This window comes from Pseudomonas sp. GW531-T4, from assembly GCF_017349615.1.
GTDB lineage: Bacteria > Pseudomonadota > Gammaproteobacteria > Pseudomonadales > Pseudomonadaceae > Aquipseudomonas > Aquipseudomonas chlororaphis_I.
In genome coordinates this window covers 1-56,811 of record NZ_JACMZT010000041.1, presented here as the reverse complement: position 1 = coordinate 56,811, position 56,811 = coordinate 1, and the positions used below count along the sequence as shown (strand labels likewise).

General features: G+C 64.6%; 48 protein-coding genes (1 of these 48 only partly in view). 18 read left to right on the top strand and 30 right to left on the bottom strand.

Features of this window, described 5'->3' with window-relative positions:
• Positions 1–5,168, bottom strand: part of the annotated coding region (locus J4D28_RS25205; RefSeq protein ID WP_207246468.1) for a non-ribosomal peptide synthetase (this coding region is incomplete at its 3' end). Its footprint begins 312 nt before the window's first position; 5,168 of its 5,480 annotated nt are in view.
• Between the two features lie 211 nt (positions 5,169–5,379).
• Between J4D28_RS25205 and J4D28_RS25200 the strand changes: the two genes are divergently transcribed.
• The gene (locus tag J4D28_RS25200) at positions 5,380–6,348 is read left to right on the top strand and encodes a siderophore-interacting protein (RefSeq protein WP_038633927.1); all 969 of its coding nucleotides are present in this window, start codon (positions 5,380–5,382) and stop codon (positions 6,346–6,348) included.
• Positions 6,349–6,821: 473 nt separating this feature from the next.
• On the opposite strand, the gene J4D28_RS25195 is transcribed toward J4D28_RS25200, so the two are convergent.
• A complete protein-coding gene (locus J4D28_RS25195) occupies positions 6,822–7,565 on the bottom strand; it encodes a thioesterase II family protein (protein WP_028682997.1) in 744 nt (247 codons plus the stop codon).
• A gap of 388 nt (positions 7,566–7,953) precedes the next feature.
• Positions 7,954–9,147 carry an MFS transporter gene (locus tag J4D28_RS25190; RefSeq protein WP_009050001.1) on the bottom strand — a complete coding sequence of 398 codons (1,194 nt, stop codon included), beginning with the start codon at positions 9,145–9,147 and terminating at the stop codon, positions 7,954–7,956.
• 132 nt (positions 9,148–9,279) lie between these two features.
• Between J4D28_RS25190 and J4D28_RS25185 the strand changes: the two genes are divergently transcribed.
• The 3 genes from J4D28_RS25185 to J4D28_RS25175 all read left to right on the top strand — a co-directional run bounded on the left by J4D28_RS25185 (position 9,280) and on the right by J4D28_RS25175 (position 11,786).
• Positions 9,280–9,867 carry a TetR/AcrR family transcriptional regulator gene (locus J4D28_RS25185; RefSeq protein WP_053269576.1) on the top strand — a complete coding sequence of 196 codons (588 nt, stop codon included), beginning with the start codon at positions 9,280–9,282 and terminating at the stop codon, positions 9,865–9,867.
• Between the two features lie 409 nt (positions 9,868–10,276).
• Positions 10,277–10,747: a cysteine hydrolase family protein gene (locus J4D28_RS25180; RefSeq protein ID WP_103331683.1), complete on the top strand. Its 471-nt coding sequence runs from the start codon at positions 10,277–10,279 to the stop codon at positions 10,745–10,747.
• A 136-nt stretch (positions 10,748–10,883) separates the two neighbouring features.
• Positions 10,884–11,786, top strand: coding sequence for an alpha/beta fold hydrolase (locus tag J4D28_RS25175; RefSeq protein WP_103331682.1), 903 nt, complete (start codon positions 10,884–10,886; stop codon positions 11,784–11,786).
• Here J4D28_RS25175 and J4D28_RS25170 read toward each other — a convergent pair.
• The gene (locus J4D28_RS25170; protein ID WP_028683001.1) at positions 11,772–12,764 is read right to left on the bottom strand and encodes a GlxA family transcriptional regulator; all 993 of its coding nucleotides are present in this window, start codon (positions 12,762–12,764) and stop codon (positions 11,772–11,774) included. The two genes, J4D28_RS25175 and J4D28_RS25170, sit on opposite strands and share 15 nt — an antisense overlap.
• A gap of 114 nt (positions 12,765–12,878) precedes the next feature.
• On the opposite strand from J4D28_RS25170, the gene inhA reads away from it, so the two are divergent.
• Complete coding sequence (gene inhA, locus J4D28_RS25165; RefSeq protein WP_041989677.1) at positions 12,879–13,565, top strand: isonitrile hydratase; 687 nt, start codon at positions 12,879–12,881, stop codon at positions 13,563–13,565.
• 89 nt (positions 13,566–13,654) lie between these two features.
• On the opposite strand, the gene darC is transcribed toward inhA, so the two are convergent.
• From darC to darA, 3 genes are all read right to left on the bottom strand, one after another.
• A complete protein-coding gene (gene darC, locus J4D28_RS25160; RefSeq protein WP_053269579.1) occupies positions 13,655–13,906 on the bottom strand; it encodes a 2-hexyl-5-propylresorcinol biosynthesis acyl carrier protein DarC in 252 nt (83 codons plus the stop codon).
• A gap of 86 nt (positions 13,907–13,992) precedes the next feature.
• On the bottom strand, positions 13,993–15,144 hold the full coding sequence (gene darB, locus J4D28_RS25155) for a beta-ketoacyl synthase DarB (protein ID WP_038577434.1): 1,152 nt from the start codon (positions 15,142–15,144) through the stop codon (positions 13,993–13,995).
• Between the two features lie 7 nt (positions 15,145–15,151).
• Positions 15,152–16,093, bottom strand: a complete 942-nt coding sequence (gene darA, locus J4D28_RS25150; RefSeq protein WP_009050009.1) for a 2-hexyl, 5-propylresorcinol biosynthesis aromatase DarA — start codon at positions 16,091–16,093, stop codon at positions 15,152–15,154.
• A gap of 503 nt (positions 16,094–16,596) precedes the next feature.
• Between darA and J4D28_RS25145 the strand changes: the two genes are divergently transcribed.
• Complete coding sequence (locus J4D28_RS25145) at positions 16,597–17,001, top strand: GFA family protein (protein WP_009050010.1); 405 nt, start codon at positions 16,597–16,599, stop codon at positions 16,999–17,001.
• Positions 17,002–17,222: 221 nt separating this feature from the next.
• Here J4D28_RS25145 and J4D28_RS25140 read toward each other — a convergent pair whose 3' ends face one another.
• The 3 genes from J4D28_RS25140 to J4D28_RS25130 are packed head-to-tail and all read right to left on the bottom strand — an operon-like array spanning position 17,223 to position 18,849.
• A complete protein-coding gene (locus J4D28_RS25140; RefSeq protein ID WP_041989661.1) occupies positions 17,223–18,029 on the bottom strand; it encodes an aminoglycoside phosphotransferase family protein in 807 nt (268 codons plus the stop codon).
• Positions 18,030–18,044: 15 nt separating this feature from the next.
• Positions 18,045–18,404, bottom strand: coding sequence for a helix-turn-helix transcriptional regulator (locus J4D28_RS25135; protein WP_081001266.1), 360 nt, complete (start codon positions 18,402–18,404; stop codon positions 18,045–18,047).
• On the bottom strand, positions 18,394–18,849 hold the full coding sequence (locus J4D28_RS25130) for an SRPBCC family protein (protein ID WP_041989655.1): 456 nt from the start codon (positions 18,847–18,849) through the stop codon (positions 18,394–18,396). Before J4D28_RS25130 ends, J4D28_RS25135 begins: the two co-directional genes overlap by 11 nt.
• A 209-nt stretch (positions 18,850–19,058) precedes the next feature.
• Between J4D28_RS25130 and J4D28_RS25125 the strand changes: the two genes are divergently transcribed.
• A complete protein-coding gene (locus J4D28_RS25125; RefSeq protein ID WP_103331681.1) occupies positions 19,059–19,715 on the top strand; it encodes a hypothetical protein in 657 nt (218 codons plus the stop codon).
• A gap of 78 nt (positions 19,716–19,793) precedes the next feature.
• On the top strand, positions 19,794–20,195 hold the full coding sequence (locus tag J4D28_RS25120; protein ID WP_103331680.1) for a lysozyme inhibitor LprI family protein: 402 nt from the start codon (positions 19,794–19,796) through the stop codon (positions 20,193–20,195).
• Between the two features lie 132 nt (positions 20,196–20,327).
• Here the strand turns inward: J4D28_RS25120 and peaD are convergent, their stop codons facing one another.
• From peaD to J4D28_RS25095, 5 genes are all read right to left on the bottom strand, one after another.
• Complete coding sequence (gene peaD, locus J4D28_RS25115) at positions 20,328–21,455, bottom strand: quinohemoprotein amine dehydrogenase subunit beta (RefSeq protein ID WP_028683004.1); 1,128 nt, start codon at positions 21,453–21,455, stop codon at positions 20,328–20,330.
• A 23-nt stretch (positions 21,456–21,478) separates the two neighbouring features.
• Positions 21,479–21,802 carry a quinohemoprotein amine dehydrogenase subunit gamma gene (gene qhpC, locus J4D28_RS25110; protein WP_007921889.1) on the bottom strand — a complete coding sequence of 108 codons (324 nt, stop codon included), beginning with the start codon at positions 21,800–21,802 and terminating at the stop codon, positions 21,479–21,481.
• 1 nt (position 21,803) lies between these two features.
• Complete coding sequence (gene peaB / locus J4D28_RS25105; protein ID WP_103331679.1) at positions 21,804–23,237, bottom strand: quinohemoprotein amine dehydrogenase maturation protein; 1,434 nt, start codon at positions 23,235–23,237, stop codon at positions 21,804–21,806.
• 79 nt (positions 23,238–23,316) lie between these two features.
• Positions 23,317–24,897 (bottom strand): quinohemoprotein amine dehydrogenase subunit alpha, encoded by a 1,581-nt coding sequence (peaA, locus tag J4D28_RS25100; RefSeq protein WP_103331684.1) that lies wholly within the window; start codon positions 24,895–24,897, stop codon positions 23,317–23,319.
• A gap of 740 nt (positions 24,898–25,637) precedes the next feature.
• Positions 25,638–26,795 carry a polymorphic toxin type 44 domain-containing protein gene (locus J4D28_RS25095; protein ID WP_103331678.1) on the bottom strand — a complete coding sequence of 386 codons (1,158 nt, stop codon included), beginning with the start codon at positions 26,793–26,795 and terminating at the stop codon, positions 25,638–25,640.
• A gap of 188 nt (positions 26,796–26,983) precedes the next feature.
• Here J4D28_RS25095 and J4D28_RS25090 point away from each other — a divergent pair, with 188 nt between their 5' ends.
• The 3 genes from J4D28_RS25090 to J4D28_RS25080 all read left to right on the top strand — a co-directional run bounded on the left by J4D28_RS25090 (position 26,984) and on the right by J4D28_RS25080 (position 29,984).
• The gene (locus J4D28_RS25090; protein ID WP_009050019.1) at positions 26,984–27,649 is read left to right on the top strand and encodes an HAD family phosphatase; all 666 of its coding nucleotides are present in this window, start codon (positions 26,984–26,986) and stop codon (positions 27,647–27,649) included.
• Between the two features lie 128 nt (positions 27,650–27,777).
• Positions 27,778–28,182 carry a DUF1090 family protein gene (locus tag J4D28_RS25085; protein WP_009050020.1) on the top strand — a complete coding sequence of 135 codons (405 nt, stop codon included), beginning with the start codon at positions 27,778–27,780 and terminating at the stop codon, positions 28,180–28,182.
• A 236-nt stretch (positions 28,183–28,418) separates the two neighbouring features.
• The gene (locus J4D28_RS25080) at positions 28,419–29,984 is read left to right on the top strand and encodes a PAS domain-containing methyl-accepting chemotaxis protein (RefSeq protein WP_009050021.1); all 1,566 of its coding nucleotides are present in this window, start codon (positions 28,419–28,421) and stop codon (positions 29,982–29,984) included.
• Between the two features lie 157 nt (positions 29,985–30,141).
• On the opposite strand, the gene J4D28_RS25075 is transcribed toward J4D28_RS25080, so the two are convergent.
• Entirely contained in the window at positions 30,142–30,531 is a 390-nt protein-coding gene (locus J4D28_RS25075) for an MliC family protein (protein ID WP_009050022.1), read from the bottom strand.
• 233 nt (positions 30,532–30,764) lie between these two features.
• On the opposite strand from J4D28_RS25075, the gene J4D28_RS25070 reads away from it, so the two are divergent.
• Both J4D28_RS25070 and J4D28_RS25065 read left to right on the top strand, forming a co-directional pair.
• On the top strand, positions 30,765–32,255 hold the full coding sequence (locus J4D28_RS25070; RefSeq protein WP_009050023.1) for an aldehyde dehydrogenase: 1,491 nt from the start codon (positions 30,765–30,767) through the stop codon (positions 32,253–32,255).
• Between the two features lie 228 nt (positions 32,256–32,483).
• The gene (locus J4D28_RS25065; protein ID WP_103331677.1) at positions 32,484–34,385 is read left to right on the top strand and encodes an amidohydrolase; all 1,902 of its coding nucleotides are present in this window, start codon (positions 32,484–32,486) and stop codon (positions 34,383–34,385) included.
• A gap of 225 nt (positions 34,386–34,610) precedes the next feature.
• On the opposite strand, the gene J4D28_RS25060 is transcribed toward J4D28_RS25065, so the two are convergent.
• The 7 genes from J4D28_RS25060 to J4D28_RS25030 form a co-directional block, all read right to left on the bottom strand.
• Positions 34,611–35,918 (bottom strand): NAD(P)/FAD-dependent oxidoreductase, encoded by a 1,308-nt coding sequence (locus tag J4D28_RS25060; protein WP_103331676.1) that lies wholly within the window; start codon positions 35,916–35,918, stop codon positions 34,611–34,613.
• Positions 35,915–36,592: a peptidase S8 and S53 subtilisin kexin sedolisin gene (locus J4D28_RS25055; RefSeq protein WP_103331675.1), complete on the bottom strand. Its 678-nt coding sequence runs from the start codon at positions 36,590–36,592 to the stop codon at positions 35,915–35,917. Before J4D28_RS25055 ends, J4D28_RS25060 begins: the two co-directional genes overlap by 4 nt.
• The gene (locus tag J4D28_RS25050; RefSeq protein ID WP_103331674.1) at positions 36,582–38,300 is read right to left on the bottom strand and encodes an ABC transporter ATP-binding protein; all 1,719 of its coding nucleotides are present in this window, start codon (positions 38,298–38,300) and stop codon (positions 36,582–36,584) included. The genes J4D28_RS25055 and J4D28_RS25050 overlap by 11 nt, the downstream gene beginning before the upstream one ends.
• A complete protein-coding gene (locus tag J4D28_RS25045) occupies positions 38,300–40,216 on the bottom strand; it encodes a sigma-54-dependent Fis family transcriptional regulator (RefSeq protein WP_103331673.1) in 1,917 nt (638 codons plus the stop codon). The genes J4D28_RS25050 and J4D28_RS25045 overlap by 1 nt, the downstream gene beginning before the upstream one ends.
• A 452-nt stretch (positions 40,217–40,668) precedes the next feature.
• Positions 40,669–41,055 carry a hypothetical protein gene (locus J4D28_RS25040; RefSeq protein WP_103331672.1) on the bottom strand — a complete coding sequence of 129 codons (387 nt, stop codon included), beginning with the start codon at positions 41,053–41,055 and terminating at the stop codon, positions 40,669–40,671.
• Positions 41,056–41,076: 21 nt separating this feature from the next.
• The gene (locus J4D28_RS25035; RefSeq protein WP_038577387.1) at positions 41,077–41,463 is read right to left on the bottom strand and encodes a hypothetical protein; all 387 of its coding nucleotides are present in this window, start codon (positions 41,461–41,463) and stop codon (positions 41,077–41,079) included.
• Entirely contained in the window at positions 41,460–42,845 is a 1,386-nt protein-coding gene (locus J4D28_RS25030) for a hypothetical protein (RefSeq protein WP_103331671.1), read from the bottom strand. Before J4D28_RS25030 ends, J4D28_RS25035 begins: the two co-directional genes overlap by 4 nt.
• Positions 42,846–43,358: 513 nt before the next feature.
• Here J4D28_RS25030 and J4D28_RS25020 point away from each other — a divergent pair.
• Positions 43,359–43,637: a hypothetical protein gene (locus J4D28_RS25020; RefSeq protein WP_103331670.1), complete on the top strand. Its 279-nt coding sequence runs from the start codon at positions 43,359–43,361 to the stop codon at positions 43,635–43,637.
• Between the two features lie 206 nt (positions 43,638–43,843).
• Here the strand turns inward: J4D28_RS25020 and J4D28_RS25015 are convergent, their stop codons facing one another.
• Genes J4D28_RS25015 through J4D28_RS25005 form a run of 3 tightly spaced genes read right to left on the bottom strand, consistent with a single transcriptional unit; the run spans position 43,844 to position 47,442 of the window.
• Positions 43,844–44,869 carry a histone deacetylase family protein gene (locus J4D28_RS25015; RefSeq protein ID WP_103331669.1) on the bottom strand — a complete coding sequence of 342 codons (1,026 nt, stop codon included), beginning with the start codon at positions 44,867–44,869 and terminating at the stop codon, positions 43,844–43,846.
• A gap of 10 nt (positions 44,870–44,879) precedes the next feature.
• Entirely contained in the window at positions 44,880–46,109 is a 1,230-nt protein-coding gene (locus J4D28_RS25010) for a Zn-dependent hydrolase (RefSeq protein ID WP_103331668.1), read from the bottom strand.
• Positions 46,110–46,137: 28 nt separating this feature from the next.
• A complete protein-coding gene (locus J4D28_RS25005) occupies positions 46,138–47,442 on the bottom strand; it encodes an MFS transporter (RefSeq protein WP_009050031.1) in 1,305 nt (434 codons plus the stop codon).
• 182 nt (positions 47,443–47,624) lie between these two features.
• Here J4D28_RS25005 and J4D28_RS25000 point away from each other — a divergent pair, with 182 nt between their 5' ends.
• On the top strand, positions 47,625–48,560 hold the full coding sequence (locus tag J4D28_RS25000; protein WP_038577371.1) for a LysR family transcriptional regulator: 936 nt from the start codon (positions 47,625–47,627) through the stop codon (positions 48,558–48,560).
• Here the strand turns inward: J4D28_RS25000 and J4D28_RS24995 are convergent.
• Genes J4D28_RS24995 through J4D28_RS24985 form a run of 3 tightly spaced genes read right to left on the bottom strand, consistent with a single transcriptional unit; the run spans position 48,554 to position 51,533 of the window.
• Positions 48,554–49,483: a glyoxylate/hydroxypyruvate reductase A gene (locus J4D28_RS24995; RefSeq protein ID WP_103331667.1), complete on the bottom strand. Its 930-nt coding sequence runs from the start codon at positions 49,481–49,483 to the stop codon at positions 48,554–48,556. The two genes, J4D28_RS25000 and J4D28_RS24995, sit on opposite strands and share 7 nt — an antisense overlap.
• Positions 49,480–50,235 carry a class II aldolase/adducin family protein gene (locus tag J4D28_RS24990; protein WP_009050034.1) on the bottom strand — a complete coding sequence of 252 codons (756 nt, stop codon included), beginning with the start codon at positions 50,233–50,235 and terminating at the stop codon, positions 49,480–49,482. The genes J4D28_RS24995 and J4D28_RS24990 overlap by 4 nt, the downstream gene beginning before the upstream one ends.
• Entirely contained in the window at positions 50,232–51,533 is a 1,302-nt protein-coding gene (locus J4D28_RS24985; RefSeq protein WP_009050035.1) for an MFS transporter, read from the bottom strand. Before J4D28_RS24985 ends, J4D28_RS24990 begins: the two co-directional genes overlap by 4 nt.
• A 155-nt stretch (positions 51,534–51,688) precedes the next feature.
• On the opposite strand from J4D28_RS24985, the gene J4D28_RS24980 reads away from it, so the two are divergent.
• Positions 51,689–52,675: a LysR family transcriptional regulator gene (locus J4D28_RS24980; RefSeq protein WP_103331666.1), complete on the top strand. Its 987-nt coding sequence runs from the start codon at positions 51,689–51,691 to the stop codon at positions 52,673–52,675.
• 1 nt (position 52,676) lies between these two features.
• Here the strand turns inward: J4D28_RS24980 and mrdA are convergent, their stop codons facing one another.
• Positions 52,677–54,569: a penicillin-binding protein 2 gene (mrdA, locus tag J4D28_RS24975; RefSeq protein ID WP_103331665.1), complete on the bottom strand. Its 1,893-nt coding sequence runs from the start codon at positions 54,567–54,569 to the stop codon at positions 52,677–52,679.
• A 243-nt stretch (positions 54,570–54,812) separates the two neighbouring features.
• Between mrdA and J4D28_RS24970 the strand changes: the two genes are divergently transcribed.
• On the top strand, positions 54,813–55,745 hold the full coding sequence (locus tag J4D28_RS24970) for a TIGR03571 family LLM class oxidoreductase (RefSeq protein ID WP_016702437.1): 933 nt from the start codon (positions 54,813–54,815) through the stop codon (positions 55,743–55,745).
• Positions 55,735–56,739 (top strand): zinc-binding dehydrogenase, encoded by a 1,005-nt coding sequence (locus tag J4D28_RS24965; RefSeq protein WP_009050039.1) that lies wholly within the window; start codon positions 55,735–55,737, stop codon positions 56,737–56,739. Before J4D28_RS24970 ends, J4D28_RS24965 begins: the two co-directional genes overlap by 11 nt.
• The last annotated feature ends 72 nt before the right edge of the window (positions 56,740–56,811 follow it).

Sequence of the window (56,811 nt, the reverse complement as noted above, 5' to 3'; positions counted from 1 at the left end):
GAGGTGTAGATCACGTAGGCGAGGTTTTCCTCGGCCAGTTCCACCTGCGGGCTGGTCGTCGGGTACGCCGCGAAATCAGCCGCGCCTTCGACGCTGAGGGTCGGCAACCCGTCCGGGATCGGCAGGCGATCCAGCAAATGGCTCTGGGTCAACAACAGCCAGGCACCACTGTCTTGCATCATGTAGCGCAGGCGGTCCTGGGGATATTCGATATCCAGCGGCACATAAACCCCACCGGCCTTGAGCACGGCGAGGAAGGCCACCATGATTTCCGCGCAACGCGGCATGGCGATGGCCACCCGGACTTCCGGGCCGACCCCCAGCTCGATCAGCTTGTGCGCCAGCTGGTTGGCCTGGGTGTCCAGTTCGAGATAGCTCAGGCGCTGCTCGGCGAAGAACACCGCCGGTGCCTCTGGCGCCCTGGCTGCCTGATCGGCGAACAGCTGGTGGACGAAACGGTTGGTGGGATAGACCACCTGGGTGTGATCCCAATCCTGGCGAATCCGCCCCTGCTCCTCCCGGCCCAGCATCGCCAGCTCGCCAATCGCCTGTTGCGGTTCGAGCATGCCTTGCAGCAGGTTGCGCCAGTGATCGGCTAAACCTTCGACGGTCGACACCTCGAACAACTCACCGGCATAGATGAACGATGCGTTGATCCCAGCGTCGGTTTCCAGGGTTTCCAGGGTCAGGTCGAATTGCGCGGTACCGCCCTGCAGGACCATTTCCTCGGCGTGCAGGCCCGGCAGGCTGGCGCCGTCAGCGCTTTCCCCGGCAATGCTCAGGTGGTTGTACATCACCTGGAACAGCGGGTTCTGATCCAGCGCGCGCTGCGGCTTGAGCGCATCCACCAGGCGGTCGAACGGCAGGTCCTGATGGGCCTGGGCGGCCAGGGCCGTGGCCTTGACCTGACGCAGCAACTGCCCCACCGCCAGGCTCGGCGCCAGCTCGACGCGCATCACCAGGGTGTTGACGAAGAAGCCCATCACGCCTTCCATTTCCTGGTGGCGACGGTTGCTGACCGGCACGCCGATACGGATATCGGGCTGGTCGCAATAGCGGTGCAGCAACAGGGCGAACGAGCCGAGGAACAGCTGGAACAGGGTCATGTCGTGCTCGCGCGCCAGGCGCCGCAAGCCCTGCTCCAGGTCCACCGGCAGACGCAAACCCAGGCGCTCCTGGCGATGGCTCACCAGGGCCTGGCGCGGATGGTCCACCGGCAGTTCCAGCACCGGGTGCTCCAGCCCCAGTTGCTCGCGCCAGTACTCCAGTTGCCGCTGCTGCTCGCCCTGCTCGAGCCAGGCCCGGTGCCAGCTGGCGTAGTCGGCGTACTGCACGCTCAATTCATCGAACTGCGGGGCCTGCCCCTGGATGAACCCCCGGTAGAGGGCGACGAATTCCCGGGCCAGCACACTCATGGAGGCGCCATCGGAAATGATGTGGTGCAAGGTCACCACCAGCAGGCACTCCTGCTCGGCGATCTGCAGCACCCGGGCCCGGCACAGGGGGCCGTGCTCCAGGTCGAACAGCACCTGGGTTTCTTCCAGGGCCCTGGCCTCGACCGCCTCGCGGGACAGGCCCGGGGCCAGGCGCTCCCAGGCCAGGGGAATTTCACCCTGGGGGTGCACCACCTGGCACAGGCTGTCCTGGTGCTGGGTAAAGGTGGTGCGGAAAGCTTCATGGCGCAGCGCCAGGGCGTCGAAGCTGTGCTGCAACGCCTGCCGGTCCGGCACACCCTGGAGCCGGACCACGATCGGCGTGTGGTAGGCGGTGCTCTGCGGGTGCATCTGCCAGAACAGCCATTGCCGCTGCTGGGCATGGGAAGCCGGCAATGGCTCATCACGCCCTAGCGCCTCGATCAGCGACAGCGAACCGGCGCCGGCGCAGGCCTGCACCTGCTCGACGAACTCATCCAGGCGCGCGGTCTCGAACAGCACCCGCAGCGGCACCTCCGCCGCCAGCAACCGGCGGACCCGGGAAATGATCTGAGTGGCCAGCAGCGAATGCCCGCCCAGGGCGAAGAAGTTATCGCTCAGGCCCACCCGCTCGACCTTGAGCACGTCCTGCCAGATCGCCGCGATTTGCTGTTGCAACTCGCTGACCGGCACGACGTATGCGGCCACCGGTGCCTGCGGTTGCACCGGCGGCAAGGCGCGCAGGTCGAGCTTGCCGTTGGCGGTCAACGGCATGCCTTCCAGGGCCACGAAATGCATCGGCAGCATGTAGTCGGGCAGCGCCACCGCCAGTTGCCGGCGAATCTCCTGCCAGGCCGCTTCCGGCTCCTGAGCGCTGGCCTTGGCCAGCACCCCATAAGCCGCCACTTGCGGCTCGTCGGCCACGCTGACCACCTGCGCCACGGCGTCCTCGACCTGCGGCAACTGCTTGAGCGCCGCGGTGATTTCCCCCAGTTCGATGCGGTAGCCGCGAATCTTCACCTGATGGTCGATGCGCCCCAGGTAATCGATGACCCCGCCATCGAGGTAGCGCGCCAGGTCACCGGTGCGGTACAGCCGCTGCCCGTCGGCACTGAAAGGGTCGGGAACAAAACGCTCGGCGGTCAATGCCGGCCGGCGGTGGTAACCCCGCGCCAGGCCGGCACCGCCCAGGTACAGCTCGGCCGGGGTGCCGGGCGCCACGGGTTGCAGCGAAGCATCCAGCACCCGGGCGCGGACGTTGGCCAGCGGCTGGCCCAGGGGCACCACCGCCAGGGCCTGGTCCACGTCAGCGGCAGCCATGGTCAGGGCGCCGACCGTGGTTTCCGTCGGGCCGTAGTGGTTGAACACCGCGCACTGCGGCGCCAGGGCCCGAACCTTGCGGACCAGCGTCGCCGGGCAGGCTTCGCCGCCCAGCACCAGGCACTGCCTTGGCAGGGCGCGAGCCGGCTCCGCGCCGCTCATCAGCGCCTGCAAATGCGAAGGGACGATCTTCAGTACATCGATCTGCCGGGCGTCCAGGTAGGCCGAAAAGGCCTCGGCATCCAGGCCGGTATCCAGGTCGATCACATGCAGGCAACTGCCGGAGCACAGGGCGCCAAACAGCGTGGTATGCCCCAGGTCGGCGGCGATGGTCGAGACCACCGCCATGTTGCGCGCGGCCCCCAGCGGCAGGCGCGCCAGGATCGCCTGCACGTAGTTGGCCAGGGCCCCGTGGGTGATGGTGACGCCCTTGGCGGCCCCAGTGGAACCGGAGGTGTAGATCGAATAGGCCAGGTGCCCGGCCTCGACCCGTGGCAGCGACGCCTGCGAATCGCTGGCCGGCGCCCAGCTGTCCGACTGGTCGAGCAACAGCACGCTGACCCCGGCCGCCAGCGGCAGCCGCGCCTGCACCGCGGTCTCGCTCAGCAGCAGGGCAACGCCGCTGTCGTGCAGCATGTAGCTCAAGCGCTGCTCGGGGTATTGGGCATCCAGCGGCACGTAGGCGCCGCCGGCCTTGAGCACCGCCAGCAGGCCCACCACCATCTCCAGCGAGCGCTCCACGACGATGCCCACCAGCACCTCGGGGCCCACGCCACGTTGCACCAGGGCCGTGGCCAGGCGCGCGGCGCGCTGATCCAGCTGGCGATAACTCAGGCACTGCTCGCCGAACACCAGGGCCGGCGCCTCGGGCCGCACGCGCACCTGCTCGGCGAACAGCTCGAGCACCGAAACGGCGGCGAATGCCTCAGGCGCACCAATCCCCTGGGCCAGGGTAGCCTGGCGTTGCTCGGCGTCGAGCAGTGGCAGTTCGGCGATCGCCGACTGCGGCTCACGCACCATCGCCCACAGCAGGTTCTGCCAGTGGCCGGCCATGCGTTCGACGGTCTGTTCCTCGAACAGCTGGCAGTCATAGGTGAAGGCGGCCTGCAGCAGGCCGCCGCGTTCGAAGGTGTCCAGGGTCAGGTCGAACTGCACCGTGCGCTCGTTGCGCGCCAGGGCCTGCACTTCGAGCCCGGAACGGCTGCGCAGGGTGGCCAGCTCGGTGACCTGCGGCTGGTGGTTGTAGAGCACCTGGAACAGCGGGCTGTGGCTCAGGCTGCGCTCGAGTTGCAGGGCCTCCACCAAGCGTTCGAAAGGCAGCTCCTGATGGGCCTGCGCCCCCAGGGTGGTCTCGCGGATATCGGCCAGCAGTTGCTCCACCGTCAAATGCGGGCTCAACTCGCTGCGCAGCACCTGGGTGTTGACGAAGAAGCCGATCAGCCCTTCGGCTTCCTGGCGCGTGCGGTTGGCGATCGGCACGCCGACGCGGATATCCTGCTGGCCGCTGTAGCGTGCCAGCAGCAGCTTGAAACCTGCCAGCAGCACGGCGAACAGGGTCACCCCCTGCTGTCGCGCCAGGGCACCCAGTTGCTGGGCCAACGGTGGCGCCAGCTCGAAGTCCAGGCGCCGCCCCTGGCGGCTGGAACGGGCCTGGCGCGGATGATCGGTGGGCAGCCTGAGCACCGGGTGTTCGTCCCCGAGCTTGGCCCGCCAGTACGCCAGCTGCCGCTCCTGCTCCCCGGCTTCCAGCCAGCTGCGCTGCCACAGCGCGTAGTCGCGGTACTGGATCGGCAGGGCCGGCGCGCTCGGCACCTCGCCCTCGAGCAGGGCGTCGTAGGCTTGCAGGAACTCCTCGATCAGCACGCCCATGGACCAGCCGTCGGCGACGATGTGGTGCAAGGTCAGCAGCATGACGTGCTCCTGCTCCCCCAGCCCCAACACGCAGACCCGCAACAGCGGCCCCTGCTGTAGATCGAAGGGCCGGCGCGCCTCGGCGTCGGCCCGCTGCCGTACGCTGGCTTCGCGCTGCGCGGGGTCGAGGTCGCTCAGGTCCTGGTAATCGATGCTCACCTGGGTCGCCAGGACGACCTGCCGCGGCTCGTCCTGCTCCAGGCGGAACACCGTGCGCAGGCTTTCATGGCGCTCCAGCAGCCAGTCGAAGGCCCGGGCCAGCACCGCCCGATCCAGCGGCCCGCTCAGGCGTACCGCGTTGGGCAGGTTGTAGGCCGCGCTCTGCGGGTCCAGTTGCCAGAGAAACCACATGCGCTGCTGCGCGTAGGACAGCGCCTGGCGCTCAGGCACAGCGACCCCCGCGGGAATCGGCAGCAGAGAGAAGTCGACGCCTTCCTTGTCCAGAGCCTTCAAGAACAGCCGGCGCTTTTCCAGCGGCAGTTCAATGAATCTACGGGCGAGCTTCAAGGAGTCTTCGGCATTCATCGGGGGGCATCCGTACTTGCTTGTGGGGTATCGAGCATTGGCTCGGTCATCCCTACGGAACGGATGAAGGCCCGGGAAAATTAACCCCGCGCGCCACGCCAGCCACCCTCCCCCGGCGCCGCCCAGGAGCCGCCGACCAGCGGCGCCGACGCTAAATCGGACCCGCCGCCTTTCGTTCCTTGCTTATCCCCCCTTGCACAGGTATCCGCCCATGTCCTCCGCCCAATCGCTGACCGACATCCTCACCCAAGGCTTGCGCAAACTGACGGGCATCGACCGGCCCAGACCCAAGGGCTACCGGGTGATCAACGTCGAGCTCAAGCACCGCATCGTCCTCAGCCCGTCCCTGGTGCGCCTGGTGTTCGCCGGCGAGGACATCGCCCAGGCCCGCGCCCTGGCCCCGGACCAGCGCATCAAGCTGTTGTTCCCCGGGGCCGACGGCAGCGTTCCGCAACTGCCGGTGGAAGGCGACTGGCACGCCGCCCGGCGCAAGCTGCCGGCCGAGCAGCGGCCACCGATGCGCACCTACACCATCCGCGCCCTGCGCCTGCAACCGGCGGAACTGGATGTGGACTTCGTGCTGCACGGAATCAACGGCCCCGCGTCCAGCTGGGCCACCCACGCCCGGCCCGGCGACCGCCTGCAGATGGTGGTGCCGAACAAGGCCTACAGCGGCGACCCCGGCGGTTATGAATGGATGCCGCCGGCGGGGATCCGCAAAGTGCTGCTGATGGGCGATGAAACCGCCCTGCCGGCCATTGCCGGGATTCTCGAGGAGCTGCAGGCCTATCCGGATTACCCGGACGTGCAGGCGTTTATCGAAGTGCCCCACGAAAGCGACTGCATCGACCTGCGCTGCAACCCCCAGACCCGGCTCAACTGGCTGCCGCGGGACCTGTTGGGCGCCCAGCATGGCGAAACCCTGATCCATGCCGCCCGGGAGCTGGCCGAGCTGCCGCCGCCCAACACGGCACAGCGGCCGATCAAGCTGCGCGAGGGCGACGAGGAACAGCGTCCCTGGGAGACCGCCACGCCGGCCGACAACAGCTTCTATGCCTGGGTGGCCGGCGAGTCCGCCACGGTGATGAGCATTCGCCGCCACCTGATCAACGAGCGTGGCCAGGAACGCCGCAACCTGACCCTGATGGGTTACTGGCGCCTGGGCACGTCGTTGGGCTGACAGATCTGCCTGGGCCTTGAGAACGCCACGGCCGTGCCGGCCGATCGCAGCCTGCGGCAGCGGCTACACCCACTCCTGTAGCCGCTGCCGAGCCCGCGAGGCTGCGATAAGGCCCGCAGGGCCTTGCTTGACGATCTTGCGATGGAGCCACCGAGAACGCCGCGGCCGTGCCAACCGATCGCAGCCTGCGGCAGCGGCTACACCCATTCCTGTAGCCGCTGCCGAGCCCGCGAGGCTGCGATAAGGCCCGCAGGGCCTTGCTTGACGATCTTGCGATGGAGCCACCGAGAACGCCGCGGCCGTGCCGGCCGATCGCAGCCTGCGGCAGCGGCTACATGAAGCCAGTCTCCGACCCTGTAGCCGCTGCCGAGCCTGCGAGGCTGCGATAAGGCCCGCAGGGCCTTGCTTGACGATCTTGCGATGGGCCACCGAGCGCCGCGGCCGTGCCGGCTATTCGCAGCCTGCGGCAGCGGCTACAGGGCGGTCGCCGCTTCGGGTTGCAGGTGACGCCGACGATGCACCTCAAGGTGGCCCTTGATCAGGCTCAGGACCTTGGCTTCGTGCTCGTGAATGAAGAAGTGCCCGCCCGCCAGCATGTCCACCGAGAAGCTGCCCTGGGTCTCCTTGCTCCAGCCAATCAGCTGTTCGGTGGTGGCCCGGTCGGCCTTGCCCCCCAGGACATGCACCGGGCAGTTCAGCAACGGGCGCTGCAGCGGGCGAAAACGGCCACACAGGAGAAAGTCGGCGCGCAGGATCGGCAGGGTCAGGCTCATCAACTCCTGGTTGGCCAGCACCTCTTCACTGGTGCCGTTGAGGGTACGCAGCTGCTCGATCAGCTGTTCGTCGGTCTTGGGGTCGGCAAAACCCCGGTCGTAGTCGGTGCGCAGGGTCGGCGCCGCGGTCCCCGAAGCGAACAGCGCCACCGGCTCCGGACAACCCAGGGCCCGCAGGGCGTGGGCCAGCTCGCAGGCCAGCAGCGCCCCCAGGCTATGGCCGAACAAGGCATAGGGCATACGCAGATTGGCGCGGATTTCCACCGCCAGTTGCCGCGCCAGCTCGCGCATGTCGGTGTGCAGCGGCTCGGCGTAACGGGCGCCACGCCCGGGCAGCTCCACCGGCGCAAGGTGCAACCATTGCGGCAGCTTGCGGCGCCAGCGGCTGTAGACCATGGCGCTGGCTCCGGAATACGGCAGGCATAGCAGCGTCAGCTGGGTCACGGTGTTCCCCTTGAAAAAAATGATGGTAAAGACTGGACGTGCCACCTGAGCGGCAAATTAGTAGCCGCCACCGGCCTGACGCTGATCTGCAGGAGCAGCCGGTCGACGCTCGATTGCTCGCGATGAACCTGAGAGCGCCACGTTTATCCAGCCAATACATCGGTATCGTTAACGACCATCGCGAGCAAGCTTCGCTCCTACAGTAGATCCCCTTCGCTGACCGATCGGCATTGGATCATCCGCCCCCATAAATTTCCCGGCACAGCCTTCGTTCCAGTCGCAGATCAAACCAACCGACAAGAGAGACCGCCGTGGACGTGCAGAGCATTCTGTGTCCACCTCGCTGTCGGTGAATTTCTGGGTCAACTCCGGGCGCGGCGGGTAAGGCTCAGGCGACCGCCGGCTGGCCGCGGGTCAGTCGGCGGCAGCTCTGCACCGCCGCCCCCAGCACCACCACTGCCGCCGCCTGCGCCACCCAGAAGCCGCTGCGCGCGCCAAAGGCATCCACCAGCCAGCCGGAACTGGCGGCGCCGATGGCCACGCCGATGCTCACCCCGGTGACCAGCCAGGTCAGGCCCTCGGTGAGCTTGGCCGGTGGCACGATGTTCTCGACCAGGGCCATGGCGACGATCAGGGTCGGGGCGAAGAACAGGCCGGAGACGAATACCGCCAGGGACAGGCCGAGGATATTGCTCGCCAGCAGCAATGGCAGGGTGGTCACGGCGGTGGCGATGCCGCCGTACATGAACAGGCGCGGCAGCGGGATATTCAGTTTCAACGCACCGAAGGCGATACCCGCCAGGCAGGAACCGATGGCGTACACCGACAGCACGATGCTCGCCGCCGCGGGTTGCCCCTGCTGCTGGGCGAACGCCACGCTGACCACGTCCACCACGCCGACGATCATGCCCATGGCGATCATCAGCAACACCAGCAACTGCAACTCCAGCGACCGGATGATCGACGCGTCGTGCCCGGCCTCATGGGGATGCACCGGTGGCTCGGTCGCCCGTTGCGCCACCAGCGCGGTGACGCCGATCGCCAGCAGCAACAGCGCCGCCAGCGGCCCGGCCTCGGGGAAGGCCGCCACGCACAGCCCCACCGACAACGGCGGGCCGACGATAAAGCACACCTCATCGAGCACCGATTCCAGGGCATAGGCAGTCTGCAACTGCGGCTGGCCGCGGTACAGCTCGGTCCAGCGGGCGCGGATCATCGCCGGTATGCTCGGCATGCAGCCGGCCAGGGCGGCGAACAGGAACAGCGTCCAGTGCGGCGCCTGCAACCGGGTGCACAGCAACAACGCCAGCAGCGCCCCGCCACCCAGGCCGGCGGCGATCGGCAGCACCCGGCCCTGGCCGAAACGGTCGACCAGACGCGACACCTGGGGCGCGCAGAAGGCCGTGGCCAGGGCGAAGGTCGCCGCCACCGCACCGGCCAGCGCGTAACCGCCCTTGAGCTGGGCCAGCATGGTGATCAGGCCGATGCCGGTCATCGACATCGGCATCCGCGCAATCATCCCCGCCACCACGAAAGCGCGACTGCCGGGGGCCTTGAACAGTTCGCGGTAAGGGTTTGCCATCGTCATCACACCTTGTCTGAGGCTTGCCAGAAATGCACCGCAAGACAAAAATACATACGGCGCGTATGTGAGAAAGCATGATAACATACGCGGCGTATGTCAATCCACCTGTCAGCTGTGTGAGTGCCCGCCATGAGCCCGCGTCAACGCGCCGAGATGATCGAAGAAACCCGCAGCAAACTCATCGCCAGTGCCCGCCAGGCCTTTGGCAGCCTGGGGTATGCCAACACCTCGATGGACGACCTGACGGCCGAGGCGGGCCTGACCCGGGGGGCCTTGTATCACCATTTTGGCGACAAGAAAGGCCTGCTGGCGGCGGTGGTGGAACAGCTCGATGCGGAGATGGACCAGCGCCTGGAGGCGATCTCGCGCGGCACCGACGACCTCTGGGAAGCCTTCGTCCAGCGCTGCCGCACCTACCTGGAAATGGCCCAGGAAGCGGAGATCCAGCGCATCGTCCTGCAGGATGCGCGCGCGGTACTCGGGGACCTGACCGAGGCCAGCGAAGAACAGTGCGTGGCGTCCTTGAGCACACTGCTGGATGAGCTGATGCAGGCCGGCCTGGTGGTCAACGCCCCCAGCGAAGCCCTGGCGCGCCTGATCAACGGCAGCCTGCTCGACGCCTCGCTGTGGATCGCCCGCGACGAGCATCCGGGGCAACGCTTGCAGCAAGCGCTGGTCGGCCTGGAGGCGCTGTTGCAGGGCTTGCGGGTGCGCTGAGCCCTGGCTCGGAAGATCTTCTGGCAGCCGTGACCGGCCTCCTCGCTCTCGTAGGAGCGAGGCTTGCCCGCGATAGGGGCAACGCGGAATGTCGGATACACCGTGTCATCCTTCATCGCGCGCAAGCTGCGCGCCTACGAAAGACGACCAGGGTGCCTGCCGCAATGCGCGGCCGCTGTAGCCGCTGCCGAGCGCAGCGAGGCTGCGATCGAGGCCGAAGGACTCGCCAGGTAGGCACCGCGTTTCCCCAGATCCTACGAGGTGTCAGGCTTAGCGGCCCTCCGGGCCGATCGCAGCCTCGCGGGCTCGGCAGCGGCTACAGAGGTGGCGTGTTTTGCCCGCGCGAGCGGTTCGCGGCAATGGCGGATTGCGGGCAGAATAGGCCGCCCCGGCCCTCTCAAGGATTCCCATGCGCCAGGTGCTGCTGATCATCGATGTGCAACCCACGTTCAACCCGCCGGACTGGCTGGTGGACGGCATCAACGCCCTGCTCGGCCAGTTGCCCTCGGTGGCCACCGTCGAACGCCATGACGAAAGCCAAACCCCCTTCGTCCGCCAGCTCGGCTGGCAACCCGCCGCCGATGACCACAGCCTGGTCGCCGCCGACCGCATCTTCATCAAGCACGGCTACGCCCCCACGCCAGAGACCATCGCCTACCTGCGCAGCCTGGCCCCCGAACGCGTGCTGGTCTGCGGCATCCAGACCGACACCTGCGTGCTCGCCGCCGGCTTCGCCCTGTTCGACGCCGGCCTGCAACCGACCCTGATCACCGACCTGACCCTGGGCTCGTCACTGGACCGCAGCGGGCAGTTGGGAGTGCGGTTGTGGCAGCACCATTTCAAGCACCTCACGACCAGCGCCGAGCTCACTTTCCTGTAGCCCCTGACTGAGGTGTGACGCCTTCGTCAGCGCTTTATGCCGTCAGGGCAAAACCCACGCACGGAGTCTCCACACGACACTGGCCAGACACACGGATTGAGCTAAGGTTGCTGCTTTCCCTGTCGCCGGATCCGTCATGAACAGCTCGCCCTCTGTCCAGTACCTCCAGACACCTCGCCTGCACATCGCCTACGAACATCACGGCCCCGCCGACGGCGCGCCGGTGATTCTGCTGCATGGCTTTCCCTACGACCCGCGCGGCTACGACGAGATCGCCCCCGAGCTGGCGGCGCGTGGCTACCGGGTGATAGTGCCGTACCTGCGCGGTTACGGGCCGACCCGCTTCGCCGGCCCGGACATCCTGCGTTCCGGGCAGCAGGCGGCGCTGGCCCAGGACCTGCTGGACCTGATGGATGCCCTGGAGATCCCCCGGGCCGCCCTCGCCGGTTTCGACTGGGGCGGTCGCGCCGCCTGCATCGTCGCGGCCCTGTGGCCGGAGCGGGTGCGCTGCCTGGTGAGCGCCGACGGCTACAACATCCAGGACATTGCCCGCTCGACCCAACCGCGGCCGCCCGAGACCGAGCACCGGCTCTGGTATCAGTATTATTTCCACACCCAGCGCGGCGTGGACGGCCTGACCGCCAACCGCCGCGCACTGTGCGCACTGCTGTGGCAACTGTGGTCGCCGACCTGGGATCGCGGCCGCGAACTCTACGACCTGAGCGCGCCGTCGTTCGACAACCCGGACTTCGTCGAGGTGGTGATCCACTCCTACCGGCATCGCTTCATGTACGCCCCGGGCGACCCGAGCCTGGAACACATCGAGCAGGCCCTGGCGCAGCAACCGCCGATCCGCGTACCGACCATCTCGCTGTGCGGCGGCGCCGACGGAGTCGGCCCGGCCAGCGAAGAGGATGAAGACATCGGCCTGTTCACCGGCCCTTACCAACGCCGGATCTTGCCCGGAATCGGCCACAACGTACCCCAGGAAGCGCCGCAGGCGACCTTGCAGGCGCTGCTGGAACTACTGGAAGCCTGACTCCCCCTCCGGCGAAAAGCGCTCCCGATACGCCTGCGGCGTCACGCCCACCAGCCGCAGGAAGCTGCGGCGCAGGGTTTCTTCGCTGCCGAAACCGCACTGCACGGCGATGCGCTTGATCGGTACGCCGCTGTCGCCGAGCAGGCGCCGGGCGCTTTCCACGCGGATCTGTTCGATGGCCCGGGCCGGGGTCTGGCCGGTGTCGGCGCGGTAGTGGCGGACAAAGCTGCGTTCGCTCATGCCGGCCTGTTCGGCCAGGGTCGGGAGGTTCAGCTCGCGACCGAGGTTTTCGGCGATCCAGGCGTGCAGGTCGTCGAAGCGGCTGCCCTGCTTTTGCAGGGCCAGGGTCGCGCTGAATTGCGACTGGCCGCCCGGGCGCTTGAGGAACACCACCAGTTGCCGGGCCACGTCCAGCGCCATGGCGTGCCCCAGGTCCGCCTCGACCAACGCCAGGGCCAGGTCGATGCCGGCGGTGACGCCGGCCGAGGTCCAGACGGGCCCCTCGTTGATGAAGATCGGGTTGGCCTCCACCCGCAAGCGCGGGTATTGCCGCGCCAGTTGCTCGCAGCGGGTCCAGTGGGTGACCACCCGGCGCCCGTCGAGCCAGCCGCTGGCGGCCAGCAGGAAGGCCCCGGTGCACACCGACGCCACCCGCCGCGCCAGCGCCGCCTGCTGGCGGACCCAGGCCACCAGCGCCGGGTCTTCGGCCGCGGCGTACACGCCCCAGCCGCCGGCGATGATCAGGGTGTCGCAAGGCGTGCCCGGCGCCGGCAAGGGCTCGGCCAGCAGCGCCAGCCCGGCCGAGGTGGTCACCGGCCCGTCGCCCGCGGCGATCACGTTCACCGCGTAGGGCAGCGGCAAGCCTTTATGCCGCGCCAGGTCGTTGGCCGAAGCAAACACCTGCAGCGGGCCCGTGACGTCGAGCACCTGGGCGTTGGCGAAAGTCAGTACATGAACGGTTCTGGCGGTCTGGGGCATGGTTGGCGTAAATCGTGGGCAGGTTGGCGTATTCGCCAAAGCCTAGGGCGCTAGAGTCGAACCGTCCAGCCACATAAGGGTGGGCACCTTCGAACTTTTCCAGGGAGATACCCCATGACGCTGCAGATCGGTTTCCTGTTGTTCCCCAACGTCCAGCAACTCGACCTGACCGGCCCCTACGATGTGCTCGCGTCGCTGCCGGACGTGCAGGTGCATCTGGTCTGGAAGACGCACGGGCCGGTTACCGCCAGCACTGGTTTGGTGTTGCAGGCGACCACACGCTTCGCCGACTGCCCGCCGCTGGACGTGATCTGCATCCCCGGTGGCGCCGGTGTCGGGCCGTTGATGGAAGACCCGCAGACCCTCGATTTCATCCGCCAGCAGGCGGCGCAGGCACGTTACGTCACCTCGGTGTGCACCGGCTCCCTGGTGCTCGGCGCGGCCGGGCTGTTGCGTGGCAAGCGCGCCACCACCCATTGGGCCTACCACCATTTGCTGGAGGCGCTGGGGGCGATCGCGGTGCAGGAACGCGTGGTGCGCGACGGCAACCTGTTGAGCGGAGGCGGGATTACCGCCGGGATCGATTTTGCCCTGACCCTGGCCGGCGAGCTGTTCGGCGAGGCAACGGCGCAGCGGGTGCAGTTGCAACTGGAGTACGCCCCGGCTCCGCCTTTCGCCGCCGGTAGCCCACGGACAGCGCCCAAAGCGGTGGTGGAAGAAGCCCAGCGGCTCGCGGCGAACTCCATCCAACAACGCGGCGAGATAGTCGACAGGGTCGTGGCGCAGTGGCAGCAGGCCTGAGACCTGCGCACGCCGGGGGGAAGAAAGATGCGGGCCAGGGCAACCTTATCGGCCAGCTGAGCCCTGGCCGCATCTTCGCTTGACCGACGTCAGGCCGGGACTGCGTGCTCAGTGGCCTGTCGGAGGTAGTCGATCACCTGCTGCACGGTCTGCAGGCTATCGGCTTGGTCGTCCGGGATGGTGAGTTCGAACTCGGTCTCCAGGGCCGTCACCAGTTCCACCCGGGCCAGCGAGTCCGCTCCCAGGTTCCCGACAAACGAGTCCTGGTTGCCGATCTGCGCCAGGTCGACGGCCAGTTCGCTCGCCACCACTCTTTTCACACGTTGCTCGAGGGTTTCCATAGTCATTCCCTTGCAGTTGGATGCGTACCACGAAACAGTGGCCGGCCCGCGCCGGCCACCGGGTTGTTGCGCCATGGCGAGGCGCGTCAGACCACCGTCAGGTGCATGAAGCCACCGGAGAAGCGCCCGCTTTCCGGGACGAAACACAGCAGGCGCTGCCCCTTGTGCAGGCGCCCGGACTCCAGCAGCTCGTGGATCATGATGTAGATCGACGCCGAGCCGGTGTTGCCACGCTCGGACAGGTTGGTGAACCAGCGCTCCTGGGGAATCGCCAGTTCGGTGTTTTCCAGGCACTCGGCAATCGGCTGGCGAAAGTATTCCGACGACATGTGCGGCAGGAACCAGTCGATGGCCTCGGGCGACAGGTTGCGCTTGATCATCACCTCCTTGAGCGGCTTGCCGAGGGTGTACTTCACCACGTTCTCGTTCAGCAGCCGCACGTCCTGCTTGATCGCGAAAATCGAGCGCGAGGCCCACTCTTCTGGAGTCAGCAGCTTCCAGCCGACCAGGCTGTCGTCCTCGGCCTTTTCCGCGCCGGCGTACATGCAGGTCGGCAGTTCGTTGGCGTAGGAGAAGATGTCGATCCAGTCGATGCGCAGCGACAGGCCGCCGGCCCGTGGCTGGTTCTCGAGCAGAAAGGCCCCGGCACCATCGGACAGCATCCAGCGCAGGAAGTCTTTATCGAAGGCGATTTCAGGGCGGGCCGCCATCTGCGCCACCAGCGCCTCGTTTTCCGCATCGAAATTGCGCGCATGCAGCACCGGCGAAGGCACCTCCGAGGCGGTGGCCACGGCATTGCGACTGGCCCCCGACAGCACCGACAGGTAGGCGTATTTCAATGCGGTCAGGCCCGCCAGGCAGATGCCGGCGGTGGACACCACTTCGCAAGGTTTGTTGCCCAACTCGCCATGCACCATCACGCCATGGTTGGGCATCAGCTGGTCCGGCATGGTGGTGCCGGTGGACAGGCATTCCATGGAGTCCAGGGCAAAACCGTCGCCCACCAGGCCCTTGATCGCCTCGGCGGTTATTTGCGCGTTAGTGAAACGGGGAATACCGGTCTGCGGGTCCAGCACATAATAGCGCTGCTTGATACCGTTATTGCGCAGCACTACTTGCCGAGACCGTGAAGGTCGCCCGCCCACATACCCGAGAATGCTTTCCATCGTATCGTTATCCACTGCCTCTCCCGGCATATAAGTGGATGTTTTCGTAATATAGACAAACGATTCACTCATGATGATTTCACTCTTCAGTTTCAAGATTTAGTTGCGAGCCGGACGGTTGTTCGTAATAACGCTGCAACTCGTCCAGTCGCGTCCGGATAAAGGGATGAAGCAAACGGCGTAACACCAGTGAAATAGGCAGGACAGTCAAGATGACCAGCAATAGATAAACGATGAACACGCCCAGCAAGAGTCGCCGTAGCCATTGCCCATACTTGCCGAAACGGCAAATTATTCCCGACCAGAACTTGAAGCCTTTATAGGCCGCACGCTCGCTGAGTATCAGCCCGGGGTTGACGGGCGCCGCCCCCAGCCCGGCCAGCATCGGCCCTTTGGCTTTCTCTTTATTGGCATACAGGGCGGCCTTCAATGCCCGCCCGAAACGTGCGGCGCCCTGGACATCCTCGGCGCTGATCCCGGCCTTGGGCAGGCCGAGGAATGACTCGCGGCTGCCGGTGAACATCCAGCGCGGCGTGGTAATCAGGGTGGCGAAGGTATTGGCCCGGTCGGTCAGCACGACGTTGTCGCGCAGCCGCGCGCCGGCCTCGTCCAGCAGGCGCTTGACCACCTCCTGGGCCATCAGCCACATGTTGCGGCAGGCGATCACCGTGACCACCGGGCGCCCGGCCAGCAGGCGCTTGCCTTCCGCGCTCTGGAGAAACGCGGTGATCAGCGGCGACGGCGACAGGTACCAGACCTGATACGCCAGGATCACCAGGTCGAAAGGCCATGGATGATCGGTATGCACCGGTTCGATGGCCGGCGGGCTGAGTTGCACGGTCTCGGGAAACACGTCGAAAAACCTGCCCACCGGCCAGGGAAACGGATAGGCGACCCGGGGCTTGAGCACCACTTCATGCACCTTGACCTCCTGCGTCGAACGCAGGGGCGAGATCAGGCTTTCGACCACTTCGCTCAACTGACCGCTTTGCGAATAACGAACCACAAGTACATGTTTCATAAGTGCGGGGACCTTTTGCTTTTCAACCACACAGGCACGCCAGAGATCACTTGAAATGAACCTCGGCATGAAAGGCAGTTTTATAAGTTGGGCACGACAAACAAGGCGCGCGCTGTATTCGTGGCAGGTCGAACTTAAAAACAAAACATAATGAACGACAAAACAGCAGCACCCGGAACAGCGGCCTGGTGATGAACTGAAAGCGGAAATCGCCCACCGCGCATTCCAAACACTGTCTGCCCGTTTTGACAGAATGTATTTGTAGTGAGACAGAACCCGTCTTCTTGGCTGAAACTCTATCTGCAATCGGATACTTGTAAACCTACCAACTCTGGTAGGTCCTTCGCGCTACCCAGCGGACGAACTTACATGCTCTTATCTGAACTTTTTTCATCTAAGCAGGGTATGTTCAATACTGGCTACTGGCCTTAATTGAAAAGTTTTCCCGCGCGTGTTCAGGCAGCCTCTACACTCTGGCCCAGCCTTCCCTCAGGAGCCTTGCCATGCACAAGACTTACACCGGCAGTTGTCATTGCGGTGCCGTGCGCTATGAAGTCGAGATCGACTTGAGCCTGGGCACCCACAAGTGCAATTGCTCGATCTGCAGCAAGACCCGCAACTGGAACGCGATCATCGCCCCCAAGGCCTTTCGCCTGCTCAGCGGCGAACAGGCGCTGAGCGACTATCGGTTCAACCGTGGCAATACCCATCATCTGTTCTGCAAGCATTGCGGCGTGCGCACCTTCGGGCGCGGTCATGTGCAGGAGATCGGCGGCGACTATGTCGCGGTGCAGGTGATGACCCTGGATGACATCGACCTGCAAGAGCTGCTTGCGGCCCCGGTGCATTACGCCGACGGTCGCCATGACAACTGGGGGCATGTGCCGGAGGAGATCCGTCACCTCTAGCTTTTCCACAGGCGAAAAAAAACCCGCCGAAGCGGGTTTTTTTCAAGACCATTACGACATCCTGTCGCTGCATCCTTGCACATGGTCGGTCATCCATGACCCTGAGCGCGTCCTGCGCTGCAGTTGGTGAATGAAGATTAAGCCTGTCGCCCAATCGGCAACAGGCGAAATAGCAGCCAGCGCATGTAAGCCTTTCGCCATAAAACCACTGACCAAAACCCCTAGGCCGCGCCTTCCAGGGCCTGGATGGCCAACTCCGCCACCTGCAGTTCGTGTTCCATGCTGGTTATGTCGCCGTCCTCCAGGAACCACGCGGCGGACAGCCCGGTATAGGCCAGCACCCATTGCAGCAGGCGCTTGCGCTCCAGCCCCGCGGCCTGGGCGATGACCTCGACCTGGCGGGTGAAGCGCTGCGGATCGCCGCTGGTCGGCAGGTCCGGGTTGCAGATCAGGTTGGCGAAATCGAAGCCGCGCTCGCCCATGACCCGCTTGGGATCGATCACCAGCCAGCCGCGCTCCTCGAAATCCAGCACGTTGTCGTGATGGATATCGCCGTGCAGCACCACCTGTTCCCGAGGGGATGCCAGCAACTCGTCGGCCGTGGCCAGGCAGCGCAGGAACATCCCGCCCTCGTGCCGGGCGGCCAGGCGCAGGGCCTTGAACCATTCCGGCAGGGTCAACAGCGGCGGCAAGGGTGTCGAGCGTGGCGCGTGCAGGCGTGCCAGGCTGGCGCAGACGATCCGGCTGACCTCGTCGTCTTCGCCGGCCAGGGCCATCTGCATCAGCGAGCGCCGGCCCATGGCCCGCTCCATCAACAAGGCATCGCCGTGGTGCGCGTAGACCCGGGCGGCGCCCTCCCCGGCCCACCAGGCCATCAGCCGGTTGCCGTATTTTTCCTCGTCGTCGAGGGCGATCTTCAGCATCGCCGGCGCGTCGTCCAGGCGCACTGGCAACAGGTGGCTGCCAGGGGTGACGATGGGCGCGCCATCGACCTGCAGGTTCCAGCGTTTCAGGTAAAACTCGAACATCCGTGATGATTTCCGTTATGACTCGACAAAGGCCTGCAATTGACCCAGGGCCTGATCCCACTGCTGGCCGATCACCTCCAGCGAGCGCCGGGCTTCGGCCAGCCGGCCCGGCTCGAACGCCCACAGGCGCTCGCGCCCCAGCTTGGCGTCGCGCACCAGCCCGGCCTGCGCCAGCACCTGCAGGTGCTTGGTCACCGCCTGGCGGCTGATATCGGTGCCGAGGGTCAGTTGGGTGATCGACATGGCGCCGCCACCACACAGGATGGCGACGAGCCGCAAGCGGGTCTCGTCACCCAGTGCCGCGAAGATCATGGCCGAGCCGTCCAGCGATGCCGCCACCGGCAACAGGGATGGGGAAGAAGTATCAGGGGCCAAGGTAGGTCTCGATATTGTTCATCTGCTCGTCCCAGCCGCGGCTGTTCATGCGAAACGCCTTGAGCCGCCGCTCGGGTGGAATGCCGTCGAACCCCGACTCGACCACCCGCAGCAAGGTACCGCCGTCCAGGTCTTCGAGTTCGAATTGCACCAGGGTGCTGGGCTCGACGGAATAGTCGACTCCAGACTCCACCGCGTAAGGGTGCCAGCTGAAGGCGAACAGGTGTTCGGGCTCCAGCCGCTCCACCAGCACATCCCAGACCAGGTGTTCATACCCGGGGTAGGTAATCTGCCCCCGGGTGCGTTGCCCGACGACAAAACGCTGGCCCGCGAGCGCTACGCCGAACCAGCTGCCGAACGCCTCGGCATCGGCCAGCGCGGCCCAGACACGGGAACGGGTTGCCTTGAGCAGGATCTTTCTTTCGATGCGATCTGATGAGTTCATGGGTCACCTCCAGTGATGAAACCCTAGACGCTCTCGCGAAAAACGCAACCTGATAGTTGCGTATTTTTTTACCGCCCGACCAGGCACAGGTTGAAATCCCTCGCCCCGCCGCCGAAAAACAGGGCTAAGCTCGCCACTCGCCAATGGCTGCCTCGCCGCTGCCCAACGCGGTAGTGAGCGCAGCGGACAACAGAAATGGAATGCCTCCGATGACCCAGACATCCCCCGCAATCACCCTGGAAAAACTGCGCCGGGCGATCAGGCTGATCGACGAGCCGCTGATCGAACTGACGCCTCAGTCGCTGACCTACCTGCGCTCCTACCCCGCCCTGCTGGCCGCCTCCAGGACCCTGGCCAGCACCCACGACAGTGGCGACCTGCTGTTGCAGTTATCGGCGATGTGCTACGGCTGGATGCCCAGGGTGGCCCGGGTGAATGCCAGACATGTCGATAGAGCCTCGGCCGCCCTCGCCTGCGCACTGGAGTCGGACGTCCTGATCGACACGGCGCAGATGCAGGATCTGGCCAACAGCCTGCACTCGGTAGTGGGCACCTCCAAGCTCCTGCACTTTCTGCGCCCGCAGCTCTACCCGATCTGGGATTCGAAGGTCGCTCTGTTCTGGGCAATGCCCTTCAAAAAATCCTTGCAGGCTCACATGAGCAACGTTGGAAACTACCACCGCTACATTAAAGACATTGAGGCACTGATCGCGTCTCCCGATTTCTCCGCGTTTTATAACGACTTCGACCAGGCGTACAGCAGACGCCTCGACAGGCTGAAGATCGCGCCCTATAGCCTGTCACCGGTCCGCGCGGTCGAGGCCGCGGCCTTCGAGCTGTCCGGCGGCGATTATGACGACGATTGACCGGCGGCCCTTGCCGCGCGACGCCAACATCGGGCGATGCCCCTTGTCGGTGTGTCCCCCTTCACTGTGAGAATCCCCATGAACCCACGCATTTTCCTGGCCCTGGCGCCGCTGCTGCTCACCCCGCTGGCACAGGCCGCCGACTGTGCCAACGCCACCACCCAGGCCGCCATGAACCAGTGCGCCGCCGAGCAGCACCAGGCCGCGGACAAGGAACTGAACACGCTCTACCAGCGCATCACCCAGCGCCTGAAGGACAACCCGGACGGCAAGAAGCTGCTGGTCAGCGCCCAGCGCGCCTGGGTGGCCTTCCGGGATGCGGAATGCGGGTTCGCCGCGTCGGGCGTTGCCGGTGGCAGCGTCTATCCGTTGATCTACAGCAACTGCACCACCGACCTGACCAAGGCCCGGGTCGAGGCGTTCAAGACCTACCTCAAGTGCCAGGAAGGCGACCTGAGCTGCCCGGTGCCGGGCAATTGATCGGCGGCGATCTTTAGATTTTTCGCGAGCAAGCTCGCTCCTACAAGGGACCGCATGCATTTGGAGTGCGGTGTCGGGAGATGACACATTCCCCTGTAGGAGCGAGCTTGCTCGCGATGGCGGTATCGACGCCTAACGCTCGAACACCTGGGCCGTGGTGATCGCCATGTCCCCGCCCGGCAGCTTGATGCTGCCGATCTGCTTCAGGCTGTCGGCATCGAAGATCGCCACGTCGTTGAAGGTCCCGGCCAGGTAGATCTTGCTGCCTGCCTTGTTGAAGGAAATGCAGTAGTAGGAATGGTCCAGGGTGGCGGCCTGGAGCAGTTTTTTCTGCTTGATGTCGTACTTGGCCAGGCGGTTGAGCACACCGAACATCAGGTTCGGGTCCTTCGGCGAACGCATGCCGCTGAAGTAGATCTCCGTCAGCGGACCGAAGTCGGTGGTTTCGCTCTTGCCGGTCTTCAAGTCGATGCTGAACAGACCGTACAGGTACTCGGCGCTGGCCGGGTCCTGTTTCTTGTCCTTGAACTTGGCGGCGGTGTAGAGCAGCGAGAAGTCATGGCGCCAGGTCTGCTGGTTCCACACGTAGAGCACGTCCGGCGCGCTGTAGTTCGGGCGTTTCCAGTGGCGGCTGGGGATCAGCACGTCGAACTTGCCGGTCTTGACGTCGACCTTGTACACATCCGCCCCGGCCACATAGAGCGAGCCGTCGTCGCCGCTCTGCATGATGGTCAGTTGCCGTGGCGCCGGGAAGCTGCGCACCGGCTTGGCCTTGAGCCCGGCGTCGGTGGCGTAGACGTCCAGCCGCGGCTGCTTGACCTCATAGCGGTCGTTGAGCATCTGGGTCGGGTTGGCCACGGTGTACAGCTCCTTGCCGTCGTGGCTGACGGTGAAGGCGAACATCGAGCGGGCCTTTTCCCCCGGCTGCTGGGTGATGCTGGCGTGGAACACCTGCTTGCAGCTGTCCAGCTCGACCCCGTAGACATCGGCGTAGTGGTTGTTCAGCACGTAGGCGACCTTGCGGTCCGGCGCCAGTTGCACGGTGCCGGGGCCGAAGGCGTCGGGCATCTTGCAGGTCTTGTACAGCGTGTCGCTGGCCAGGTCGATCACGTGCAGGTTGTTCGGGTAGTTGGTGGTGACCATGTATTCATGGCCGGCGTTGAGGGCCTTGTTGTCAGTGTTGTCGTCGGCCAGGACGCCGAGGGAACAGGCGCCCAGGATCACGGAAGCGGCCAGGCCGCAGGCATTTTTGCGAAGCATGCTGGAATCCTTCTACTGACCGATTACTTGTCTTTGGGGAACACGGTGCCGAGATTGCGCCAGTTCTCGTTGGAAGCCTGGGCGTCCTTGTTCCAGTCGGGGTAGGTACTCATCATGTCCGGCACCTGGGCCGGCCACCAGCACGGGTCGGAGCAACCGTAGAGGTCGGCCTCCATCGGCTGGCACAAGGACGACACGCCACCGAAGGCATCGATTTCCCAGCCCGGGTCGGTGGTCGAGGCACAACCGGCCACCGAACTCATGGCAACCACCTCTTCGATACGGTTCTCGTCGGCGGCCTGTTCCAGTTTCTGGGCTTTGTTATTGATCGGCTTGAGATGTTTCATGTCAGTGAGCCTTGCGCGGAGTGATGTAGCTGCTGATGAACGCAGGGTTGTGGGCCATGATCCGGCTGTAGACCTCGATGCCGAAGTCCACCCAGTCACGCATCAGTTCGCAATAGTGATAGGTCGGGTACGCCGGGTCGCCGTAGCGGGCGTAGCTCTCGTGGTAGCAGCCGCCGGAACACAGGTTGCGGATGCGGCAGCTGTCGCAGCCGGTGTTGCTGCGGTCCAGGCGCTGGGACAGGAAGTCGTTGAGCTCCATCTGCTTGACCCCGCCGTCGCGCACATTGCCGAAGGTCGGCAGCGATGAGCCGGTAAAGCGGTGGCACAGGTTCAGCTCGCCCTTGTGGTCCACCGCCAGCATCTTCAGCCCGGCGCCACAGGGCAGCGCCTTCTTGTGGCCTTCGTGGATATCGGTGATCAGCTGGTGCAGGTTGGAAAAACCGATATTGCGATGCTCCAGGGCCGCCTCCAGGTAACGCCGGCCCAGGCGCTTCATGCTGGCGAAGACTTCGATCAGTTCTTCGCCGGTGAGGTTGAAGCTGCTGATATCGCCCGAGGTCACCGGGGCAAACCCGACCTCGGCGAAACCCAGTTCGTTGAACAGGTGGTCCCAGATGGTTTCCACATCGGTGACGCCAGTGGTCAAGGTCACCCGCGCACCGACCGGGCGGCTGTCGTAGCGCGCCAGCAGCATCTTCGCCTTGCGCCGCACCACGTCATAGGTGCCCTGCCCGCCCACGGTGATGCGGTTGCGGTCGTGCACGGTCTTCGGCCCGTCGATGCTCACCGACAAGCCAAAGCGGTGGGCATTGAGGTAGTCCACTGTCTCCTCGGTGAGCAGCGTGGCATTGGTGGTCATGACGAACTCGACGAACTTGCCCGCCTCGCGAAAACGCTTCTCGCAGTAGTCGACCATGTATTCGATCAGCTTGCGGTTGCTCAGCGGCTCGCCACCAAAGAACACCACGGTGAAACGCTCTTCATCGGGGGATTCCCTGAGCAGCATTTCCACCGAGGCGATGGCCGTCTCGACGTCCATCTTCTTGCCCGCCGAGGGCTTGTCCAGGTCCTCCTTGTAGCAGTAGGTGCAACTCAGGTTGCAGCCGGTGTTGACGTTGAGCACCAGGGTGTTGATCGCCGTGCGCTCGACCCGTTTGACGGCGATCTCCGGGGTCAGCGGCGAGCCGTCGCTGACCAGTTCCAGGGCGATCAGCTCGCGCAGGGTTTCGTTGATTTCCTCGCCGTTGAACCGTGCGCCGAGGCGCTGGACCAGGTCCTCCGGGGTGCAGCCGGGGCCGCGCAAGGTGTCGATGATGGTGCCGGTCAACTCATCGCTGGCGAACAGCGAACTGCTGGGAATATGGAACAGCATGCGGTCGGCATCGACCTGCACTTCGTGCAGGTTGCGTTCGACCAGATTCAAGATAGCGCCCATTGCAAACCTCCTGTGCCGGCCCCCTTTCGCGGGGGCCTGCGGTCATTCCGAAAGGGTGTCTCAAGTCACGGACCGCGCCTCAAGGGATGGGTGGATTGTTCCAGCGTTGCACGGTGACGATCAGGTGGCCTGCGCCGGTCAGGGATTTCCCTGCGTCGTCGACGGCGGCGATCACCTTGAGGTTGCCGGCGTTGTTGGTGGACATCTTGCGCTGCGGGTTGGGCCCGGCATCGCCTGGAATGAACACGCCGCTGTCGGACTGCATCTGGCCTGCGAACTTGACGTCCTCGTCTTCCTTGGCCCGCTCGTCGAAGGCTTCGACCTTCCACTGCGCCGGGAACACGCCGATGCGGTACGGCTTGCCATCGGCGCCCTTGCCCCAGGCTTCGGCATCGAAGCGGCCCTGGACCTTGGGCGTCGAGCCACCGCCCTCGCCGATACGCGCCACCGAGAACTCAGGCACGACTTTGACTTCGGCGATTGTGCTGTAGACCGACAGCGTCGGGCCTTTCAGCGTGCCGACGGTGACGTTGCGCAGGCCCGGTTGGGCATTGGCGGCCGCCTTGAGTTTGAGCCTGATCCGCTGCGGGCTCTGCTCGAGGACTTCGAGCACTTCCACGCCCTTGCCAAAACTCGGCTTGCCGGTGAGGCCACTGCCGATCAGGGTGACTTCGGTTTCACCGCCAGCCTTCAGGTAACCCGGTTGCACCGCCAGCAAACGACTGCTGCCCTGCTTGGCGGCGATAAAGTCCAGGCCGCGTTCGTCGTGCTCGGCCTCGAACATCCGGCCCTGCAATTCATTGCCTTTGGCAGCGAACACCTGGCGCATGCTCACGCCGTCGATGCTGACATTGCCGCGCCATTCGTAGCCGCTGTAGAGGATCGCGCTGCCCTCGCCGTTGAACGGACTGCCGTCGGCGTACTGGCCCTTGACGCTGACCTTGAAGGTGTCATTGCCATCGGCGCTGACGCTCATCACCCCGGCCAGTTCGCCCTTGCCCGGCAGGTGGCCGCTGAAGCTCCAGTCGCCTGCCAGGGTCTCGGCCTTGGGTGCGCTGCCCAGCCATTTTGTCCAGGCCGGGTTGTCCAGCGGATACCGCTTGGCCAGCAGCGGCACCATCTCCTTGCGCGCCAGGTCGAACCAGTCGCGATCGCGGGACAGCGCCTGGTACTCCAGGGACGGCCATTGCCCGAGGTGGAAGTTCACCAGGCGTTCCCACTCCTGGGCCGGACGCCGTTGCAGGGCGACCCGCGCACCGGAGTGGCAGCGGCCGCACATCTGGCTGGTCTGTTCGTCGAACTTCTCCACCGTATTCAGGCGCCGCTCCAGGGCGTAACGCACGCCGTCGGTTTCGCTCGGCGCCAGGCCCTGGGTATCGGCCAGGTATTTGACCAGGGTGCGGCGGTCGTCGTCGCTGATCTGCAGGCCATGCATGATCTGCATGCGGGCGATGCTCATCAGCCAGCCTTCCGGGGTCTTGCGCTGGTGGCTGATGCGGCTCAGGCCGCCCCCCGTTTCCGGGGTATGGCAGCCCTGGCAGGTCTCCTTGAGGATGGCCTGTGCATCGCGCGCCGCGAGGCTGGGAGGGGAATGCAAGGCGGCGCAGACCGCCAGCGCCAGCAGGCCGCTGGACATGCCTGCTCGGAGTGTTCTCTTGATCAAGGTCGGACCTCCACGGAGCTTTTTATTAGGAGCTTTATTATTGTTGTGCGTCGTTTTTATGGTTTCTGCCATGCCCGTCGCGCCGGGCATGGAGGCAAGAGAAACGGCTGAGGTGAGCAATACACGGAGCGTGCCAGCTTACAAATGATGTGTTTTATCAAGGGCTTGCTGGAGTTCCAGGACACACCTCCCAGGCAATCGCCGGCCGGCCGCGTTTAATTTCGCGACAACTGTTCCACTCTGAGACGAGACCCGCCTGTGCCTGCAAGAGCAGAGGGATCTTGAGAGCTAAGCATAAGAAGGGAGAGATGGATGGCGGGGATGAATGCAGATGGAGTCAGGGTTTCGCGGTGTCCGTGATGCATTGCTTCAAACGATCCGTATCCGTGCCACTTCCTGGACGGGTATCAATATTGCCGTCCACATCAAGGTAGATACGAGTGGTGGGCCACTTAGGGGTGATATTGACGCAATGGTTACGGATCTTGTCCCCCCACCAGTAAAACTCCATAAAGAAGTTCTCATTGGGGAATATGTGGCCAAAATCCAACGTAACCTCCCCAGGGTACAAACCGCCGCGCCCGCCCCTATATATTCTGTGCTGTGTATTCCAGACACTCCCAAGCTTTTCCTTCGCTTCCTTGGGGTAGTAGACAATTACTGTAGGGGTAGCGACATAGCAGAACACCAAGGGGGAAAGTAGCAAGAGAAGAAGAACAGCGAAGATTCGCCCGTATCTAATGGGTTTCACATTTGTGCTCACTTGCAGCATCCCCCCATTCCTCCGGTGTAACTGCAAGTACTTCGTCCATGATCATTTTCGCTGTAACGCTCCCGTTGGGATGTTGCTTGTAAAGCTTCATGCCAATGCTAATCGAAATGCGGTCCGGAGCATCATCCCATGCCCTCAGCCCGTCAACATCAGGTGAACGATGCGGCCCGGGAAATCGTCTTTGGCTGGGAGGCTCTGTCATCAACTCTTTAACCTTTCGCACCGAGTCCGAGATGATCTGCTCGGCACCGGCACCATCCAGGAGTGCATTCTCAGAAAGCCCTCCGGCACTGCCTACATATCCGTAATGGATGTTCGACCAAATATCATAGAAATAATCATAGCCCCCCTGTTTGTGCCGAGGCTTTCCGCCAAATAGCCTCAACAGCTTCGGCTTGTGATCCCAAGGCCGGTCCTGCCCCACTCGCTCAGTCCAGATAGCAAAAGCCTTGGCCTTTTTTCCAAGCGCCAAGTTGTAGAAATCTGGGCCTTGACCGAATCGCATGTAAAAAGGCAGGGCTGCGTACTTTCTTGTTTCCTCTACCGGGTCAAAACTGTTCAAGGCTTTCATAAGCAGAACTGACGGATGCTTGATATTGGCATTCATCTCGCCAGCAATGTAGTTCGCCAGTTCTTCCATCATATCGGGGTCATTACAAACGGCAGACCCTGCAGTTTGACCTGATTGTTTGGAGGCCGCGCTTGGATCAACCAAGGCCCTGGCAGCGGTTGCCTTCGCGATCAGGTTCGGGTCAGCCAACAAGGTCGCCATCTTTTCATCATCCACTGAGCCATCCGCGCGAAATGCCCCAAGCATGGCAAAGTTGATGATGGCAGCATCAGGGGCCGGTCCTAAGACAAAGCCGCCGAAGGTGTCTGTTGATCCGGTGATGATCGTTCCACCGTGGCTGGTAGGGCTGCCTAAGTGAGCCATGGGACGACCATTCAAAAGGATGGAAGGAAATCCCGTGGTGATAACCGCACCGCAACCACAAACATCACCCACGCGGGCCGCACCCATGGAATTGATGTTGATATCGGCGCAAGCCGAAGCGATCGGGGTGGTGCCATGACCGGGGAGTGGGCAGACATGTTTGTCGCCCAGGCGAGCAGCGGAAAGCATTTATCACCTCAGGTAGCGATCCATGAAAACAGCCGACCTGATAGTCAGCGCTGTGACGCTATCAACGACCGCCGCTCACGGCGTTAGGAGCATTCTGAATCACCCCAAGAAATGGCTGACCCTCCTCGGCAGCTGCTACGATGCCTGGCTTAACCGCTTCAGCCCCCGGCCCTGACAGGAATCGCGCCATGCTCAATGCCCTGCTTTTCGATCTCGACGGCACCCTGACCGACACCGACCAATTGCACCTGCTGGCGTTGCAGCAGTTGTTGCTGGAGGAAGATGGCCGGGTGTTCACCCATCAAGAGTTCGAGGCCCATGTCAGTGGCCAGGCCAACGCCAATATGTGCCGCTACCTGTTCCCGCAGCGCTCGGTGGCCGAGCACGAGGCCTTTGCCGATCGCAAGGAAGCGCGCTTTCGCCAGCTGTCGCCGCAGCTGACGCCGATGCCGGGCCTGTTGCGCCTGCTGGATTTCGCCCGGGAACGCGGCATCGGCATGTGCGTGGTGACCAATGCGCCACGGGCCAACGCCGAGCACATGCTGGCCGTGCTGGGGCTGGGCGATCGCTTCGACACCGTGCTGGTGGCCGAGGAGCTGCCGCGGGCCAAGCCCGACCCGCTGCCCTACCTCACCGGCCTGGAGTGCCTGGGTGCCAGCGCCGAGGCCGGGATGGCCTTCGAGGACTCGATCCCCGGCCTGACCGCTGCGGTCGGGGCCGGGATCTTCACCGTCGGCCTGGCCACCAGCCAGAGCCCCGAGGCCCTGCTGGCCGCCGGTGCGCATCTGGTGGTCGAGGACTTCAACGACCCGCAATTGTGGGCGGTGATCGAGCGGATGCTCGGCTCGCGCTGAAGCTGCGCCCAACGGTCTGATGGGAAAACTCAGAAATAACCCAAGGCTTTTTCAGTTGTGTCTGATGGTCCGGCGTGCATTGGCTCTTGAAGATAGCGCCCCGCACGCCTGTCGTATCAAGGACCTTCATGAACGCCCTCACCTCCCTCACCCTGCTGGCCCTGCTTGGCCTTGCAGCCAGCACGGGCCACGCCCAGGAAGACCCCGAACCGGCCCCGCCGGAAGCCACCAGCAGTTGCCTGACCCGCGGCGAGGCCATCAAGAGCAGCCTGGAAAAACTCCTGCCCGACCCCGCGTACCGCCAACTGGCCGGCCTGCAACGGGCGCTGGATCCCCTCAGCCGCTATTGCGACGGCCTGCACTTCGAGCACAACCCGCCCCTGCGCCAGGCCGAGTACCAGGTGATATTGCGCCAGATGGAACTCGACGCCGCGCAGCGTTATGGCGACCCGAGCATCATCGACAAGCGCAAGGCGCGGCTCACCCACGCCCTGCAAGTCCTGCAATACGCCCTCGGCGCCCACGACAGCTGAAGCGGGCTTCCTGCCCGTTGCGCTTCGTCAGCGGCTCGCTCCGGCGAGCCCGGGCTGCTTTGGCGCCAGATTTTTCCCAACGGATTCAACGACCTGCAAAACCCGCTCGGGAGTATTCAGAATTCCTCGCAGATGGGAATGCAACTAATTGTTATGCAAGGAATTTTCTAAAATTTCTCTAAGATTGTTCTGAATTGTGCCGATGGATTTTGTAGGACAAAAGGAGCAATCTGGAAATGAGAAACAATCAGCCCGTTACACAACGCGAAGTGGCTCTGGGGTCGAACCAGAAACTCATCTCCACCACCGATGCCCATGGCGTCATCAGCTACTGCAACGATGCCTTCGTGGACATCAGCGGTTTCGACCGCGATGACCTGATCGGCGCTCCACAGAACATCGTCCGTCACCCCGATGTCCCCCCCGCGGTATTTGCCCATATGTGGGCAGCGCTGAAACAGGGCCAGCCGTGGATGGGCATCGTCAAGAACCGCTCGAAGAACGGCGACCATTACTGGGTCAACGCCTACGTCACGCCAATTTTCGAGGGCAGCCGGATCGTCGGCTACGAGTCGGTCCGGGTCAAACCCAGCGCCGAACAGATCCGTCGCGCGCAAGACCTCTACCAGCGCCTCAACCGCCAGCAGCCGGCCATCCCCCGCCGACATCGCTGGCAACCGGCCCTGCTCGGCTGGGCGCCCTTCCTGGCCACGGGCCTGGCCGGTGGCCTGAGCGGTCTCTGGCTGGCGCCGCCTTTGGCGCTGGCGGTGGCCGCCGGGGTCTCCGTGCCCCTGGCGCTGCTGGCGATGCAGCGCCAGAACCATGCCGCCCGGCGCCTGCTGCAACTGGCCGACTCGTCCACCTGCGACCCGTTGATCGCGCAGATGTACAGCGACGCCCACGGCCCCCAGGCGTGCCTGGAAACCGCCTTCGTCAGCCAGGACGCGCGGCTGAAAACCTGCCTCACCCGCCTGCAGGACAGCGCCGAGCAGCTCAATGCCCTGGCCAGCCGCTCTGACACCCTGGCCAGCGACAGCTCCCGCGGCCTGGACCGCCAGCGACTGGAAACCGAGCAGGTGTCCGCCGCCGTCAACCAGATGGCCGCCACCACCCAGGAAGTGGCCAGCCATGTGCAGCGCACCGCCGACGCCACCCAGGCCGCCAACCAGTTGACCGGGCGTGGGCGCGAAGTGGCCCGCGATACCCGCGAAGCCATCGAACGCCTGTCGCAGGTGGTCGGCGAGACCGGGCAGAACGTCGCGCAACTGGCCAGGGACAGCGACGAGATCGGCACCGTGGTCGATGTGATCAAGGGCATCGCCGACCAGACCAACCTGCTGGCACTCAACGCCGCCATCGAAGCGGCCCGCGCCGGTGACATGGGCCGCGGTTTCGCCGTGGTGGCCGACGAGGTGCGCCAGCTGGCCCAGCGCACCGCGCAATCGACCCAGCAGATCCATGAGCTGATCACCCAGTTGCAGAACTCTTCGCAAAACGCCGTGCAGAGCATGGAAAGCGGCCAGCGCCAGGCCGAGGAAGGCGTGGCCCGGGTGCTGGAGGCCGACCAGGCGCTGCTGGGCATCAGCGAGGCAGTGGCCAACATCACCGACATGACCACCCAGATCGCCGCCGCCACCGAGGAGCAGAGCGCCGTCGCCGAGGAAATCAGCCGCAATATCAGCACCATTGCGCAACTGGCCGACCAGACCTCGGAACAGGCCCATCACTCGGCCGAACTGAGCAAGGAACTGACCCAGACCGCCACCACCCAGTACTCGCTGGTGGAGCGTTTCAACCGCTAGGTCAGCGGCGCTTGTGCCGATCTATCGCGAGCAAGCTCGCTCCTACGGAGAATGCGCAACCCCTGTAGGAGCGAGCTTGCTCGCGATGACGGATGGAGGAACAACGCAACAGCCTGGGCCTTCGCCGGCCGGACAAGCGAGACTGCGACTGAGGGCGTTATTGCTCCTCGGCCTTCTGCTCCTTGCAGTCCTTGAGCAGTTGCTGTTCCTTGGCGGTGTGGTCGGCCTCCAGGAAGCTCAACAGGCCGCTGTCGCCCTTGGTGTGCCAGCGGTAGCTGTTCTGCTCGTCGTCGGCGACATACAGCGCGCCGGAACCTGAGCGGGCGATATGCATCGGGATCAGCTGGCCCTTGTAATACAGGGTGGCGAACGAGGCGCCGTTATCGATGTTCAGGTACGCCGCCTGCACCTCTACCCCACCCTCGCAGCGGTAGCTGGCCAGGCTGCTCTGGTACGCCGGCAGTTCCGGCTCGGCCGGGGTCGTCGCAGCCTGGGCAAAGAATGGAGCCAGCAACACGGCGGTTCCCAGGATCGTTGAAATCTTCACTGCACATCTCCTTGTTCAATGCTCCTTTTATAACGAGCCCCTTTACGACGAATTCGCGGCGGGTAAGTTCAGGCCGGACTTGTCTCAAGGCATTCGCAAATTGCGACAGCTTGTATCCGGCGCTCTCTCGCCACCGTTAATAAACCCCATTCAAATCATCGAGTTAAGCGCCAGTGAAAACTGGCACAGGGGTTGCGAAAGCCCTCGCCTCACGCATAACAAGAGGTTCTGTCATGGCTATTGCAACCCTGCTCCCCGCCACCACCGCGTTTATCCAGCGCGCCCCGCGCATGCTGATCGGCGCCGAATGGGTCGAGGCCGCCGACGGCCAGACCATGCCCCTGCGCAACCCGGCCACCGGCGAACAATTGTGCGTGGTGCCGCGGGCCACGGTGGACGATGTCGACCGCGCGGTGCTGGCTGCGCGCCAGGCCTTCGACGATTCGCCCTGGAGCCGCACCCGCCCGCGGGAACGGCAGAACCTGCTGTGGAAACTCGCCGACCTGATGCAGCGCGACGCCGAGCTGCTGGCGCAACTGGAATGCCTGAACAACGGCAAGAGCGCCGCGGTGGCCCAGGTCATGGACGTGCAACTGGCCATCGACTTCCTGCGCTACATGGCCGGCTGGGCGACCAAGATCGAAGGCAGCAGCGTCGAGGTCTCAGTGCCGTTGATGCCCGACCAGCAGTTCCACAGTTTCATCCGCCGCGAGGCGGTGGGCGTGGTCGGCGCCATCGTCGCCTGGAACTTCCCGCTGCTGCTGGCCTGCTGGAAGCTCGGCCCGGCCCTGGCCACCGGCTGCACGGTGGTGCTCAAGCCGGCCGACGAAACCCCGCTGACCGCGCTGAAACTCGCCGAGCTGGTGCAGGAAGCCGGCTACCCCGACGGCGTGTTCAACGTGGTCACCGGCACCGGCATCACCGCAGGCGCCGCCCTGACCCATAACCCACGGGTGGACAAGCTGACCTTCACCGGCTCCACCGCGGTGGGCAAGGAAATCGGCAAGATCGCCATGGACTCCATGACCCGAGTCACCCTGGAACTGGGCGGCAAGTCGCCGACCATCGTCATGGCCGATGCCGACCTGGGCAGCGCCGCGGCCGGCGCCGCCAGCGCGATCTTCTTCAACCAGGGCCAGGTCTGCTGCGCCGGCTCCCGGCTGTATGTGCAGCGCAAGCACTTCGACAAGGTGGTGGCCGATATCGCCGGCATCGCCAACGCCATGAAGCTCGGCAGCGGCCTGGACGCCAGCGTCGACATGGGCCCGCTGATCTCCGCCCGGCAGCAGGAACGGGTCTGGCGCTACATCGAAATGGGCCGGGAAAGCGGCGCCACCATCGCCTGTGGCGGCGAGCAGTTCGGCCCCGGTTATTTCGTCAAGCCGACGGTGATCGTCGACGTCGACCAGCAGCATTCGCTGGTGCAGGAAGAGATCTTCGGCCCGGTGCTGGTGGCCATTCCTTTCGACGACGAAGCCGATGCCCTGCGCATGGCCAACGACAGCCCCTACGGCCTGGGCGCGAGCATCTGGTCCAACGACCTGGCGGCGGTGCACCGGATGATCCCGCGGATCAAGTCCGGCTCGGTCTGGGTCAACTGCCACAGCGCCCTCGACCCGGCGCTGCCGTTCGGTGGCTACAAGATGTCCGGCGTGGGCCGGGAAATGGGTTACGCGGCGATCGAGCATTACACCGAGCTGAAATCGGTGTTGATCAAACTCTGACCCGCGCTAGCCCTAGCGCCCCGCACTCGCGCAGGCGCTCCTCAACCGCGGCGCCGGGGTCTGCCCGGCGCCTCCCGACGACTGGTCCAGGGTCGCCGACCCGCTGCCCGGTCCGCGCCCCGAACGGCTGCTACGCTCAGCCCGAGCTGGCTCGATAGCTGCCCTGCGAACCTGGCTCACCCCCTTCAACCCACACCTCATCACCACCGAAAACCCGAGGAAAGCATCATGGGATCAAATGGACATGATCACGACGGCGTCCAATGCGGATGCCACAACCCCATCTGGAACGCTCTGAAAGACACACTCGACCCGGCCAGCCATAGCGCCAACCAACCACAGGACGCCAATGAACTGGCCAGGGAACCGGCCGGCGAGTCCATCATCTTTACCAACGGCACCATCTACCCCTTGCGCGACGGCAACATGGACGAACGGGTCGAGGCCCTGGGCATCCACGCCGGCGACGTGGTCGCCTCCGGCACCCTGGCCGCCGTCGAAGCCCGCATGAACGCCCTGGGCATCACCTACAAGAAGCAGTCCCTGAACGGCAGGACCCTGTTGCCCGGCCTGATCGAACCCCACGCCCATATCGTGCAGAGCTGCGCCACGGAAGGCTGGCTGAACCTGGGGGCCATCGATAGCGACAACCCGGATGAGCACAAGAACCAGCGGCTACGGCCCACCTATGACTGGAACTGGTTGAAAAGCACCATCCAGGCCAACCTGCCCAAGGACAACTCGACCTGGATCCTCGGCCATCAGGTCGATCCGGCGCTGATGCCGTTCCAGGTCGTCCCCCACGGCCTGAACAGACTCATCACCTTTCACTGTGGCTCCGGCGACGACATCGGCAACCTGGACACCATCGACAAGCAGCACCCGATGCTGCTGATCAGCGCGTCCATGCACACCGCCTACCTGAACACCGCGGCGAGCGACGCGGTGTTCGAGAAGACCGGTGTTAGGGCCGACAACGGAGTCCTGCAGGAAGCCGAGGTGCTGGCCGCCATCAAGAGCATTCCCCTCCGGCAGCAGCTGGAAATACTGAATATCTTCAAGCACCTCGAGGACTACTTCGACAAGGCTTCGCGCCGCGGCATCACCCTGCTCTACGACGCGATGATGGACTCCCAGTCGAAGCTGGTACTGGGCGCCTACTTCCTGACCCGCCCCCGCAAGCTGCGGATCGGCTACGCCGCCGCCTGCGATGGCACGCCCGAGGCCATCGGCAAGCTGCCGCGCTACCAGCCGGTCAGCCGGGAACAGGCCAAGCGCTTCTATCAGGGCGCGGTCAAGCTGGTGTCGGACGGTTCCAACCAGGGGCTGACGGGCTACCAGGCCACGCGCTACTGCTGCGAGGCGACACGGCCGGTGGGCAATTTCAATTTCTGCGACCAGGACCACACCCCGGTCACCACACCCGATGCCTACAAGACTGTGGTGCGCAATGCCGTCGAAACCGGCTGGCCGCTGATGATCCATGCCAACGGCGACCGGGCCATCGACTTCACCCTGCAAGCCTATGAGGCGGCCCTGCAAGGCAACAGCGCCCAGGAAAAACGCCACCGCATCGAGCACTGCTCGCTGCTGACCGCCGACACCCTGCAGACCATGCAGCGCCTGGGCCTGTCGCCGAGTTTCCTGATCGGTCATGTCGGCTACTGGGGCTACGCCTTCAAACAGGCGATCTTCGAAGGCAAGGCCGAACAGATGCTCGACCTGTGCCAGTCGGCCCTGGACCACAACCTGAAAGTGACCCTGCACAGCGACTGCTCGGTAACGCCGCTGGGGCCGCTGCGTTCCATGGAACAGGCGGTGACCCGCAAGATGGAAGGCATTCGCGATGCCCAGGGGCGGTTCGTCCACGACCCAAGGCTGCAACCGATCCTCAATGAAGCCGAATGCCTGACGCGCAAGCAGGCCCTGAAAGCCATCACCTATGACGCGGCCTGGCAGTGCCACGCCGAAGGCTGGACCGGGTCGTTGCAGGACGGCCATTTCGCGGACCTGGTGATTCTCGAGCAAGACCCGCTCGACGAAAAAGTGCCGGCCACCCACATCAGGGACATCAAGGTCTGCGAAACCTGGAAAGGCGGCCACCGGGTGTACGTCAATCCCGATAGCTGATCGTTAGCTGTCGCAAGCCGGGCAGCGGGCTTTGGATGGCCGCTGCGCGGTTCGCGGGCAAGCCTCGCTCCTACAGGGTTGCCTCATCTTCTGTAGGAGCGAGGCTTGCCCGCGATCAATCGCCCAGGCACCACATATCCGCTGATCGATCGCCCGAGCCTTTTACGACGGCTGCGCCGCCGATCGCAGCCTGCGGCAGCGGCTACAGAAAGCCGCCCCTTTGCCTCAAGGCTTGTAGCCCTGCCCCAGCAACCAGCCACGCACGGCCCTGTCCTGCTCCGCGCTCAACCCCGCCAGCAGCTGTTGCGCCGGTTCGTTGGGCAAGCGGCGCAACAGCGGCGCCAGCTCCACCCCCTGCACATGCCAGATGCCCAGCGGCTGGTCCGGGGTGATCACCACCTCGGCTTCATCCACCAGGCCCTCGCGCAATACCGGGGCGCGCTCGATGCGCAGGGCGGAAAAGTCCGCCACGGCGTGCGCCGGCTCGCGGTCCGGCCATTGCCGGCGGGCCTGCCAGAACGGCTGCTCGGCCCAGCGCTGCTCGTCGGCGTAGAAATCGCGGCCGATGCGGGCGAAGCGCAGGAACAGTTGCTCCACCCGCCGGGCATGGAAGCGCTGCGCCAGGGCCGCGCGTTCGGGCCGTTGCAGTAGCGTGTTGATTACTGCCGGCGCCTGCAACGCCGAGGACAGCGACTGGAAGATACCGTTGCCCGACAGCGGGTCCACGGCCATGGCCGCATCGCCCACGCGAATCCAGTTAGCACCACAAACTTGCGGGCAGAGAATCGCCGTGCTGCTGCGCGCGTGCAGCTGCAAATCGTGCTCCGGCCCATCAGCGAAAAACTCCCGCACCAGGGCCGAACCCCGGCGGCGCTGGCGGCAGTAATCCAGCAGTTGCGCCTTGCCCGGTAACTCGGCGCTGGCCACGTCCACTGTCAGTTGCCAGTAACACTGGCCATCGGCCTGGCGCGCCATCCAGGCCCAGCCGTCCTCAAGGCTGTGCACGGCGCTGGCGGTGGCGCCCGGCGCGCCCTGCCAACGGTTGAGCAGGCTGAGCGTTTCCGGGCCCCGCAGGCCTTTGCCCAGTTCTTTACTCAAGGCAGGCGCCTGGCGCCCGCGGGCCTCCACCAGAAAATCCGTTAGCCGCTCGGGCTGCCCCTCGATCCGCAGCCGATGCCCGCTCGCCGTCGACTGCACCTCCAGCACCCGGCCTTCGATCAACTCGACCCCGGCCTCGCGCAGGTCCTCGCGCAAACCGCGATCGAAGCGCGGGCGATCCAGCAGGTATTCGACGTTCTGCCCATGGCTCTGGCCGTTCCATGCCACCTGACGCTGGGACGCCTGCAACCCAGCCTCCAGCGCCCGCCCCAGGCCGGCGCCACGCAGGGCTTCGAGCACCCGCAGCGACACCCCTTCGAGCGCCGGGAAACGCCGCCACTCGCTGACCAGCGCCACCGCGTAGCCCAGCCGTCGCAAGCCCAGGGCCACCGCGGCGCCAGCCGGACCGGCGCCGAGAATCAGCAGCGGCCTCATGGCCAGCCGCGCCGTTCAGGGCCGTGATAGCGGGCATGGGTCTGCAGCCACTGGACCACCTGCGGGTTGTCGGCGTCGTGGTGTTCGCCGAGGTAACGGGCGATGTGCCCGCTCAGTGCCGCGCAGCCCAGGCTGGCGCCGGACTGGCCGGGGTGGCTGCCCTGCACACAGGCGGCGAAATCCGCCTGCTGGCTGTCGAGCCACGACCATTCGCCGGGGGTGCAACGGGCATCGCCGGTCACCCGCAGCACGCCCGGGTAGCGGGCCGGAAATACGCCTTCGCCCTGGGCCGGGCTCGATGCGCACAACAGCACGCCGCGCGCCAGGGCCGCCGCGCAGGCTTCGCGCAACAGGCTGCGGTCCTGGCGCAGCCCCAGGCTGAGGTTGATCAGCCGCACCTGCTGGCTCACCAGCCAGTCCAGGGCGCTGGCGATCTGCAGGGCGCTGGTCACCCCGCGCTGGTCGAACACCTGGGCCACACAGAAACGCGCCTTGGGCGCCCGCTCGCGGATCGCCTCGATAATCGCGCTGCCGTGACCGAGGGGGTCCTCGCGCAAGTCACCCTCGCCCACCCCGTCCTCCACCAGGTAGAAGCGCCGCCCGGCCACCACCTGCGGGCGTTGCCCGGCCGTATGCCCGCTGTCGACCACGCCGATCCGCAGCTCAGGCTTCATGGGGCACCTTCACCGACTGCAAGACGCCGTCCACCAGCTCGAAACGCAGGTCGGCGTCGGCCAGGGTCGAGGGCCGGTGGCTGATCAGGATCCGCGTGCGCCCGGCGAACAGCCGGTCGATGGCCTCGATCACTTCGCGCTCGGTGCTTTCGTCCACCGCCGAGGTGGCTTCGTCCAGCACCAGGATCAGCGGGTCCTGAAGCAGCGCACGGGCAATCGCGATCCGTTGTTTCTGCCCGCCGGACAACTGCTGGCCGCGCTCGCCCAACGGGCTGTCGAGGCCTTCGGGCAGCGACTCGATCAGGCTCTCCAGTTGCGCCAGCCGCGCCACCTCGGCCACCGCCGCGCGCGGTGCGTCGGGCACGCTGTAGGCCAGGTTGTCGGCCAGGCTGCCGCGGAACAGCACGATGTCCTGGCTGACCACGGCGATGCGCCGGCGCAGCTCGAACAGGTCGAGCTGGCGCAGGTCGACGCCGTCCAGCAGCACCTGCCCGGACTGCGGGTCGTGGTGGCGTTGCAGCAGGTCGATCAGGGTCGACTTGCCGACCCCGGAGCCGCCGCCCAGGGCCACCTTCAGGCCATAGGGAATGCGCGCCTCGATACCGCGCAGGGTGCTCGGCCGCCCCGGGTGGCTGAAATGCACGTCGCGGAAATACAGCTCGCCGCCGCTGGGCATCGGCAGCGGTTGGGCCGGCGTGGTCACGCTCGGTTGTTCGCCGCGCAGCTCCATGACCCGGCCCAGGCTGACGGTCATGCGCTGGATCGCCACGTACAGCCCCAGCAGGCTCTGCACCGGCCCCACGGCCATGCCCAGGTAAGTGGAAAAGGCGATCAGCGCGCCCAGTTGCCAGGTGCCCTGCACCACCCAATAACCACCGATCAAAAACGCACAGGCCCGCGACAGCGAAGTCAGGGTGCCGGGCACCGCCTGGGTGAAGAACTCGCTGACCTGCAGGCGCAGCAACTGGCTCATGTAGCCCTGGCCCAGGCGCTCCAGGCGCCGGGCTTCGCGCTGCTGCTGGCCGGCGCTCTGGATGAACTTCATCACCGGCAGGGTCTCGACCATGAACGACGACATGTCCGCCGAACGCTCGCGCAGTTGCCGCACGTCGCGCTCGACCTTGCGCCGCATCCAGCGCAGCCAGAGCAGGTCCAGGGGAATCAGCAACAACGCCAGCAACGACAGCTGCCAGGACAGGGTCACCAGCATTGCCAGGGCCACCAGCAGGCCGATCACGCTGGACACCGCGGAGAACAGCGAATCGACGGCAAACCGCTGGATCTCCGCCACGTCGCCATCGAGCCGCGACATCAGGTCGCCGATCCGCCGCTGCCCGTAGAAGCCCGGCGACAGGCGCTGCAAATGGCGGTACAGGTCGTCGCGCAGGGCGAACAGAATCCGCCCCGACAGGCGCGTGTGCAGGTAGCGGTTGATGCCCGACAGCGCGGTGCCCAGCAGCCCGGCGAGAATCATCAGCCCGGCGATCCACACCAGCATCGGGAAATTGCGCGCCAGCAGGCCGTCATCGATCAGCAGCTTGGTCAGCCACGGCTGCACCAGCACCAGCAGCGAGGCGCACACCGACAGCGCCAGCAGCCCGGCGATGGCCAGGCGCTGCGGGCGGACAAACCCGTACAGCCAGCGCAAGGCGGCTTGCAGGGCCGCGGGGTCGGGGCTGTCCACCAGCCGGCTGAGCAGGCGCGACATCAACTGCGCAACTGCTTGAGCTTGCGGTACAGGGTCGCGCGACTGATGCCCAGGGCATCGGCGGCGGCGGAAACATTGCCCTGGTGACTGTCCAGCGCCTGGCGGATCAGCTCCAGCTGGTTCTCGCGGATGCTGCCGGTGGCCGGCCGCTCGCTGGCGTTGAGATCGTCGAGCATGCTGTCGGGCAGATGGTCGAGGCCCAGGGCCGCTTCGCCCTCCTCGCGCATCGCCAGGGCGGTGCGCAGGACCATCTCCAACTGGCGAATGTTGCCCGGCCAGTGATAGCCGGCCAGCAGCTGGCGCAGGTCTTCGGCCAGGGCCACCCCGGGGCTGCCGAGCTTGGCCAGCAGGACCTCCAGCAGCGCGTCGAAGTCCTCGCGTTCGCGCAGCGCCGGGAGCATCACGCTGATGCCGTTGACCCGGTAGAACAGGTCCTCGCGGAACTGCTTGTCGGCCACCTGCTGCTTGAGGTCGCGGTGGGTGGCGCAGATCAGCGCGATGTCGATGTCTTGCTCTTCGCCGGCGCCCAGCGGCGCCACCTTGCGGTCCTGCAACACCCGCAGCAGGCGCGCCTGCAAGGCCAGCGGCATATCGCCGATTTCATCGAGGAACAGGGTACCGCCGTGGGCCTGTTGCAGGCGGCCGATCATGCCGCCACGGCGCGAACCGGTGAAGGCGCCCTCGCGATAACCGAACAGCTCCGACTCGATCAGGCCTTCGGGGATCGCCGCGCAGTTCACCGCGATAAAGGGTTTGTCGGCGCGGCTGCCGGCCAGGTGCAGGGCGCGGGCAACGACCTCCTTGCCAGTGCCGGTTTCCCCCAGCAGCAACACCGGCAAGGCATTGGCCAGGCCCTGGCGGGCCATGCGCAAGGCTCGGGCATAACGGCTGTTGCTGCCGGCCAGATTGTCGAGTTGTGGGTCGAGTTGCGGATGGCTCGGGGCATTCTTCGGCGCACTGCGCAACACGCTGCTGACATTGATCGAGCGTTGCGGCGCGCGCAGGGTCTTGTAGAAGAACTCGCCCTTGGCGGTCTGCAGGCTGCCGATGCCGCCCTGTTGCAGGCGCGCCAGCAATTGCAGGCCGTCGACGCCGAGAAATTCCTCGCAGCGCCGGCCGACCAGGGCCGCGCGCGAGGCATTGAGCAACTGGCAGGCCTGGGTGCTGACCGCGAGGATCTGCCCGCCCAGGCTCAGGGCCAGCAGGCCTTGCCAGGGGGATTCCAGGTACTGCCGACGACTGTGGAAGGCCAGGACGATCTGCTCCGGATAGGAGGCGTTGAACACCCGGCTCTCGATCTGGCTGACCGCCATGGCCAGCAGCGCCGAGCTGTCCTGGAAGCGCCCCAGCGGACCTTCGCGGGTCAGGTCGAGCACGCCGAGGATCTCGCCCTGGGGGCAATGGATGGGCACCGAGGTGCAGGAAAAATGGCTCAGGCGATCCAGGTAATGTTCGCCGCAGTCGATCAGGGTGGTGCGGGCTTCCACCAGCGCCGTGCCCAGGGCATTGGTGCCGCGGGTGGCTTCGCTCCAGCAGGCACCGAGGGTGATGTCTTGCACGCCGCTGCCCTTGAGCCGGTCGGCGCGGCCTTCGATCGACAGAATGGTGGCGTCGGCATTGGCCAGGATGATCAGGCCATCCTGGCCCTGGCGCTCGGCCAGGTAGTCGATGGCGGGGATCGCCGCGTCGAGCAGCAGGCGATTGCTCGCCAGCAGCACCTCGAGGCTGGCGCCGGATTCCAGGGTCAGTTCCGGCTGGCCATTGAAGTGCACGCCATGGCTGAGGCTGCGCCGCCATGAGGCATCGATTTCCGCACGCAATACGCCATCGGGGACTTCGCCTTCCAGATGGAGTTTTTTCCGGGCCAGTCCGGCCTTGTGCTGCAGCTCGCCCGTTGTTGTTCTTATAAGAGTCATCAAGCGCTCCGAATCGGTCCGCCCGGCCCTCCCCGGTCCATTCCCTTGGATTGCGAGGAGCACGCAAGCCAAGGCCAATGTCTACACCCGGTTCAGATGGCAGTAAAGGGAAGTTTGGCCCGTGGCCAGCCTTGCCTTTAAGAAGCAAAACCTGCGCCACGGAACAAACCGCGCCAGGGCATCTTGACGTTAACGTAAAGCGGATGGCAAGTGCCGTATGGCGCAAAGGAGACGCCTGCGTCATCGCCCATCGCGGGCCATCGAGCCTCGCCCGGCCGCTCCTACAGATGCCGGTGTCTCTGCAGGAGCGAGGCTTGCCCGCGAAGCGATTTCACAACCACAGCAATCAGAACTTCCAGGCTGAGGCTACGGATGCATTCGCCGAGACAGGTGCACCTGTACAGGTCACTGCCACTTTGCTTTGCAGACAGGCAGGCAGAAATACGCACGATTTATTTGTGCCAACCTACAACTTTGCCAATGACCCATAGGAGAAAAGCAAAGCCCAGAAGCCCGATTACGCTCCACTGCAGCACTACCAGCTTTCGTTTAAACGGCGCGGGAAAATTGTTTAAATCCTCGGCACTCAACTCCCCCCTTTTGAGATAAAAACCGGGAAACGTCACGATCCCGGAGATCCCCCCAATCAGCAAAAGCTTCCCCCAGGGACCGCCGTGCCTTAACGGAGCGCGCACCATGATGGCTGAACAGTTTTTCAGATGGTCCAAGAGTTCATCCAGCTTGGTATAAGCCATGTGCAACGCGACACCGATCCAGACAAATACGCCGAGAATCACGACTCCGCCCAGGTAGCCGAAAACGATCTCAGGGGTATTCATTGGCAGCTCTCGTAAATGACCTCAAACAACACCCAGCTTGACCACCGCCGCAAGGCCCGTCATGACCAATAGCAGCCCTAATCCACTCCACTGCAGCACGACCAACTTGCGCTTAAGCGCCGCAGGAAACCCAAGCAAATCCTCGGCACTGACCCAACCACGCTTAAGGTGAAAATTGGGGAAGGTCACAAAACTGGCAATGCTCCCGACCAGAATCAGTTTCCCCCATGGACCACCGTGCCTGAGCGTGGTCAATGTGCTGAGCACAGCACTGTTCTTCAGATGATCCAACATCAAGTCCATCTTGGTGTAGGCCATGTGCAAGTAGATACCGAGCGAAATAAATATCCCTGCAAAATCGACGAGGCCGACCACCAGAAATATTTTGTCTGCCGTATTCAGGCTCATTTGACTGCCTCATAAATTTTCTCAGCCATTGCTTCTCCGGCAGTTTCACCAAGGGCACCAGCAGCAAAAGAAGCGCCCCCTACCACCACCACACCACAAGCCAAAGAAGCTAAGCCACCTGTTGGAATACCCAATCCAACGCACAATGCTCCGACTGTGTTGCCTGTTAACACCGCACCTGAGAACGCACCACCTGCGACCCCACCAGCAAAGCCCCCCATCTTCGTGAACTTGACCCGCTCACAAGCCTCGGTGTTGCCTGCCGTACAGACGTCCTGAACCTTCATATAAGAAGCTCCACCGCCAAGAGCCGTGCCGATCCAGCCGCCATACTTGACGACTTTAGCCGCCTTGGCCACTCCCTCGATGTGCGTGGCATAACCGGGAATCTGCTCCGCGGCCCCGGCCTTGGTCCAGCGGTGAACCAGACTGCGGCTGGAGATCCCCAGGGCACTTTTCAAGTTCGGATGATCGGGGAAGCCAATGCCTTTTCGGGTCATGGAGGTTAGTCGGGTATTGAGCTGTGCCAGCAGCTTTTTACGTTCGGCAAAGAACTCCGGCGACCGCAGGTGGCCCTCTTTCTGGAACGTGCGTTGATGCAACGCTTCGATGTCACGCAGCGTGGTTTTGACGTCTTCCAGGTTCTTGGCAAACATCGCTTCACCGATGCCGATAGCCGTTGAACCCTGGGCCAGAAAGTTTTCGATTTCGTCTCGGTGCCTGGCCATGAAGTTCGCTTCTTCCGCGCTGAGCGGTTTGAGTGCGTCATTGGTCTTGGCCGCGGCCTCCATCAGCAACCCTTCTTCGCGGGTACATTGCAGGTTATTGGGATCGCTGAGCAGGATCATCGAGCCCGCTTTGACGTCGCTCAAGTCGGGATTCAGCGACTCAAACTTGCTCATCACGGCTGGGTTGCGAGCAGTGAACAGCACGGACTCAAGCTGTTCACGGCTCATGCTTTCAGGCACGACGTAAAAGCCCGGCTCCTGCGGTTGAGGTCTTACGACAGGTTCGGCATCCGGCAACGCAGGCTTGGTTTTTTCTCGCACGCGATGATCCAGGGAACTCGCCGCCCAGCCCTTTCCAGTGATGTGCGAATACTTGCCGAAGGTGTCACAACTCAAAGGGCTGAAAGGGTCATTCGAGACCAGCAGCCAATCGCCCTTTTCTACGCTTGCCAGGATTTCACGCAGATCATCGTTCGATAGATGGCCGCGCGAACTGCCGTGGGCATAAAGCAAATCATCCAGCCCATCGATTCTGTTGCCGTAATGTCCGAGGGCCTGCTGAACCTCGAACCGGGCAAAAAATGGCAACTCGATTTTGTTGAAACCAATTCCTTCACGCTCGCGATCTTGCCGACGAATAAGGCGCAACCCCATTCCCCCTCCTCCCTGATAAACGATGCGTCCAAACAAGCCGTTGAACGCGGCGGATCTATTGATAAGGCGGGGGGATGGTGCTGGCCGTCATCTGTCGGCTCAAGGGAACAGAGCACTTGAACAGGGTAAAACCGTGTATTTCAGGAGAGTCCTACAAGCGTGCCTGTACTTGTCTGACGCTGGAGCCGGATCAAGGTCTGAGATGGCGTATTGGTCGCCTACTCTGTTGTTACGTTCAGTCATTGAGTCGGGGCTTGCACTCATGAAAGAGCATCATTACTCTGCGCCGGTCGTTGCCAAATCAGCGACCGGGTGTAGGAGCCCGAGTATCACACCGTGCACAAGCGCCCAGCTTTTTCTGAGTGTTTTTTGCTGCCCTGTGTTTATGGCGGCTGTGCGCGGGCACGCTTCGGCGTGGCCGGCCGTGTGTCCGGTCTCCTACCCCGCGTACAGCTGCCACCCAGCTTGTAGGAGGGTTGGGTGGTCGCCCACTTAACACACGGAGCTACATCAATGAACGGATTTATCCCGCTTCACAGCACTGCCACCGAGCATCCTGTCCTGCTGATCGATTCCAACGCCTCGCTGGTGGACTTACTGGCCTGCGCCGACCGGCGCGTTCGCGCCATTCACAAACTGATGAACAGCCTGTCTTGCATGACCGCGCGTACCGCGGATGAAAGTGATTTGTTCCAGATCGCCGATATCGCCTCGCTGCTGCTGAGCGATGGCGTAGCGTTGCTGGATGTTGCCCAGGGTAAGGCGATGCAAGGGCCGTCTCTAAGCGCTTAAGCTTCCCCTCCCGACGTCCTCTGCGACAGCCTGTTGCAGGCACTAAAAAAGCCCCTGGATCTTTTGATTCGGGGCTTTGCTATGAGGGGCGTTCAGGGGTGGCGCGTTATCGTTAACGTTCATCGCGGGCAAGCCTCGCTCCTACAGAAGCACCACTGTCTGTAGGAGCGAGGCTTGCCCGCGAAGCGATCTGACAACCACCGCAATCAGAGTTTCCAGGCCCCAGCCTCGGCAAAGAATGCCCGTGCGTTGTCTTCCAGGCTTTCCAGGTGGTAGCCGCCTTCCTGCACGATCAAACACGGCAGGCCGAGGCTGCGGATGCGTTCGCCGAGGCGGGCGAAACCGGCGCGGGTTACCGCGACTTTGCTTTGTGGGTCGAGTTCGTAGATGTCGAAGCCCAGGGACAGCACCAGTACTTGCGCGTCGAAGGTCTTTACCGCCGCCAGGGCGGTTTCCAGTTGGGCGAGGAAATCGGCTTCGCTGGCGCCGTGGGCCATGGGCAGGTTGAGGTTGTAGCCCAGCCCCGCGCCGCTGCCGCGCTCGTCGGCGAAGCCGGCGACGCCCGGGTAGAAGTTGGTCGGGTCGCCGTGCACCGAGACGTACAGCACGTCGTCGCGCTCGTAGAAGATTTCCTGGATGCCCTGGCCGTGGTGCATGTCGGTGTCCAGCACCGCGACCCGGGCGAACTTCTCGCGCAGCACCTGGGCGGCGATCGCCGCGTTGTTCAGGTAGCAGAAGCCGCCGGCGGCTTCGGCCCGGGCGTGGTGGCCCGGCGGGCGGCACAGGGCGTAGGCGGCCGGTTCGCCGTCGAGCAGGGCCCGGGCGCCGGCAATCGCGCTTTGCGCCGACCAGTAGGCTGAACGCCAGGTCAGCTCGCCCACCGGGCAGCTGCCATCGGCCAGGTAACGCGCGGCCTGGGCGAGGATGCCGCGCAGGGCGTTGGGTTCGCCGACGAAGATGTTCGACATCACCTCCTCGCCCCAGTCTTCGGGAATTTCCTTCCAGCGCTGGTGAGCTTCCTTGAGGAACTGCAGGTACGCCGCGCCGTGCACCGCCAGCAGCGGCTCCAGGCCGGCATCCTCCGGTTGCTGCACGTCAAAGCCCAGGGAGTGCGCGGCCTGCACCAGGCGCTGGGCGCGCTCGGGCACTTCCTGGGGCGTGCGCATCTGGCCGCGGGAGTAATAGCTGCGCGGGTGGTGCAGCAGCTGTTCGGGGTGGAAAAAACTGCGCATGACCTTCTCCTTATTCGACCCGGCCGGCGCGGGCCAGCACGGCGTTGAGCAATACGTCGGTGCCCTGGCGCACGTCCTCGGGCAAGACGTCTTCGGCTTCGTTGTGGCTCAGGCCGCCGACGCAAGGGATGAAGACCATGGCCGTCGGGCAGAACCGCGCCAGATGAATCGCGTCGTGGCCGGCGCCGCTGACGATCGATTGTTGAGCGTAGCCCAGGCCGTCCACCGCCTGCTGCACCGCCGCCACGCAGTCGGCATCGAAGGGCGTGGCCGGGCTGATCCAGTGCGGGCTGATGGTCACCTTCAGTTGGCGTTGCTCGGCGATGGCGCCAAGCCGCGCGCGCACCTCCTGCTCCATGGCGGCGATGGCGCTGTCGCGGTGGTGCCGCAAATCGACGGTGAATTGCAACAGGCCGGGAATGGTGTTGCGCGAGGACTTGGCGATGCTCAGCTCGCCGACGGTGGTCAGGCCCTCGGGGGCGAAATCCGTGGCCAGGGTTTCGATTGCCAGGATCATCTGCGCGGCGCCGTAGAGCGCGTCCTTGCGCAGCGGCATCGGCGTGGTGCCGGCGTGGGCGGCCATGCCTTCGACCTGCACGTCGAGCCAGCGGATCGCCTGGCCGCCGCTGACCACGCCGATGCTCTTGGCGTTGTCCTCGAGGATCGGCCCCTGCTCGATATGCGCCTCGAAATAGGTATCCACCGCCCCGCCCAGGGGCCGTGTGCCGGCATAACCGGTGGCGTGCAGCGCCTCGGCGACGCTGATGCCATCGGCGTCGCGCACCGCCAGGGCGGTCTCCAGGTCCATGATCCCGGTGAACACCGCCGAGCCGAACATGGCCGGGGTGAAACGCGCGCCCTCCTCGTTGGTCCACACCGCCACTTCCAGCGGCTTGCGGGTCTGGATCTGCAGATCGTTGAGGCGGCGCACCACCTCCAGGCCGGCGAGCACGCCGTACACGCCATCGAAGCGCCCGCCTTCGGGCTGGGTGTCGAGGTGGCTGCCCATCATCACCGGGGCGGCGTCGGGGTCACTGCCCGGGCGGCGGGCAAACAGGTTGCCGATAGGGTCGACGCTCAGGCTCATGCCGGCCTCCAGGCACCAGCGGGCGAACAGTTCGCGCCCGGCCTTGTCGTCCTCGCTCAGGGCCAGGCGGCAGCTGCCGCCACGGGCGGTCGCGCCGATTTTGGCCATGGCCATCAGGCTCGCCCACAGGCGTTCGCCGTTGATCTTCAACATGCTTCGGTTCTCCGGATGCGATAAAAACTCAAGCCATTTCCAGGCGGTGGGCGGCAGCATGCCGGCGAGACAAGGCCAGCACGCAGAGCAGCGAGATGGTCGCGATCAGGCTGTAGAACAGCGCCATCGGCCACCACTGGCCGGCGAACTGGTGGGCCAGCCAGGTGCCGATCAGCGGCGTCAGGCCACCGGCCACGGCGCCGCAGACCTGATAGGCCAGGGAGATCGCGGTGTAGCGCACGCGGGTCTCGAACATGCCGCTGACGTAGCCGGCGATCACCGCGTAGAAGGACGCCATGCACACCACGGCCAGGGCGATGCCGAGGATGATCAGCGGCGCCTGGCCGCTGCTCACCAGCACGAACATCGGGTACGGCGACGCCATGGCCAGCAACGACGCCAGGCACAGGAAACGCGTGGCGCCGAGCTTCTCGGCGGTCCAGGCCGCCAGCGGCTGGATGCAGAACTGGATGATTGCCACCACGAACAGGCATTCCAGGATCAGCGAACGCGGCAACCCCAGTTGCTGGGTGCTGTAGGCAATCATGAAGGTGTTGGTGAAATACACCCCGGCGATGCCCAGGGTATTGGCGCCGATGCACAGCAGCAGCGGGCGCCAGGCGCTTTGCAGCACTTCCATCACCGGCGCCTGCTCCTTGCGCTGGGCCTTGTGCGCCTGCTCGCGGCTGGCGAGGAATTCCGGCGACTCATTGACCCCCAGGCGAATCGCCAGGCCCACCACCAGCAACAGTGCGCTGGCGAGGAACGGCAGGCGCCAGCCCCAGCTCATCAGGTCTTCTTCGGGCAGGCGGGTGACCGCGCTGAAAGCCAGCAGCGACAGGATCAACCCGGCCGGGCTGCCCAGCTGGGCGAAGGAGGCGAAGAAGTTGCGCCGGCCCTTGGGCGCATGCTCGCCGGCCATCAACACCGCCCCGCCCCACTCGCCACCGACGGCAATGCCCTGGACGATGCGCAGCAGGATCAGCAGCACCGGCGCCGTCGCGCCGATCTGTGCATAAGTCGGCAGCAGGCCGATGCACACCGTGACCACGCCCATCATCAGCAGGGTGATCACCAGGGACTTCTTGCGCCCGATGCGATCGCCGATATGGCCGAACACGATGCCGCCCAGTGGCCGGGCGAAGAAGCCCACGGCGAAGGTGCCGAAGGCCGCCATGGTGCTGAACAGTTTGTCGTCGGAGGGGAAGAACAAGGCGCCGAACACCAGCGCCGCAGCGGTGGCGTAGATGTAGAAGTCGTACCACTCGATCATGGTGCCGATAAAGGCGGCGGCCGCCGCACGGCGCGGCTGGGGCGAAGCGGAAGGCTTCATGGATCGTGCTCCTTTGATTATTTTTCTGGCAGGAGAGAACGGGAACGCAGAGGCACTCTGGCGGCGCCTGTCTGGGAGGGATTTATCGTCGCGGGCCTATAATTAGTCAATTTTCTATTTATTATGCTGATTATTACCTCTGCTTATTATCAGTCCTGTCCTTCGACCCAGAGCCCTGCGCCATGTCCAACCGCCTGCCCGACCGCCTGCTCAACGACCGCCTGGACTGGAACCTGCTGCGCACCTTTCGGGTGATCGGCCAGGAGCTGAGCATCAGCCGCGCGGCCGCCCGCCTGCACCTGACCCAGCCGGCGGTGAGCCAGGCCCTCAAGCGCCTGGAGGAACAATTGGGCCGCCAGTTGATTGCCCGGCGCGGGCCACGTTTTGCCCTGACCGAAGTCGGCGAGCAGATCTTCCACCTGGCCGGCGAGATCTACGGGCAGATGTCCCAGGTCAGCGGCGTGCTGGAGCAGCCGGCCGACGAGGTGATCGGCAAGGTGCGCCTGCTGATGATCAGCCGGATCTTTTCCGAGCGTTTCGATGACTTCCTCGCCGACTTCCATCGCCAGCATCCGCGGGTCGACCTGGAGATCGAGGTGATGCGCAGCTCGGACATCGTCAGCGCCCTGCAGGAAAAAACCGCGACCCTCGGCCTGAGCCTCAACCGCCGGCCTCAGCCGCGCCTGGAACAGCGGTTGTTCCTGCGCCAGCGCTATGCGTTTTTCTGCGGCAAGCACCATGCCCTGTTCGGCCAGCAGAAGGTGGCCGAAGGCGATTTGCAGCGGGAGAATTTCGTCAGTTTCACCAGCGACCAGATCGGCGGCATGCTCTCGCCGCTGACCATCTTTCGCGACCAGCAGGGTTTCAGCGGGCGCATCGTCGCCTCGTCGCCAAGCCTGGAGGAAGTGCGGCGCCTGGTGATCGCCGGCTACGGCATCGGCTGCCTGCCCGAGCATGTGGTGGCGGCCGATGTCGACGCCGGGCTGCTGTGGCGCCTGCCGCCCCACGACGGCATCGCCGACGTCGACATCCATCTGCTGTGGAACCGTGAACAGCGCATGAGCCGCGCCGAGACGGTCTTTATCGAAACCTTGCAGGCCTGCCTGGGCGCTCAGTAACCCTGGGCCCTGTCCACTTCGTTCAACAGCGGCTCGCCGGCTTGCAGGCGCCGCAGGTTGTCCGCCACCTGCTCGGCAATGCAATCGTGGGAGGCCGCCGAGGCCATGTGCGGAGTGAGGGTGACCCCGGGCGTGGTCCACAGCGGATCATCGGCCGGCAGCGGTTCCTGCTCGAACACGTCGAGCAAGGCGCCGCGCAGTTGGCCGCTGGCCAGGGCCTGGCGCAAGTCGTCGAGGTTGAGGTGGCCGCCCCGCCCGACATTGACCAGCGCCGCGCCGCGGGCCAGCCGGGCAAAGCTGTCTCGCCCGAGAATGCCGCGGGTCTCGGCAGTCAGCGGCAACAGGTTGATCAGCAGTTCCACTTCATCGAGAAAGGGCTCCAGTTGCCCCGGCCCGACGAAGGTCTGCACCCCCGCCAGGCTCTTGGCACTGCGCGCCCAGCCACGCACGTCATAACCGGCGGCGGCCAGGTCGAGGGCAATGGCGCTACCCAGGGAACCCAGGCCCATGACCCCGACCTTGAACTGCCGCGCCGGCCGTTGCAGCGGTCGCTCCCAGTGCCGTTCGCGCTGCTGCTCGAGCACCCGGTCGAAGCCGCGGTGAAAGTGGATCACCGCCCAGCGCAGGTACTCGGTCATGCCCTGGCGGTGCCCCGGGTCCACCACCCGGCAGATCGGCAGGTCCGGGCACGAAGGGTCGTGTTCCAGGTGGTCGATGCCCGCGGCCACCGAATGAATCACTTGCAGGTTGGGCAAACGCCCCAGGCTGCCGGCGGGTGGAAACCAGCAGGCGGCCATGGGTGCCTGGGCGGCACGCGGGTCGTCGGCCAGTACCGCCTGCAGCTGTGGCACGCAGCGGGCGAAGGCGGCCTGCAGTTGCTTGAGCAACAGGCTGTCGCGGGACAGCAGCACCACGATGCTCATGACAGATAGGACTCGCGCTGGGACTCGATCAGGGTCAGGGCGGCTTCCCAGGCCAGTTCGATGATGTTGTCGGCGTCGTCGCGTTCGAACTGTTCGGCGGTGTGGGCGCAGACTTCCGGCGACGGGTAGTTCAGCTCGCAACCGCCGGCCAGCGCCTGGACCTGGGCCTGGCAGGCGCGCTCGAGGAAATGGATCTCCTGGAAGGCGTGGGCGACGCTGGCACCACCCACCAACAGGCCGTGGTTGCGCAGGATCATCGCCTTGTGCGGGCCGAGGTCGGCGATCAGGCGCTCGCGCTCGTCCAGGGACAGGGCGATGCCTTCATAGGTGTGGTACGCCAGCTTGCCGTAGAACTTCAGCGCATGCTGGCTGATGGGCAACAGCCCCTGTTTCTGCGCGGCCACCGCCATGCCGGCAGCGGTGTGGGTGTGGATCACGCAGTTGAGGTCCGGGCGCGCCATGTGGATCGCCGAGTGAATGACGAAGCCGGCGGCGTTGACCCGGTGCCCGGCGTAATGTGGATCGACGATGCGCCCTTGCTGGTCGATGCGCACCAGGTCGCTGGCACGCATGCGGTCGAAAATCACCCCGTAGCGGTTGATCAAAAAGTGATGCTCGGGCCCTGGAATACGCAGGGTGATGTGGGTGTCGATCAGGTCGGTCATGCGAAAGTGCGCGACCAGTCGATACAGGGCCGCCAGCTCGCAGCGGGCCTGCCATTCAATCGGGCTCATGTGTTCAGGTTTGCTCACGAATACACCTCTTTGGCAGCGTGGTGGACGGTAGGGTTGGCGCGCAGCCGGGCCAGGCCGCAGACGCCGATCAATGACAGGGCCGACAGCAGGCTGAAGAACACCGCCAGCGGCAGCCACTGCCCCGAGAATTTGCTGGCCAGCAAGGTGCCGATCAGCGGCGTGCTGCCACCGGCGACCGCGCAGGCCAGTTGGTAGGCGATGGAGATCCCCGAGTAGCGCAGGTGCACCGGGAAGGCCTGGGTCATGTAGCCGGCGATCACCGCGTACAGCGCCGAGAGAATCACCACCGCCAGGGCGATGCCGAGGGTCATCAGCACAATGTTCTGGGTGCCGACCAACAGGAACATCGGGTACGGCGTGGCCATGCACAGCAGCGCCACCCACTTGAGGAAGCGCCCCTCGCCGATACGCTCGGCCAGCAACGCGGAGAGCGGCTGCGACAGCAGTTGGATGATCGTCACCAGGAACAGGCAATCGAGAATGGTCGCCCGGGAAATACCCTGGTACTGGGTGACGTAGGTGATCATGAAGGTGTTGGTGAAGAAGAAGCCGGCCGAGCCGATGGTCACCGCGGCGGCGGCGAACAGGATCTGCTTCCAGCAGCTGCGCAGCACTTCCATCACCGGGTACTGGGCGGTCTCATTGTTGGCCCGGGCCTTGGCGAACTCTGGCGACTCATGCACGCCGGAGCGGATCATCAGGCCGAACATCATCAGCACGCCGCTGGCGAGGAACGGCAGGCGCCAACCCCAGTCGAGGAAGTCCTGCTGGTCGAGGCTGGTCACCAGGCGGAAGGCGATCAACGCCAGCAGCAGGCCGGCCGGGCTGCCGAGCTGGGCAAAGGAAGCGTAGAAAGTCTTGCGCCTGGCCGGAGCATGTTCGCTGGCCATCAGCACCGCCCCGCCCCACTCGCCGCCCACGGAAATGCCCTGGATGATGCGCAGCACGATCAGGCCGATGGGCGCCCAGATACCGACGCTGGCATAGCTGGGCAACAGGCCGATGCCGGTGGTGGCCAGGCCCATCAGCGCCATGGTCACCAGCAGCATTTTCTTGCGCCCGAGGCGATCGCCCAGATGGCCGAACACCATGCCGGCCATGGGCCGGGCGATGAAGCCCACGGCGAAGCTGCCGAACGCCGCCAGGGTACTCATCACCGGGTCGCTGCTGGGAAAGAACACCTGACCGAGGACCAGGGCCGCGGCCGTGGCATAGATATAGAAGTCGTAGAACTCGATGGTCGTGCCGATAAAGGCCGCCGCCGCGGCTCTGCGCGGTTGAGGGGTGGTGTGCATGCAAGGACCCTGTGTAATTGTAGTTTTGGGCAGGTGCGGAAGGCTTGGATCACGGCGCTCTGCGGCGCTTGTGGGCTTTATCGCCGGCGTGCCAGGATTAGTCAATTTTCAAATCCTTATCCTTGCTATTAGCACAGCTACTAGATGGAGCCGCCATGCCTACACCACTCTCCACGTCCAACCCCTGGGTCGGCCGGCGTTTCCTCAACGATCGCCTGGACTGGAACCTGCTGCGCACCTACCTGATGATCGGCCAGGAAGGCAGCATGAGCCGCGCCGCCGCGCGCCTGCACATCACCCAGTCGGCGGTCAGCCAGGCCCTCAAGCGCCTGGAGGAACAGCTTGATTGCGTGTTGATCGCCCGCAGCGGGCGACGCTTCGAGCTGACGGAAACCGGGGAGGAAGTGCTGCGCATCGCCACCGATATCTACGGCGATATTTCCCGCCTGGGCACCGTGGTGGAGAGCCGCAACGACGACGTGGTGGGCAAGATCCGCATCCTCACCGTCAGCGGCGTGCAGGCGCCGCACTACGATGAGTTCCTCGCCGATTTCCATGAGGCCCACCCGAAAATCGAGCTGGAAGTCGAGGTGATGGGCAGCTCGGACATCATCAGTTCGCTGCTGCAAAAGACCGCGACCCTGGGGGTCGGGTTGTGCCGTCTGCCGCAGCCCAGGCTGGAGCAGCGGGTGCTGTTTCGCGAGCGGTATGCCTACTTCTGCGGCCAACGTCACCGGCTGTTCGGCCAGCAGAGTCTGAGCCTGCAACAACTGGCCAACGAGAACTTCGTCAGCTTCACCAGCGACCAGTTGGGGGGCAACCTGTCACCGCTGACGCTGTTTCGCGACCAGCAGGGCTTTACCGGCAAGATCGTCGCCTCCTCCACCAGTTTCGAAGAGATTTATCGCCTGGTCTGCGCAGGGTTCGGTATCGGCTGCCTGCCGATCCACCTGGTCAAACGGAATGTCGAGCAAGGGCTGCTCTGGCGTTTGCCGCCGGACGAGGGCGTGGTGGATTTCGATATCCAGCTGCTGTGGCACCGGGAACAGAAGATGAGCCAGGCCGAAACCCTGTTCCTGGACAGCATCCAGCACATGCTCAGTATTCGTGAGCAGGTGCCGGACAGCCTGATGTTCAAATGACTCAGGCGTGGGGAACGTCCGGCCCCTTGCCGGGGCTGGCGTATTGCGGCTTCAGGTGGCCTTGCTGGTCGAGCAGCCAGGCATCCATGACCTGACGCACCACCGGCCCCGCGACCCGGCCACCGGCCTCGCCGTTCTCGATCATCACCGCCACCACGATCTGCGGGTGCTCGGCCGGGGCGAAACCGACGAACAGGGCATTGTCGCGATGACGCTCGTGGGTCTTGAGCCGGTTGTAACGCTCGCCCTGCTTGATCGCCACCACCTGCGCCGTACCGCTCTTGCCGGCGATGCGGTATTGCGCGCCGGCCGCTGCGTCGCGCGCGGTGCCGCGGGGCGCGTGCATCACCATCTGCATGCCATGGCTGACCAGGTCCCAGTCGACCGGGTCCTTGAGCTGGATATTCGGCATCGGGTGTTCGTCCACCGGCGCCACGCCATCGACGGTCTTGGCCAGATGAGGGCGATTCCACACACCCTTGTTGGCGATCAGCGCCGTCGCCTGGGCCAGCTGCAATGGAGTGACCTGCATGTAGCCTTGGCCGATGCCGAGAATCACCGTCTCGCCGGGGAACCACGGCTGGCGCCGGGTGGCGCGCTTCCAGGCCTGGGACGGCATCAGCCCCGATGCTTCCTCGAACATGTCCAGGGAGACTTTCTCGCCCAGGCCGAACATCGCCAGGTAATCGTGCAGGCGGTCGATACCGAGCTTGTGCGCCAGGTCGTAGAAGTAGGTGTCGTTGGAGCGCATGATCGCCGCGTCCAGGTCCACCCAGCCGTCGCCGCTGTGGTTCCAGTTGCGGTATTTGTGGTCGACGTCCGGCAGTTGGTAGTAACCCGGATCGAACACCCGGGTCGAGGCGTTGACCACCCCGGAATCCAGCCCGGCGATCGCCACTTCCGGCTTGATGGTCGACCCCGGCGCATACAGGCCGCGCAGCACGCGGTTGAACAGCGGCCGGTCGATGGAGTCGCGTAACGCGCTGTACTCCTTGAAGCTGATGCCGGTGACGAACAGGTTCGGGTCGAAGCTCGGCTTGCTGACCATGGCCAGCACTTCGCCGGTCTGCGGATCGAGGGCCACCACCGATCCGCGACGGTCGCCCAGGGCCGCCTCGGCCGCCTCCTGCAACTTCACATCGAGGCTGAGCACGATGTTTTTTCCAGGGATCGGATCGGTGTGCTTGAGCACCCGCATGACCCGGCCCTGGGCGTTGGTTTCCACCTCTTCATAGCCGACATGGCCATGCAGCTCGGACTCGTAGAACCGCTCGATCCCGGTCTTGCCGATCGATTGGGTACCGCGATATTCCACCGAGTCCAGGACCTTGGCTTCCTTCTCGTTGATACGCCCGACATAGCCGATGGAATGGGCGAAGTGCGCGCCCATCGGATAGTGCCGCACAAACTGCGCCTCGACCTCCAGCCCCGGCAGGCGGTACTCGTTGACCGCCAGCACGGCGATCTGCTCTTCGGTCAGTTCATAGAACAGGGTGACCGGCACGAATGGGTGGCGTGACTGCTTCAGCGCCTTGTCGAACAGGACCCGGTCTTCGGCGGGCAGGTGCAGCAGGCTGACCACCTGGTCCAGCTCGCCTTTGAGGTCGGTGGTGCGCTCACGGGTAATGGTCAGGTTGAAACTGGGACGGTTGTCGGCCAGCAGCACGCCGTTGCGGTCGTAGATCAGGCCGCGGGTCGGGGTGATGGGCAGCACATGCACACGATTGTTTTCGGAGATGGTCGAGTGATAGTCGAACTCGACCACCTGCAGGAAGTACAGGCGCCCGATCAGGGTGCAGGTGATGGCGACCACCAACAGAGCACAGGCCAACAGTCTTTTGTTGACCAGCCGCGTCTCTTTTTCGTGGTCCTTGATCGGTATCGGTTCAGGCATTGCTACAGCTTCTCGTGGAATAGTGAACGCTGGTCCGTGCGGGTGAATGTCAGTCCCTTGAAAAACGAGCTGCACCATACCAAAAACCGCCCTGGCGCTTTCATGAAGAATTCGGCCGATTCGTGATGCCCGCTCAAGATTGTTGTTCCGATTCATGCATTTTTCTGTGGGCCGGGCCTGGGGATACTGCTGCCCTGTAATCCCTATGACCGTCTTGCCACGGGCGAGACGCTGGAGCCCTTCATGCACCCTCGGTTTCAACGCCTGCTTGGCAGGAACAACTTTTCCATCGGCCTGGAACTGCCGCTGGACAACGACTGGTCCAGCGCTGGCCAACGCCTGCGCCAGATCGCAGGTCGCCCCTTCGGCGTGCCGGACCTCAAGCAACATGCAACCCTCGCCCGTTTGGCGGACCAGGCCGGCTTTCGTGCGCTGTGGGTACGTGATGTGCCGGTGTACGACCCGAATTTCGGCGATGCCGCTCAGGTCTTCGAAACCTTTTCCTATCTCGGCTACCTGGCCGGTATCACGCACAACATCATGCTCGGGACCGCCGCGGTGGTCCTGCCGCTGCGTCAGCCGTGGCTGACCCTCAAGGCGGCCAACAGCATCGACGAGTTGAGCGATGGTCGCTTGCTGCTGGGGGTCGCAAGTGGTGACCGGCCGATGGAGTATCCGCTGTTCGGCGTCGATTACGCCCAGCGTGGGGAGCTCTTTCGCGATGCGGTCGAGCTGCTGCACAGCCAGGGGCAGGATCGCTTGCCCGAGGGCGCGCATCTGCTGCCACAGCGTCCTGAAGCCGCACCGCTGCTGGTGGCCGGACTGAGCCAGCAATCACCGGCCTGGATCGGTGAGCACATGGACGGCTGGCTGGCCTATCCGGGCACCTCGGAGGAGCACCGCCGACGCGTCGCACTCTGGCGGGAGGTCGGTGGCGACAAACCCTATATCAGCTTCGTCCACCTGGACCTCGCCGCTGACCCGCACGCCCCCATGCAGCGCCTGCGCTTTGGCGGCCGCTGTGGGCGCCTGGCATTGATCGACGAGTTGCAGGCCCTGCGAGAAGCGGGCGTGCAGCATGTCGGCCTGCATCTGCGGCGCAGCGAACGTCCGGTGGCCGAGGCCATCGAGGAAATTGCCGAATTCGTACTGCCGAGGTTTCACCATGCCAACTGAATACAACGCCTGGGGCTGGACCGCAGGGGCCGGCCTGGAAGGCCTTCAACTGATCCGCAAGGTATTGCCGCAACCGGGGCCCAAGGAAGTGTTGATCGCCAATACCGCGATCGCCCTCAACCCGGTGGACTGGAAGATCATCGAGTGGGGGCATGCCGATTGGCATAGCGGCCGGGTGCCTGGTGTCGATGGCGTCGGGGTGGTGGTGGCCGCGGGAGCCGCAGTGACGCTGAAGGTCGGTACGCGAGTGGCTTATCACCAGTCGCTGAGCCGTGATGGCAGCTTCGCCGAGTATTGCCTGCTCGATGCCGATGCGGCGCTGCCGGTTCCTGAGTCACTGGATGACGCGGTTGCCGCCAGCCTGCCCTGCCCCGGCCTGACCGCCTTGCAGGCGCTGGATAAAGTCCCCGTTGTAGGTGCACGTGATGTGCTGGTGGTGGGGGCTGGCGGGGCAGTGGGTTCGCTGCTGGTTCAGTTGGCGGCGCAACGCGGTCTGCGGGTGTGGGCGACAGCGTCCGCCAAGCACCATGCGCGGTTGCTGGCGCAGGGCGCGGTCGGGGTCTTCGACTATCAGGCAGCCACTTGGCAAACCGAGCTGCAATCACGGTTGGGGGAACGTCGCCTGCATGCGCTGTTCGATACCGTCAGCGGCGCTCACGCGCGCAGCCTGGCAGCGCTGCTGGGCTACAACGGGCACCTGGTGTGCATTCAGGATCGTCAGGAGACGACGCCATTGCCGGCGTTCAGCACCGCGATCTCACTCCATGAGGTGGCCCTCAACAGCATTCACGCTTACGGCAGCCGGGCCGACTGGCAACAGCTACGTCAGTACGCCGAACAACTGATGAGCCAAACCGTATCAGGACTGCTGCAACCTGCACCGCTGATTGAGTTCGACTTCAACCAACTGCCGGAGAAACTGCGGGCATTGAAGAGTGGCGAGCAGCATGGCAAGTGGGTAACCCGGCTAACGCACAACAGCCTGGGACGTTAACGCCGGTCAAGGGTGCCTTCGGCTTGAGACGGTCTTGAGTCGAAGCACGCTGCTCTCTGGTGACTGGAAAGG

Excerpts from the sequence above, each read along its gene's own strand:
- J4D28_RS25200 (WP_038633927.1), top strand. The coding sequence starts at position 5,380 with ATGTCCTCCGCCCAATCGCTGACCGACATCCTCACCCAAGGCTTGCGC.
- J4D28_RS25190 (WP_009050001.1), bottom strand. The coding sequence starts at position 9,147 with ATGGCAAACCCTTACCGCGAACTGTTCAAGGCCCCCGGCAGTCGCGCT.
- J4D28_RS25185 (WP_053269576.1), top strand. The coding sequence starts at position 9,280 with ATGAGCCCGCGTCAACGCGCCGAGATGATCGAAGAAACCCGCAGCAAA.
- J4D28_RS25180 (WP_103331683.1), top strand. The coding sequence starts at position 10,277 with ATGCGCCAGGTGCTGCTGATCATCGATGTGCAACCCACGTTCAACCCG.
- J4D28_RS25175 (WP_103331682.1), top strand. The coding sequence starts at position 10,884 with ATGAACAGCTCGCCCTCTGTCCAGTACCTCCAGACACCTCGCCTGCAC.
- J4D28_RS25170 (WP_028683001.1), bottom strand. The coding sequence starts at position 12,764 with ATGCCCCAGACCGCCAGAACCGTTCATGTACTGACTTTCGCCAACGCC.
- inhA (WP_041989677.1), top strand. The coding sequence starts at position 12,879 with ATGACGCTGCAGATCGGTTTCCTGTTGTTCCCCAACGTCCAGCAACTC.
- darC (WP_053269579.1), bottom strand. The coding sequence starts at position 13,906 with ATGGAAACCCTCGAGCAACGTGTGAAAAGAGTGGTGGCGAGCGAACTG.
- darB (WP_038577434.1), bottom strand. The coding sequence starts at position 15,144 with ATGAGTGAATCGTTTGTCTATATTACGAAAACATCCACTTATATGCCG.
- darA (WP_009050009.1), bottom strand. The coding sequence starts at position 16,093 with ATGAAACATGTACTTGTGGTTCGTTATTCGCAAAGCGGTCAGTTGAGC.
- J4D28_RS25145 (WP_009050010.1), top strand. The coding sequence starts at position 16,597 with ATGCACAAGACTTACACCGGCAGTTGTCATTGCGGTGCCGTGCGCTAT.
- J4D28_RS25140 (WP_041989661.1), bottom strand. The coding sequence starts at position 18,029 with ATGTTCGAGTTTTACCTGAAACGCTGGAACCTGCAGGTCGATGGCGCG.
- J4D28_RS25130 (WP_041989655.1), bottom strand. The coding sequence starts at position 18,849 with ATGAACTCATCAGATCGCATCGAAAGAAAGATCCTGCTCAAGGCAACC.
- J4D28_RS25125 (WP_103331681.1), top strand. The coding sequence starts at position 19,059 with ATGACCCAGACATCCCCCGCAATCACCCTGGAAAAACTGCGCCGGGCG.
- J4D28_RS25120 (WP_103331680.1), top strand. The coding sequence starts at position 19,794 with ATGAACCCACGCATTTTCCTGGCCCTGGCGCCGCTGCTGCTCACCCCG.
- peaD (WP_028683004.1), bottom strand. The coding sequence starts at position 21,455 with ATGCTTCGCAAAAATGCCTGCGGCCTGGCCGCTTCCGTGATCCTGGGC.
- qhpC (WP_007921889.1), bottom strand. The coding sequence starts at position 21,802 with ATGAAACATCTCAAGCCGATCAATAACAAAGCCCAGAAACTGGAACAG.
- peaB (WP_103331679.1), bottom strand. The coding sequence starts at position 23,237 with ATGGGCGCTATCTTGAATCTGGTCGAACGCAACCTGCACGAAGTGCAG.
- J4D28_RS25095 (WP_103331678.1), bottom strand. The coding sequence starts at position 26,795 with ATGCTTTCCGCTGCTCGCCTGGGCGACAAACATGTCTGCCCACTCCCC.
- J4D28_RS25090 (WP_009050019.1), top strand. The coding sequence starts at position 26,984 with ATGCTCAATGCCCTGCTTTTCGATCTCGACGGCACCCTGACCGACACC.
- J4D28_RS25085 (WP_009050020.1), top strand. The coding sequence starts at position 27,778 with ATGAACGCCCTCACCTCCCTCACCCTGCTGGCCCTGCTTGGCCTTGCA.
- J4D28_RS25080 (WP_009050021.1), top strand. The coding sequence starts at position 28,419 with ATGAGAAACAATCAGCCCGTTACACAACGCGAAGTGGCTCTGGGGTCG.
- J4D28_RS25070 (WP_009050023.1), top strand. The coding sequence starts at position 30,765 with ATGGCTATTGCAACCCTGCTCCCCGCCACCACCGCGTTTATCCAGCGC.
- J4D28_RS25065 (WP_103331677.1), top strand. The coding sequence starts at position 32,484 with ATGGGATCAAATGGACATGATCACGACGGCGTCCAATGCGGATGCCAC.
- J4D28_RS25060 (WP_103331676.1), bottom strand. The coding sequence starts at position 35,918 with ATGAGGCCGCTGCTGATTCTCGGCGCCGGTCCGGCTGGCGCCGCGGTG.
- J4D28_RS25055 (WP_103331675.1), bottom strand. The coding sequence starts at position 36,592 with ATGAAGCCTGAGCTGCGGATCGGCGTGGTCGACAGCGGGCATACGGCC.
- J4D28_RS25050 (WP_103331674.1), bottom strand. The coding sequence starts at position 38,300 with ATGTCGCGCCTGCTCAGCCGGCTGGTGGACAGCCCCGACCCCGCGGCC.
- J4D28_RS25045 (WP_103331673.1), bottom strand. The coding sequence starts at position 40,216 with ATGACTCTTATAAGAACAACAACGGGCGAGCTGCAGCACAAGGCCGGA.
- J4D28_RS25040 (WP_103331672.1), bottom strand. The coding sequence starts at position 41,055 with ATGAATACCCCTGAGATCGTTTTCGGCTACCTGGGCGGAGTCGTGATT.
- J4D28_RS25035 (WP_038577387.1), bottom strand. The coding sequence starts at position 41,463 with ATGAGCCTGAATACGGCAGACAAAATATTTCTGGTGGTCGGCCTCGTC.
- J4D28_RS25030 (WP_103331671.1), bottom strand. The coding sequence starts at position 42,845 with ATGGGGTTGCGCCTTATTCGTCGGCAAGATCGCGAGCGTGAAGGAATT.
- J4D28_RS25020 (WP_103331670.1), top strand. The coding sequence starts at position 43,359 with ATGAACGGATTTATCCCGCTTCACAGCACTGCCACCGAGCATCCTGTC.
- J4D28_RS25015 (WP_103331669.1), bottom strand. The coding sequence starts at position 44,869 with ATGCGCAGTTTTTTCCACCCCGAACAGCTGCTGCACCACCCGCGCAGC.
- J4D28_RS25010 (WP_103331668.1), bottom strand. The coding sequence starts at position 46,109 with ATGTTGAAGATCAACGGCGAACGCCTGTGGGCGAGCCTGATGGCCATG.
- J4D28_RS25005 (WP_009050031.1), bottom strand. The coding sequence starts at position 47,442 with ATGAAGCCTTCCGCTTCGCCCCAGCCGCGCCGTGCGGCGGCCGCCGCC.
- J4D28_RS25000 (WP_038577371.1), top strand. The coding sequence starts at position 47,625 with ATGTCCAACCGCCTGCCCGACCGCCTGCTCAACGACCGCCTGGACTGG.
- J4D28_RS24995 (WP_103331667.1), bottom strand. The coding sequence starts at position 49,483 with ATGAGCATCGTGGTGCTGCTGTCCCGCGACAGCCTGTTGCTCAAGCAA.
- J4D28_RS24985 (WP_009050035.1), bottom strand. The coding sequence starts at position 51,533 with ATGCACACCACCCCTCAACCGCGCAGAGCCGCGGCGGCGGCCTTTATC.
- J4D28_RS24980 (WP_103331666.1), top strand. The coding sequence starts at position 51,689 with ATGCCTACACCACTCTCCACGTCCAACCCCTGGGTCGGCCGGCGTTTC.
- mrdA (WP_103331665.1), bottom strand. The coding sequence starts at position 54,569 with ATGCCTGAACCGATACCGATCAAGGACCACGAAAAAGAGACGCGGCTG.
- J4D28_RS24970 (WP_016702437.1), top strand. The coding sequence starts at position 54,813 with ATGCACCCTCGGTTTCAACGCCTGCTTGGCAGGAACAACTTTTCCATC.
- J4D28_RS24965 (WP_009050039.1), top strand. The coding sequence starts at position 55,735 with ATGCCAACTGAATACAACGCCTGGGGCTGGACCGCAGGGGCCGGCCTG.